This is a genomic window from uncultured Campylobacter sp. (assembly GCF_905372745.1).
Classification (GTDB): domain Bacteria; phylum Campylobacterota; class Campylobacteria; order Campylobacterales; family Campylobacteraceae; genus Campylobacter_A.
The window spans coordinates 1-43,759 of sequence record NZ_CAJPQR010000016.1 but is presented as its reverse complement, the minus strand read 5'-3'; the positions used below and the strand labels follow the sequence as shown (position 1 = coordinate 43,759).

The 43,759-nt window shown below is 44.8% G+C and carries 42 protein-coding genes and 2 pseudogenes; 9 read left to right on the top strand and 35 right to left on the bottom strand.

The annotated features are described in order from the left end of the window. Positions 1–541: 541 nt before the first annotated feature. The 6 genes and pseudogenes from QZ157_RS06190 to nspC all read right to left on the bottom strand — a co-directional run. Positions 542–655 (bottom strand): annotated as a pseudogene (locus QZ157_RS06190) (DUF711 domain-containing protein); the annotation flags it as partial. Between the two features lie 30 nt (positions 656–685). Further along, positions 686–1,315: an NAD(P)H-dependent oxidoreductase gene (locus QZ157_RS06185; RefSeq protein WP_295143185.1), complete on the bottom strand. Its 630-nt coding sequence runs from the start codon at positions 1,313–1,315 to the stop codon at positions 686–688. Positions 1,316–1,770: 455 nt separating this feature from the next. Further along, a complete protein-coding gene (gene selD, locus QZ157_RS06180) occupies positions 1,771–2,790 on the bottom strand; it encodes a selenide, water dikinase SelD (RefSeq protein WP_295143188.1) in 1,020 nt (339 codons plus the stop codon). Further along, positions 2,790–3,389: a sulfurtransferase-like selenium metabolism protein YedF gene (gene yedF, locus QZ157_RS06175; protein WP_295143183.1), complete on the bottom strand. Its 600-nt coding sequence runs from the start codon at positions 3,387–3,389 to the stop codon at positions 2,790–2,792. The genes selD and yedF overlap by 1 nt, the downstream gene beginning before the upstream one ends. 138 nt (positions 3,390–3,527) lie before the next feature. Further along, a complete protein-coding gene (locus QZ157_RS06170) occupies positions 3,528–4,475 on the bottom strand; it encodes a formate dehydrogenase subunit gamma (RefSeq protein WP_295143180.1) in 948 nt (315 codons plus the stop codon). A 446-nt stretch (positions 4,476–4,921) separates the two neighbouring features. Then, positions 4,922–6,061: a carboxynorspermidine decarboxylase gene (gene nspC / locus QZ157_RS06165; RefSeq protein WP_295143177.1), complete on the bottom strand. Its 1,140-nt coding sequence runs from the start codon at positions 6,059–6,061 to the stop codon at positions 4,922–4,924. Positions 6,062–6,152: 91 nt separating this feature from the next. Here nspC and QZ157_RS06160 point away from each other — a divergent pair, with 91 nt between their 5' ends. Together QZ157_RS06160 and QZ157_RS06155 are read left to right on the top strand one after the other, a co-directional pair. Continuing rightward, complete coding sequence (locus QZ157_RS06160; protein WP_295143174.1) at positions 6,153–6,374, top strand: MoaD/ThiS family protein; 222 nt, start codon at positions 6,153–6,155, stop codon at positions 6,372–6,374. A gap of 1 nt (position 6,375) precedes the next feature. Continuing rightward, positions 6,376–6,810, top strand: coding sequence for a molybdenum cofactor biosynthesis protein MoaE (locus QZ157_RS06155; RefSeq protein WP_122870920.1), 435 nt, complete (start codon positions 6,376–6,378; stop codon positions 6,808–6,810). Between the two features lie 459 nt (positions 6,811–7,269). Here the strand turns inward: QZ157_RS06155 and yedE are convergent. From yedE to aroQ, 13 genes and pseudogenes are all read right to left on the bottom strand, one after another. Continuing rightward, a pseudogene (yedE, locus tag QZ157_RS10620) lies at positions 7,270–8,336 on the bottom strand (YedE family putative selenium transporter). 639 nt (positions 8,337–8,975) lie between these two features. Further along, on the bottom strand, positions 8,976–9,992 hold the full coding sequence (gene mnmA / locus QZ157_RS06140) for a tRNA 2-thiouridine(34) synthase MnmA (RefSeq protein ID WP_295143163.1): 1,017 nt from the start codon (positions 9,990–9,992) through the stop codon (positions 8,976–8,978). 559 nt (positions 9,993–10,551) lie between these two features. Then, positions 10,552–10,731 (bottom strand): hypothetical protein, encoded by a 180-nt coding sequence (locus tag QZ157_RS06135; RefSeq protein ID WP_295143161.1) that lies wholly within the window; start codon positions 10,729–10,731, stop codon positions 10,552–10,554. A 40-nt stretch (positions 10,732–10,771) separates the two neighbouring features. Then, the gene (locus QZ157_RS06130) at positions 10,772–11,368 is read right to left on the bottom strand and encodes a TIGR00730 family Rossman fold protein (protein ID WP_295143158.1); all 597 of its coding nucleotides are present in this window, start codon (positions 11,366–11,368) and stop codon (positions 10,772–10,774) included. 391 nt (positions 11,369–11,759) lie between these two features. Continuing rightward, on the bottom strand, positions 11,760–12,599 hold the full coding sequence (fliY, locus tag QZ157_RS06125; RefSeq protein ID WP_295143156.1) for a flagellar motor switch protein FliY: 840 nt from the start codon (positions 12,597–12,599) through the stop codon (positions 11,760–11,762). Continuing rightward, the gene (fliM, locus tag QZ157_RS06120; RefSeq protein WP_295143153.1) at positions 12,592–13,692 is read right to left on the bottom strand and encodes a flagellar motor switch protein FliM; all 1,101 of its coding nucleotides are present in this window, start codon (positions 13,690–13,692) and stop codon (positions 12,592–12,594) included. Before fliM ends, fliY begins: the two co-directional genes overlap by 8 nt. Continuing rightward, entirely contained in the window at positions 13,692–14,387 is a 696-nt protein-coding gene (locus tag QZ157_RS06115; RefSeq protein ID WP_295143149.1) for an RNA polymerase sigma factor FliA, read from the bottom strand. Before QZ157_RS06115 ends, fliM begins: the two co-directional genes overlap by 1 nt. Then, positions 14,371–14,718, bottom strand: coding sequence for a hypothetical protein (locus QZ157_RS06110; RefSeq protein WP_295143146.1), 348 nt, complete (start codon positions 14,716–14,718; stop codon positions 14,371–14,373). The genes QZ157_RS06115 and QZ157_RS06110 overlap by 17 nt, the downstream gene beginning before the upstream one ends. Positions 14,719–14,734: 16 nt before the next feature. After that, positions 14,735–15,601, bottom strand: a complete 867-nt coding sequence (locus QZ157_RS06105; RefSeq protein ID WP_295143143.1) for a MinD/ParA family protein — start codon at positions 15,599–15,601, stop codon at positions 14,735–14,737. Then, entirely contained in the window at positions 15,598–16,980 is a 1,383-nt protein-coding gene (flhF, locus tag QZ157_RS06100; RefSeq protein ID WP_295143140.1) for a flagellar biosynthesis protein FlhF, read from the bottom strand. The genes QZ157_RS06105 and flhF overlap by 4 nt, the downstream gene beginning before the upstream one ends. Before the next feature lie 389 nt (positions 16,981–17,369). Further along, positions 17,370–17,873: a 2-amino-4-hydroxy-6-hydroxymethyldihydropteridine diphosphokinase gene (folK, locus tag QZ157_RS06095; protein ID WP_295143137.1), complete on the bottom strand. Its 504-nt coding sequence runs from the start codon at positions 17,871–17,873 to the stop codon at positions 17,370–17,372. Continuing rightward, positions 17,870–18,895, bottom strand: coding sequence for an aminopeptidase P family protein (locus QZ157_RS06090; protein ID WP_295143134.1), 1,026 nt, complete (start codon positions 18,893–18,895; stop codon positions 17,870–17,872). The genes folK and QZ157_RS06090 overlap by 4 nt, the downstream gene beginning before the upstream one ends. A gap of 13 nt (positions 18,896–18,908) precedes the next feature. Further along, the gene (aroQ, locus tag QZ157_RS06085; RefSeq protein ID WP_295143131.1) at positions 18,909–19,397 is read right to left on the bottom strand and encodes a type II 3-dehydroquinate dehydratase; all 489 of its coding nucleotides are present in this window, start codon (positions 19,395–19,397) and stop codon (positions 18,909–18,911) included. A gap of 91 nt (positions 19,398–19,488) precedes the next feature. Here aroQ and QZ157_RS06080 point away from each other — a divergent pair, with 91 nt between their 5' ends. The 4 genes from QZ157_RS06080 to QZ157_RS06065 all read left to right on the top strand — a co-directional run bounded on the left by QZ157_RS06080 (position 19,489) and on the right by QZ157_RS06065 (position 24,131). Continuing rightward, on the top strand, positions 19,489–20,718 hold the full coding sequence (locus QZ157_RS06080; RefSeq protein ID WP_295143129.1) for a metal-dependent hydrolase: 1,230 nt from the start codon (positions 19,489–19,491) through the stop codon (positions 20,716–20,718). 61 nt (positions 20,719–20,779) lie between these two features. Beyond that, positions 20,780–22,279: a hypothetical protein gene (locus tag QZ157_RS06075; protein ID WP_295143126.1), complete on the top strand. Its 1,500-nt coding sequence runs from the start codon at positions 20,780–20,782 to the stop codon at positions 22,277–22,279. 234 nt (positions 22,280–22,513) lie between these two features. Beyond that, a complete protein-coding gene (gene sppA / locus QZ157_RS06070) occupies positions 22,514–23,383 on the top strand; it encodes a signal peptide peptidase SppA (protein WP_295143124.1) in 870 nt (289 codons plus the stop codon). A 16-nt stretch (positions 23,384–23,399) separates the two neighbouring features. Further along, on the top strand, positions 23,400–24,131 hold the full coding sequence (locus QZ157_RS06065) for a hypothetical protein (protein ID WP_295143122.1): 732 nt from the start codon (positions 23,400–23,402) through the stop codon (positions 24,129–24,131). Between the two features lie 526 nt (positions 24,132–24,657). On the opposite strand, the gene QZ157_RS06060 is transcribed toward QZ157_RS06065, so the two are convergent. The 4 genes from QZ157_RS06060 to QZ157_RS06045 form a co-directional block, all read right to left on the bottom strand. Beyond that, positions 24,658–25,611, bottom strand: coding sequence for a DUF4299 family protein (locus QZ157_RS06060; RefSeq protein WP_295143120.1), 954 nt, complete (start codon positions 25,609–25,611; stop codon positions 24,658–24,660). A gap of 333 nt (positions 25,612–25,944) precedes the next feature. After that, on the bottom strand, positions 25,945–26,475 hold the full coding sequence (locus tag QZ157_RS06055; RefSeq protein ID WP_295143118.1) for a hypothetical protein: 531 nt from the start codon (positions 26,473–26,475) through the stop codon (positions 25,945–25,947). A 498-nt stretch (positions 26,476–26,973) separates the two neighbouring features. Next, on the bottom strand, positions 26,974–27,663 hold the full coding sequence (locus QZ157_RS06050) for a hypothetical protein (protein WP_295143115.1): 690 nt from the start codon (positions 27,661–27,663) through the stop codon (positions 26,974–26,976). Further along, positions 27,660–28,250: a tetratricopeptide repeat protein gene (locus QZ157_RS06045; RefSeq protein ID WP_295143112.1), complete on the bottom strand. Its 591-nt coding sequence runs from the start codon at positions 28,248–28,250 to the stop codon at positions 27,660–27,662. The genes QZ157_RS06050 and QZ157_RS06045 overlap by 4 nt, the downstream gene beginning before the upstream one ends. A gap of 472 nt (positions 28,251–28,722) precedes the next feature. Between QZ157_RS06045 and QZ157_RS06040 the strand changes: the two genes are divergently transcribed. Then, on the top strand, positions 28,723–29,160 hold the full coding sequence (locus QZ157_RS06040) for a DNA starvation/stationary phase protection protein (protein ID WP_002949626.1): 438 nt from the start codon (positions 28,723–28,725) through the stop codon (positions 29,158–29,160). Between the two features lie 216 nt (positions 29,161–29,376). Further along, positions 29,377–29,574, top strand: coding sequence for a hypothetical protein (locus tag QZ157_RS06035; protein WP_295143107.1), 198 nt, complete (start codon positions 29,377–29,379; stop codon positions 29,572–29,574). 1,155 nt (positions 29,575–30,729) lie between these two features. On the opposite strand, the gene QZ157_RS06030 is transcribed toward QZ157_RS06035, so the two are convergent. The 12 genes from QZ157_RS06030 to napA all read right to left on the bottom strand — a co-directional run bounded on the left by QZ157_RS06030 (position 30,730) and on the right by napA (position 42,123). Continuing rightward, positions 30,730–31,920, bottom strand: coding sequence for a major outer membrane protein (locus tag QZ157_RS06030; RefSeq protein WP_295143105.1), 1,191 nt, complete (start codon positions 31,918–31,920; stop codon positions 30,730–30,732). Positions 31,921–32,104: 184 nt separating this feature from the next. After that, positions 32,105–32,665 (bottom strand): cytochrome c, encoded by a 561-nt coding sequence (locus tag QZ157_RS06025; RefSeq protein WP_295143102.1) that lies wholly within the window; start codon positions 32,663–32,665, stop codon positions 32,105–32,107. Positions 32,666–32,748: 83 nt separating this feature from the next. After that, positions 32,749–33,936, bottom strand: a complete 1,188-nt coding sequence (locus tag QZ157_RS06020; protein WP_295143100.1) for a major outer membrane protein — start codon at positions 33,934–33,936, stop codon at positions 32,749–32,751. A 292-nt stretch (positions 33,937–34,228) separates the two neighbouring features. Next, complete coding sequence (locus QZ157_RS06015) at positions 34,229–34,687, bottom strand: hypothetical protein (RefSeq protein ID WP_295143097.1); 459 nt, start codon at positions 34,685–34,687, stop codon at positions 34,229–34,231. Then, positions 34,674–35,309: a hydrogenase-4 component G gene (locus tag QZ157_RS06010; RefSeq protein WP_295143094.1), complete on the bottom strand. Its 636-nt coding sequence runs from the start codon at positions 35,307–35,309 to the stop codon at positions 34,674–34,676. The genes QZ157_RS06015 and QZ157_RS06010 overlap by 14 nt, the downstream gene beginning before the upstream one ends. A gap of 70 nt (positions 35,310–35,379) precedes the next feature. Next, positions 35,380–35,727, bottom strand: coding sequence for a chaperone NapD (locus QZ157_RS06005; protein ID WP_295143091.1), 348 nt, complete (start codon positions 35,725–35,727; stop codon positions 35,380–35,382). Beyond that, positions 35,724–36,695 carry a nitrate reductase gene (locus QZ157_RS06000; RefSeq protein ID WP_295143088.1) on the bottom strand — a complete coding sequence of 324 codons (972 nt, stop codon included), beginning with the start codon at positions 36,693–36,695 and terminating at the stop codon, positions 35,724–35,726. Before QZ157_RS06000 ends, QZ157_RS06005 begins: the two co-directional genes overlap by 4 nt. Beyond that, positions 36,692–37,162 carry a 4Fe-4S ferredoxin gene (locus QZ157_RS05995; protein ID WP_295143086.1) on the bottom strand — a complete coding sequence of 157 codons (471 nt, stop codon included), beginning with the start codon at positions 37,160–37,162 and terminating at the stop codon, positions 36,692–36,694. Before QZ157_RS05995 ends, QZ157_RS06000 begins: the two co-directional genes overlap by 4 nt. Next, positions 37,159–37,779, bottom strand: coding sequence for a nitrate reductase cytochrome c-type subunit (locus tag QZ157_RS05990; RefSeq protein WP_295143084.1), 621 nt, complete (start codon positions 37,777–37,779; stop codon positions 37,159–37,161). The genes QZ157_RS05995 and QZ157_RS05990 overlap by 4 nt, the downstream gene beginning before the upstream one ends. Continuing rightward, positions 37,776–38,573, bottom strand: coding sequence for a quinol dehydrogenase ferredoxin subunit NapH (gene napH / locus QZ157_RS05985; protein WP_295143082.1), 798 nt, complete (start codon positions 38,571–38,573; stop codon positions 37,776–37,778). Before napH ends, QZ157_RS05990 begins: the two co-directional genes overlap by 4 nt. Further along, positions 38,570–39,334, bottom strand: coding sequence for a ferredoxin-type protein NapG (napG, locus tag QZ157_RS05980; protein WP_295143079.1), 765 nt, complete (start codon positions 39,332–39,334; stop codon positions 38,570–38,572). Before napG ends, napH begins: the two co-directional genes overlap by 4 nt. Before the next feature lie 2 nt (positions 39,335–39,336). Further along, positions 39,337–42,123: a nitrate reductase catalytic subunit NapA gene (gene napA, locus QZ157_RS05975; RefSeq protein ID WP_295143076.1), complete on the bottom strand. Its 2,787-nt coding sequence runs from the start codon at positions 42,121–42,123 to the stop codon at positions 39,337–39,339. A gap of 566 nt (positions 42,124–42,689) precedes the next feature. Between napA and QZ157_RS05970 the strand changes: the two genes are divergently transcribed. Then, positions 42,690–43,759 (top strand): TonB-dependent receptor plug domain-containing protein (locus tag QZ157_RS05970; RefSeq protein ID WP_295143073.1); only part of this gene is annotated, 1,070 nt, incomplete at its 3' end.

The following is a 43,759-nucleotide window of genomic DNA, read 5'->3' as shown; positions in this document are numbered from 1 at the left end:
TAAGCCAAGATTAATCCGTTAGGATTGCGTTTGAGATTATAGCGTAATTATTTATAATTTTTAAGTAAGCGGATAAAGGGTCCGCGGAAATAGCCTAAAACAAGGGATAAAACATAGATAAATTTTTATCTAGCCAAAAAATCCTAAGTAAAATTTAAAAGCGAATTTGGAGATAAATTTAGGACCGGCTAAACCGGGATAAATTTAAAAACCGGGCTTAAATTTAACGCTATAGTAAATTTACGACGGTATGCGCAAAAAATGAAAAGGGGTAAATTTAAGCTGTAGGATTAGGCTGCGATAAAAAGCGGAGTTTAGCGGGTAAATTTAGATATAAGGCTGTAAAAATAAAAGGCTAGGCGAAGGATAAATTAACGTAAAAAAGCAAAGATTAAATTTAGGCTCTAAGCGTAAAACAAGAGTAAAGCCCGCCGTTTTTTACGGCCGGCTTTGTAAATTTAGCTTTTAAAGCGTTTCTTAAAGCTTTTCGTGCGGACTTTGTAAATTTAGTTTTTAAAACTTCTCTAGCGGGCTTTTAGATTTAGTTTTTAAAACTATGGATAGGAGCCGGTATCTGGCCGCCGCGGGCGATGAAGTCCGCCGATGAGTTTTTATTTACGCTCATCACGGGCGCGCTACCGAGCAGACCGCCGAACTAAATCGCTAACGGCCAAAAGCCGTAAAATCAGTAAATCCACTTTACGACGTCGTTTATCTCGCGGCGATACTTTTTAGGTTGAGGCTTTAGGCGGTAACCAAACGGCACTACGATGGCTACGCGATGTTTGCTCGTATCAAGACCCAAGATGCCGTTTAGCGCCGCCTCGTCAAAGCCCTCGATCGGGCAGCTATCGATGCCTAGGCTAGCTGCGGCCGTCATCATATTTGCAGCAGCTATGTAGCACTGCTTGCTCGACCAGTGATAGATTAGTTCGTCATCGCCGCCGAAACGTCCGCTTAGGAAATCTCCGTAAAACTTCTTCCTGTCGCCGATTATATCAGGAGCCTTGTCTTCGCGGCGCTCAATCATTTTTTCCACGTATTTACCGACACTTTTAACCTCTGCTACCTTAGCCAGGATAACTACCAAATGCGAGCAAGTCGTAATCTGAGGCTGATCCCACGAGACGGTGCGGATCTTTTGCCTTAGTTGCGGATTTTGCACGACGAGGAAATCCCACTGCTCTAGCCCCGTAGAACTCGGGCTTAGTCTGCCTGCTTCCAAGATAAAATCAAACTCGCCCGCGCTGATTTTTTTATTTTCGTCAAAAATCTTGCACGCGTGGCGAAATTTCATCGCTTCTAAAAAATTCATATTTTCTCCTTTTATTAAAGTCGGGTAATTATACGATTTTAGCCAGAAATTTAACTTAAACGAGAGTTTTTATGCTTTAACTTTAAGCGCTATGTAAATTTGATGCGGCGAGCAAGACCGTCCCGCGCCTAGCCAAAGGGGGCTTGAGCCTATTTAGATGCGGCAACTATTTTGCATTTATTGGGCTATTTGCGCCAAAGATATTTACGATTTTTAAATTAAATTTTAACTGATGCTGAATTTGGACGGCTTTTAGGCCAAATATGCAAAACCGGCATACGCGGCGGCAAATTTTAAGTAAATGATAAAAGTAACGATTGCTCGGTTTGGCGCCGTTTTTGCGATTTACGCGCTAGATAGCCGAGTATATTTGACGATGTTTTAAACATGACTTAAGAAACTAGATTTTTAAACTAAAGGCTTACCGGATAAGCCGACAAAATTTGTCGTAAACGCTAAATCAAATTTATCCCAAACTCCGTCTTTGCCGTAGCTGCACCCACTACGGCGCTGTTTTCGTAACCGGCGTCCTTTAGGCGAGATAGAGCCGAATTTGCCTCGCTTTGCGGTACCGCTAGCAGTAATCCGCCTGAAGTCTGCGCGTCGTAAAGCAAGATATCGGCCTCGACGCTAACGAATTTACTCGCAAATTCGCGGTTTTTATAGCTGCCCTCGGGGATGATGCCCATATCTGCAAACTCGCGCGCGACCGCTATCACGGGTACGTTACCCGCGTAAATTTCAAAGCTGATTTTATCGTTTAGCATTTCGCTTAGATGTCCTAAAAATCCAAATCCCGTAACGTCGGTCGCCGCCGTTACGTTGATACCTTTTAGCGCGTCCACGGCATAAAAATTTAGCTGCCGCATCGTCTCTACCGCCTGCTTTATCTGCACCGAATTTAGTAGATCGGCCTTTATTGCCGTGCTTAAAACGCCAGTTCCTAGCGGCTTTGTGAGTATAAGCACGTCGCCCTCGCGCGCGGAGTTATTAGACCAAAAGGAGTTTGGCGAAACGACGCCCGTGACACTAAGACCGTAATACATCTGCTGCGTCTCTATCGTGTGTCCGCCTACGATCACGCCGCCGCACTCGGCGACCTTATCCCGTCCGCCGCGCAAAATTTCGCCCAAAATTTCGCCGCTTAGGTTGCAACTGTCAAACCCGACGATATTTAGCGCGTTTAGCACCCGTCCGCCCATCGCAAACACGTCGCTTAGGCTGTTTGCGGCCGCGATCTGGCCGAATATAAACGGATCGTCTACCACCGGTGTGATAAAGTCTAGCGTCTGCACGAGCGCGATATCGTTCGTGATCTTAAACACGCTCGCATCCTCGTTCGTGCCGATGTTTGAGAGCAAATTCGGGTGAGCTAAATTTAAATCGCCGATAGTTTTGTGTAGACCCGACGGGTCAAGCTTGGCCGCTCAACCCGCCGCTTTGACGAATTTGGTTAGACGTTTGTCGTTGTAAATCATAGTTTGATTTGCTCGTGAGAAGTTAAAATTTGCATGATTTCATAGGCATTTGATATCTCTCCGACGCTTAAATCGCCGACGAGTTTATACGCCTCCAAGCAGCTGCCGCAGCTTAAAATTTTAACGCCCGCAGCCTCTAAATCCTTAAGCGGTTTAAAGCCCGCATGCGCGCGGTTCGTAGTCATTTTAACGGCGTTATTTACGCAGATTACGTATTCGGGTTTATTTTCTACCTGCAAAAGCGCTCCTAAAAATTTAGCCAGCAAATTAACGCCCACGTCGCCGCTACCGGCGCGCTCTTCATTTAGATAAAGGGCTGTTTTTTTGGCCTTTGGAGTGATCTCGCAGACGAATTCGTCAAAATTTGCTAGCTCAAGCTTTGTTTCGCCCTTAACGGCGGTGATTTTTGTCTCGGCGCCGTTTTGTTCTACGCTAAATTCGACGTTTTGATTTTTTAAAAAACGACTAATGTTTTCTTTTGGAGCGATAGAATTTACTAAAATCTCGAGTCTTTCGCCGACTTTTAGGCTCTCGAGCGTATTTTTTGTCCTGATGACGGGTTCCGGACAAGCCAAATTTCTACAATCGATTTGCATTGATTTTTCCTTAAATTTATTACTCTTCAACCTGAAGTCTAGGGGGAATTTTATCTAAAAGATTTTAAATTTTGTATAAAAAGGCGGATTTCAGCCTAGGCTTTAAAATAAAAAAGGAGAAAAACTTCTCCTTTTTTATTATTTTAATTTCGCGTAAGTTTTTTCGTATTCAGATACGGGTATTTTGTTTTTAGAGATGAGTTCCTGATACCAGTAGTGGTGAAGCACGTAAACTTCTTCCTCTTCTTTATATCCCGTTACCATCGACCAGATAGCGCCGTGTATCGCGATAGCCGCCATATATATGTGTACTAGGAAAAATACGGCGCAAACTATGCCGAGTACATTGTGAATTAGCGCAGAAGCTCTTAAAACTTCGATTTGCGATACGCCTAGCCAAGTAGCGACGTCAGGCGTTTTAAAATCCAAAAAGAACATCGCTGCGCCGGTTAATATCATCACGATACCGCCGGGGATAGCAACCCAGTACCATGCTTTTTGACCGGCGTTAAATTTACCTGCAGGCACCGGTCGCTTAACCTTTGAAAGATACCCGCCTACAATAAGCATCCATCTGATGTCGTAGATCGTCGGTAGCATTCTTTTCGTCCAAGCTATCAGCATCGGCAGTACGGATACCGCAAATATAATAGTAGCTAACCCGTGGATGTTTTTACAAAATCTAACGAAAGCCCCGCCGCCAAGCTCCGCGCCCCACATCATGATGATACCGGTCGGTACCAGCACTATCCACGAGATCGCGGCTAGTCCGTGAGCGACGCGCTCTATTACGCTAAATGCATAGACTTTGTTCCCGTCGTGGCTAAAATGCTTTGGCCCGATAATCAAAAAATGCAAAGCAAATGCCCCAATCACGGCTAAAATCAGTGACAAAACGGCTATAGCGAAGTAGTCGTTACCCTGAATAAACGTAAAAATCGGTCCCAAACCGTCTTCGTAAGGCTTGATGTTTTCGATTCTACCGGCAGCCCAGACATTGCTCTGGTATTGGTTCGTGCTAGGACTCGCCTCGATAGCGAAGACCCAACAGGCGACAACCGAAAGCAAACTCAAAATTCTCGTCATGCTATCTCCCTTGTTTTTGTTTGTCCGCTCAAAGCCGCACGTAATTCGGCATCCAGCCAAAAGCTAAATTTCGCGGATTTTCGTGAAATTATATCAAAAAATAGCGTAATGCAAGCTTAGCGCCGAAACGCCGCTTTTTTAGGCTGTTACGGCGTATTTTTATCAAAATCGGGGGCAAATTTATAATCAGCCATATTAATTCATTTATATAAGCTAGATTTTATTTATCTTAAATTTAACTTCGTTTGGGATTAAATTTGCGACAAATTCGGCGGCTGATAGGCTAAATTTTAAATTTAGCGCTAAAAAGGTGCAGATTTATGAGGCCCGCACGCCAGGAGCAAGTCAAATAAAAGATCTCCGCAAAATTTGATAAATTTACAGCCCAAACGGCGCCGTAAAATATCAAATTTACACCCCAAAGGACGCAGTTCCCGGCATCAAATTTAGTTTCGCCTCTCGTATTCTTCAAAGCCGAATTCCCGCACGGTTACAAGCTCGCCGTTTTCTTTTAAAAGTAGCAAATCAGGCAGCTTTATGCCGTTAAAGGTCGTGTTTTTCACGATCGTGTAGTGGATCTGGTCCTCAAATATCACCTTATCGCTCACGCTTAGCGGCGCGTCGAATTTATACTCCGGCTCGCCCGCGTCAAGCCCCACGATATCGCCTGCTAGACAGGTATTTCCGCCGAAACGGTAGCTAAATTTACCGCCCTTGCTCTCGCCTCGCACCGCCGGTCGGTAGGGCATCAGCACGGTGTCTGGCATATGCGCCTCGGCCGAGACGTCTAGGATCGCTATGGTTTTTTCGTTTTGTACGAAATCAAGCACCGAAGCGGCTAAAAATCCCGTCTGCCAGCCCACCGCTTCACCGGGCTCTATGTAGACCTCGACGCCGTATTTTGCGCGGAAGTTTTTGATCAAATTTATGAGCAGATCCACGTCGTAGCCCTCTTTTGTTACGTGATGTCCGCCGCCGAAATTTACCCACTTCATACGCGGGATAAACTCGCCGAATTTCTCCTCAAACGCCATGAGCACGGTTTCCAGACTCTGCGCGCTCTCCTCGCAAAGCGCGTGAAAATGCAGTCCCGTAATGCCATCAAGCGCGTGAGCATCGAAATTTGCGCGAGTGATGCCTAGACGGCTATACCTGCCGCACGGGTTATAAGCGTCAGTCGGCGCGACGGAGAGCTCCGGATTTACTCGAAGCCCGCAGGTAACGCCCGCGGCTAGGGCTTTTTGCTTAAATTTCGTCCACTGCGCAAAGGAGTTAAAAACCACGTGTTTTGAGAGCGCTAGCACCTCATCTATGTCCTCGTCTTTAAACGCCGGCGAATACGTATGGATCTCGCCTCGAGCGTATTTTGCGGCAAATTTAGCCTCGTGCAGGCCGCTGCATGTCGCGCCGTCTAGATATTCGCCGACAAGCCCCATCACGCCGCTAAATGCAAAACCTTTTAGGGCGACTAGCACCTTCGCGCCGCTTTCATCCTTGACGCGTTTTAAAATTTCTAGATTCCCACGCACCTTGGCCTCTTCGCAGACGTAGGCGGGCGTTTTTATTTTGCTTAATATTTCGTTCATTACGGCTCTTTCGTTTAAAATTTGGCGTAAGTATATCTAAATATTTTTTTAAGTAAAATCAAGAAAAAAATTTAATTTCAAAGGCGAATTTATGGTAGAAATCGAGTTTTTAGGCCCAATAAAGATGCATAATTTAAAGCTAGAAGCGGCAAATTTAAGCGAAGTAAAAGAAAAACTAGGCGAATACGCGCAGCTTAAAGAGTGGCTAAAAATCTGCGCCGTCGCCGTAAACGACGAGATCGCAAGCTCTCTTGACGCGCCGCTAAAAGACGGGGATAAAATTTCCATTTTACCGCCGGTTTGCGGAGGTTAATATGCAGATTTTTGAAGGAAGCCTCGACGCCAAAGCGATCACGAATGCATGGTACGACGAGTTTAAGGACAAAAACTGCGGCGCGCTCATCACGTTTACGGGCATCGTGCGCGAGGAAGGCGGCATAAGCGCGCTTAGCTTTGATATCTACGAGCCGATCCTGCGCAAATGGCTAGCGGGCTGGGAGCAAAAGGCGAAGGATCTGGGCGCATACGTGCTTTTTGCACATTCTCGCGGAGACGTGCCGGTGCACGAGAGCTCCTACGTCGCAGGCGTGGTAAGCCCTCAAAGAAAGGTCGCCTTGCGCCTGATAAACGAGTTTGTAGAGGACTTTAAGGCTAATGCGCCGATCTGGAAATACGACGTCGTGGGAGGCGAGCGCATCTACGCAAAAGAGCGCAGCCAAGCGATCAAAGGCGCCGGACTTTTAGGCTAAATTTACTTGACTCGGCTTTGATATGCGCGCTGAGCAAATTTGACTGCTTTTTAGATAAAAGTTTTATTTCTTGCGGGCTAGACCATGATGTTTAGCCCGCTTTTACTCCCCGATCGCTATCAAATTTTGCAAATTCCAGCTCGCTTTTTATATAAATCAAATTTGAAAATTCGGCATTTCGTTCTTTGCTCGCCCAGACCCGCGCCGCGAAAATGTCAAATTTACAAATTTAGTAAGATGCAGGGCAAATATTCAAGACATAATAGGCGTAGTTTAGCCTTAAAATTTTAACCCGTGAGGGCGCGTATATGAAATACGTAACCGAAACGGGTTTAAAATTTTAAAGCCTCCTCGTAGCGAAGTATCGTAACGAGCGCTTTGCGCAAAGTTAAAAATCCGTTCGTCCGCAGCGAAGCGATTAGCGGTTGCGAGACGAAGTCAAAGCAAAATTATGGGGAATCAAGCAGCTTTTTTGTGAAAAAATCCCACATAAACCGCAAAAACAAACCCCATCGCCACCGCCCACGGAGCCGCAGCCGTTATGGCGCTCGGAGAGCTAGCGAGCAAGAAGTTATGCGCTACGGCCGCGCCCGCCGCCATACCGATGACGAAGATTACCGAGCTTAGATTGCCCGTGCCCATTTGCACGAGATGCTTGCCCGGGCAGCCTTCGCTAAGGCTAAAGCAAAGCCCTGCTAGCGTCATGCTAAGGAAGTTCCAAAGCACGTCGTTGTGCGCGATAGGCTGGCCTTCAAAGCTAAATTTATACTGTCCAAGCGCTAAATTTACGATGCTGGCAAAAACGATGATGCTGATGATCCCCGTAAACATCGAGAAGTCACCTTTAAAAAGCCTGCCAAACGCCCCTACGCTGCAAAATTTGCTTTTGTGCATTAGCGCGCCCAGGGCGACGCTAAAACCAAGCGAGATCAGGATAGGAGCGTGCATGGAGCCCGGACCTTTTGCGGAGCTAAAAAGCGCGCCGTTTTCGCCGAGCTTTAGTCCAAACGCAAGCGCAGCAAGCAGCAAAATACCCATAACCGTCGGCAAAACGCCTATCGCGGCCTGAGTTTTAGTCTCGTGCGTGAGACCGTAGCCGAGCTTTTTGAAAAATACGCCCGCGCACATGCCCGCAAAATACCGACGACTCCAGCAACCGCCGTCATATCGCCGCCGCCAAGACGCAAAAACGCTCTCCACGGGCAGCCTAAAGACACGAGGCAGCCGATCATCGCGAAAAATCCTAGAAAAAAGCGCACGAAAGGCGACGAACCCGTGGTCGCGATAAACTCCTTCGTCCAAAACACGCTGGCTAAAAAGCCGCACAAAATAAGCCAGGTGGTCTCCGGGCGCACGTACTGAAGGGCACCCGCGCGGTGAAAGCCTAGCGCCCCTGCCGTATCGCACAAAAAGCAAGCTGCGCAAATGCTCATGTTGCCGGGGTTGCCGAAATACACAAGTAGCGCGCTTAAAGCGCCGAGCGCCGAGCCTGAAACGATAAACCATTTTGAGTTTGAAAAATTTATGAAGCGTCCTTTGAAAAGGTAAAATCGACCCGATTTCTTAAGTTATATTTTATTTATCTTAAAATAAAGGATTAATCAAAATCGACGAAATTTTTAAAATCCTAGATCATAAGATGCACGCATATAGATTTAAATTTGATAAAAATTGATCAAAAGGCCGCGCCTGTCAAATTTATATCAAAGGAAGCCTTTAACATAATAAACCGCTAAATTTATCGCCGTAAGATTACCTTGATAAATAATTATAACTAAATTTTAAATATCAGATTTAGTAAAGAAATTTAGCGTTAGGATTAAAAACGATTTGCTGACGACGATTTATTTTTCTAGTTTTTTGTAGCAAAATGAGCTTGTTTTAATGTTTGCGTAGCCACGTACCTCTGCTGCCGCGGACATTTACAATTTGACAATCTCGCAAAAGCCGTAAATGGGCAAAGCAAAGACGCCTGTCTTTTTATTTTTACGACTTACGTTACCCAAATTGCGACGACGGTTTTTTAAGGACGCAAAATTTACCCTGACTCGCGGATATTTTATAAGCAAATGGGGTCTGATTAAATTTAGCGGCCAAATTTGCAAAAGCGCGCAAAAACTAAATTTATACCCGCTCTTGCATAATCTAGCCGGTTTACGTATCGTTTATAGGATAAATCCGCTACCTATAACCAACTCGCCTCTATAAAATACCGCGAGCTGACCGCTAGCCACGCCAAACGCGCTCTGTTTTAGCTCGACCTCGGCCGTGCCGCCACCCAGCACTTTTACGTGCGCATTTAGCCCGATGCTGCGGTAGCGAACCTTCACGTCGCAGTCAAACTCGCTCTCGTCTATGAATAAATTTAGGCTATTTACCGCTATCTTACCGCGCTCAAGCTCCTCTTTGCTGCCCACGACGATGCGGTTATTTGCCGCGTCGATAGCGAGCACGAAATGCGGCTCGTGCGCCCCAAATACCTCAAATCCGCGCCTCTTGCCGATCGTGTAGCGCATGTAGCCGTTGTGCCGCCCGATCACTCGCCCAGAGCTATCGACCACGTCGCCGGGTAGATCCGTCTCGTAGTGCTTGTTTAGCACCTCGATATAGGTGTCCTCGACGAAGCAAATCTCGCTGCTCTCGGCCTGCTCGCCGTACTCGCGAAAGCTCGGTAGAGACTTTGCCAGCTCTTTTATATCTTTTTTAAATTTATCCCCGAGCGGGAAAATCATATCGGCGATTATCTCTTTTGGCACCTGCGCTACGAAGTAGCTCTGGTCTTTGCTAGGATCGGCGGCAACTCTGATAAAGCCGTCTTGCACTCGGATATAGTGGCCGGTGGCGAGCTTTTCGCAGCCGATACTTTTAGCGAATTTTAGCAGCTCGCCGAATTTTATAAAGTGGTTGCAAAGCGCGCAGGGATTTGGCGTCTTGCCCTCTTTATAGGAGCTAACAAACGGCGTATAGACGTATCTGTCAAACTGCTCTTGCAAATCAAGCACGTGATAGGGGATGCCCAGATACCCGCACGCGCGGGCGACTTTATCGATATTTTTTTCATGATATCCGGGCTTTTTGTGTAGCTTCATATAGCAGCCCACGACCTCGTGACCCGCTTCTAGCAGCATTTTGGCGCTCATGGTGGAGTCGACGCCGCCGCTCATGGCCATTAAAATTTTCATTTTTCTTTCCTTTGTGGGGCAAGCGCGCCTCGCGAGCGCCTTTAAACGAGCTTGAAATTTTTGATCTGCGGCAGGCTGCATGCCTAGCCTTGACGCAAAAATTTCCGCGCAACGCTTAAATTCATCTCGCGATTCATCGCTTGCGTTTTTTGTAAAAATATTTTCAAATTTACAAATCTCGCCTTAGCCCCACAATAAGACAATTTCATATAAATTTGACGCGATTATATAAAAAATAGCTTAATACGCTATAAATTTGCGAGCCAAGGGTGGCGCGGCATTTAGCTTTCGCGCATTGCCGGCTCTAGATTTTACGCGCCGAAACACGGCAACGCAGGATTTGCAAACGGCGAGATGTAGTCAAATTTACCGAATTTTGCGTAAAAAGCAGACATTGTGGGTGGAGAAAATTTATAAATTTAAACAGTGTGCTTGGAGCGTAAATTTAAAATATTTGCTTACTAAAATGCAGGCGGGCTAAATTTGCAAAAATCAAAATTTAACGCCGTGCGCTAGATAAATGCAACCGGCAAATTTACCGACCGAATTTAACTAACCCTCAAGCCTTGTAGTATTTTAGAGCTTTAAATTTTCGCGTACCGTATGCGCCATCGTAGCGGCAGTTAAAATCAGCAGTGGACGCGAGCAGCGTCAAATTTGAGAGCGACACGGCCGCAAATAGCGATAAAAACGAGGCAAAAAGCGCAATAGCAGCCCCGTCTCGCATCCCGTCAAGCATCGCCAAATCCTTAAAATTAGTAAAATTTTAGCACGCTAATTTAGTTTAATATCCCCAAAATTTCATCCCTTACGGCGTCCAGATCGTCGCTGATCGTATAAAGCGACAAATCCTCCTTGCTGACGGCTTTTTCGCGTATCAGCGTGGTTTTGATAAAATCGTCAAGCTTGCTCCAAAACTCGCTTCCGATGAGGAAAATTTTAGCTTTTTTGGCGCCGATTTGCGCGAGTACTAGGATCTCAAATAGCTCGTCAAGCGTCCCAAAACCGCCCGGAAACACCAAAAATGCGCTTGAACGCTCGATAAGAGCGAATTTACGTGCGGATAGGTTGGAAAAAATAAAGCTCGTCGTGGCGTATTTGTTCGTCACTTGCTCAAACGGAAGCACAATATTTAGCCCGACGGACGGACTTTTGCCGCTCTCGTACGCGCCCTTGTTCACCGCCTCCATCACGCCGGGTCCTCCGCCGCTAATCACGGCAAAGCCGCCGTCGGCAAGCTCTTTTGCGAGGCTAAAAGCCATTTTGCAGTATTTGCTATTTTCGTCAAATCTAGCCGAGCCGAAAAACGTAACGCTCGGGTTTTTGTATGTCATAAAATCCCTAAATTTAGCCAAATCGTTTAAGATTTCATCCATCGTCTCTCTTTTTAGTTTAAATTTACGCGCTAGAGCTGCAAATAGCGGCTAAATTTACCACGCGAATCTAAAAGCAATGATAGCCAAAACGGATTTAAAAATAGATGACGCGCGATTAAATTCAAGATAAATTTAAGTATATTTTAAATTTGTAAAACCGCTAAGACGGTTTAAATTTAGCCGAATTTATCAAAGGTTTTGGTACCAAACGGCGAAAAATCCGCCAAAACCCGCAAAACCGTCGCCTTAGCTTTTAGCGCGTAAATTTATTCTCCGGTTTATAAAAATAGGCTCGCTCGTAAATTTAGCCTACGCCGCGATTTTGCTCTAAATTCGGCCAGACCGCGGCTTGATTTTAAATGCCTTTAGAAAAATTCGCTCAAATTTAGCCCTAACGCAGCTGCTCTAGGCGCTCTTTTTTAGTACCGATTTGAGTGATCTGGATACCGAAGTTGCCGTCTACGATGACCACTTCCCCAAGAGCTATGACTTTGTCGCTGATTAAAATTTCAAGCGGGTCGTTTGCTAGCTGATTTAGCTCGATGACCGAGCCTATATCCATCGTGAGTACGTCTTTTAGCAACATCTTTTTTGAGCCGATACGCACGCGAATAGGCAAACGAACGTCCATAATCAGCCCGATATTTCGCATCTCGTCCGCGCTTAGCTCGCTTTTTGGCGCGTGAGAAGGCGAGGCGGCGGCCGCTTCTTTTTGGTCTTTGCTAAAAAATTTAACGAACGAAAAGTCCGCTATCATCGCGATTTGCTCGTCTAAATCGGCGATTTTAACCGGATAGATGTATACTTTTTCATACGCGCTAAGGTCTAAAATCGCGTTTTCGTCGAGAAAATTTACTTTCGCGATTTCAAAACTGAGCTTTGGCATACCTTTTTGCGCGCCAAGGCTCGTAGAAAACGCGCCCAGGATATTTGAGAACACCTCTTTTGCCGCATCTAGCTCATCTTCGCTTAAATTTTCGTTGCGAGATATCTCCTCCTCGCCAAGCATCCACTCGCTTACCGCGCTTACTAGCACGGGCGTAACCGCTAGCATTATCTTTGCGTTTATGTCGCCGCTTACGCTCACGTTAGCCACGGCTAGAGGAGGTTTGATGCCTTCTTGCCCTGGGGCATCGTATTCGTTTCTCTCGCCCACTCCGGGCGTCTTGCCGGTCAGTCCTTCGATCGTAGCTTTTATCTCGTTTGCGAAAATTTTAAAAAATTCATTCATCTCGTTCGTCCTCGTCTAGTATATTTTCTTCGTTTTCGTCGTCTTGGTCGTAGCTCATGAGCTTAGCCTTACGCTCTTCTTCGTATTTTTCCAAGATATTTTTGATCTCGTCTTTATCGCTTCTGATGAGCTCTTCTATGCGGATAGATTTTCTAAATCTATGCAGCCCGACTTCAGCCAAAAATACCTCTTTTTTATCTATCGTGACGATAGCTTTATCGTTTGCGGAGCGGTCAAGGCGCAATATATCGCCCTCTTTTAAATTTAAAAATTCATTCACGCTCACGATGCTTTCGCCTAGTATCGCCTCGTATAACACTTCTGCGCGTCCGATTAGCGTTTTTAGCTCTTTGTTTCTGCTCTTTTTCGCGCTCGTTTCGCCTAGCATTATATCGCGATTAGCTAGGCGGCTCAAAATCGGCTCTAGATAGATAACCGGATAGCAGATATTTATCATACCGCTTGAGTTACCTACTATGATCTCCATAACGACCATTATCACGATCTCGTTTTGGCTGACGATTTGCACGACGTTTGGACTGCTTTCTTTTGCCTCTACGTTTGGATACATATCAGTCACCGTAGCCCAGCTTTCCTTTAGGCGCTGCATTATCATCCTTAGGATCGCGTCGAGCAAATTTATCTCTATATCGGTTAGCTCTCTGCTAGTCTCAAAGCCCTCGCCGTTGCCGCCTAGCAAGCGATCTATCATAGGAAATGCGATGCTTGGGTTTATTTCTAAAACGCAGTTGCCGTCAAGCGGCTTGATAGAAAAAACGTTAAAGCTAGTGGGACTTGGCAAACTCATCAAAAACTCGCCGTAAGTCATCTGATCGACGCTATGCAGACGAATTTCTACGATGCTACGCATAACGCTTGAGATTTGAGAGGCTAAATTTCGCGCTAGCTTGTCGTGAATGCCCTTTATCGCGCGTAGTTGCTCTTTGCTGACGCGATTTGGGCGCTTGAAATCATAGATTATTACTTGACGTTGTTCTTCTTTGCCGCCTTCGCCTATAGACTCGCTCGCCTCCTCGTCGTCTACGACTTCGAGTAACGCATCGATCTCTTCTTGACTTAAAATATCCGCCATTATTTACCTTCGAGTTTCTTTCTTATTTTTTCCATTAAACGCTTATGTATCTGAGAGATGCGCCCCTCTGATATCTGCAAGATCTCGCCGATCTCTTTTAGACTCAGCTCCTCATAATAATAAAGCTGGACAATGAGCTGGTCACGCTCCTCGAACTCGTTTAAAATTTGAGTTATCTTTTCTATCAGATCTTCTCTCTCAACTCTCTCAAACGTATTTTCCTCGCTCATAAGCTCCATCTGATCGTCGATGCTAAGCACGCCGACGACGGCGCTTACGTTCCTAGCCTCTCTTATCTTTTCCACGCTTTCTTCAAGCATAGCGGCTAGATACTCGTCCTCAGGTTCGCGCTCGAATTTATTAAAGTATTCGTTCACTAATGCATCGATATTTTTAACCAAAGTACGATCTGCGCGACTAACCACGTCAAGTCCGCGTAAAAAATCAAGCATAGCGCCGTAAACTCGTTTTTGTGCATATCCCCAAAACGAGTCGTTTCGCTCTTTGTCGTATTTACGAGACAGCCTAACCATCTCCTCAAGCCCGGCGCCCATTAGATCGCTAACGTCGATATGAGACGGCAGTCGCTCCTTTAATCTAAACGCCATAGCTCTAAGCGCCGGCGTATAAGCTAGCACGATATCGTCTTGTTCTTTTTTTATCGTTTGAGCGTAGGGATTAGGCTGCTTTTGCATTGCTTTCGTCGCCCCTACCCAAGGTCTGCTTTATTAGGACGCGTTCGCTGCCAAGCTGACCCAAAATAGTATCCATGCGCTTTTCTCTAAGTCCAAGCTCTGAGACTAGATAATCGGAACGCTTTTCGTATTCGTCCTTATCAAAAGGCTTTTTAAGCGTGATATCGACATAGTTTATGATAATGATATGGATCAAAAGATGAAAAAAAAGCGTGATAGCGAAAGTATACATAATCATCTCCAAAGGCTCGTTAAGCTTTAGCGCCGAGAAAACCACGCCGGCAAAAAATCCGCAAACCGTAAAAAACGCTATAAAATTTTCAGCTCTCAAAATCAAATCCTAAAATTTAAATTTGTTCCAGCAAACGCCTAGAAAACGCGCTAAAACTGCTTATCGTACCCGTATCAAGCACTTTTTGTTCCAATTTTTTAAGAAGCCTTGATGCTATCTGTTTCATCTGCTCGCTAGCAGGACCCGTCTCGTTATCGTCGGTAAAAAGCGTGCGGTATTTTATACTCCTAGATACGTCCTTATCCTCGCTGATATAGCCTAAAAATTCGAGCCTCGGAGCATCTTTGATATTTGCTTCCGCTACTTTTTTGATATGCTCGAAAATTCTAGCAGCCTCTTTTTCGTTTCTTACCATATTAAAAACCATTAAAAAATCGTCTTTTTGCTTAGCCGTCATTTTAATCACGGCGTAAGCATCGGTTATAGCTGCGGGATCGGGCATCGTAACTACTATTATCTCGTCGGCGGCTTCTAGGAAAAAGTCGTTATTTTTGCCTATACCGGCTCCCGTATCTATGATTACGAAGTCAAGCTCGTCCAGACTGCGCGACTCGTCAAAAAACCGTTCGTATAAAAATTGATTGTTAAATTTAAGTATATCTGCGCCATTTTCGCCAGGAATAAGCGTTAAATTCGGCTTTATCTCGATCAAAATATCTTTTAGGGAACACTCGCCTTTTAATACGTGCAACAAATTTTTTCCTGCGCGCACGTTTAAGATAACGTCAAGATTAGCCAGGCCGATATCTGCGTCAAAAAGCGCGACCTTGTAGCCGCTTTTAGCTAGGACGTTGCCTAAATTTGCGCTTATCGTGCTTTTACCCACCCCGCCCTTTCCGCTCGTTACGGCTATAAATTTAGTATTTTTAGCCCTAGTTCTGGCGCTTACCATATCTTGTAGCTTTTGGGCTTGGTTATTCATTTTTTGTCCTTATTAAAGCCCTGCAATACGCAATCGACCAAAAATTCGCTCCTAGCGGCCATTATATCGTCTGGCACCTCTTGACCTAGGCACAAAAAGCTAACGGGCTTACCAGTTTCGTAAACTAGCGAAAATACGTTACCGAAAATCTTCGTCTCGTCAAATTTGGTAAAAATAAAAGTATCCACGTCAAGGAAGCTAAAGCTATTATAAACCTCTAGCAAATCCTCGACCTTAGATCCGGCCGAAAGCACTAAATTTACGTCTATTTCCGCATCGCTACGCTTTAAAAAAGTCTCTAGCCTAGCCAGCTTTTCCTTATCGTATTGCGAGCTGCCGGTGGTGTCTATCAAGATCACGTCGCAGTGATTTAGTTGCTTTAGCGCATTTTTAAAATCATCGGCCTCTATGACGTCAAGTATCGGTAGCTTCATCATTTTAGCGTATTGAAATAGCTGCTCGACCGCCCCGATACGATACGTATCAAGCGTTATTATGCCGGTTTTTGCCCTCTTGCCCTCGCCGTAGGCAAAACGCGCTGCAAGCTTTGCTAGCGTCGTAGTTTTACCTACTCCGGTCGGTCCTACCAGCATCATTATCTTTTGTTTACCGTCAAATTCGTCGCTCCTACAAGGCAGCATCTTTCGTAGCAGCGAGCTAAAATACCTTTTTACCGCAGTCGGACTGGCCTTCATCTGAGGCGGGACGTTTTCTACGGTTATTTTCATTATCTGCTCTAGATGCTCGTCCTTCATCCCGCTATTTTTAGCTTCTTTATAAATTTCAGCAAACTCGGGCGGTATGGCGATATGGTTTCTAGCCGCGGTCTTCTCCTCCCAAAACATATTTGCGATCAAATTTATCTTTTCGCTTAGCGCGCTTACTTGCTTAGAGACTTCGTCTATTTTTTTGTCGTAGTTTTGCTCCTGGCGCACGGGCGGCGAGTCTAGGTTTGCGATTTGGCTTATTTCTTTGGCCGCTCTTGATATATTTAGTAGTATATCTTCGCCGCTTTGAGGAGCGTCGCTAGGCTCTATCTTGGCGGGCTGGATACTAACCGGTTTAGCCGCAGGCGGAGTTTGCGACAAAAAAAACTCTTCGCCGGAGGCTACTTTTTGCGCTTTTTTGGGCGGTTTTTGCGCATCCAAAAACTCCTCGTAGGCCTTTAAATTTTGTTTTTGAGACTGGCGTTTTTTAGGTTCTGCCGCAGGGTCTTCTTCGACGCTTACTAAAATTTCGTAAAGCGGCTTTTTGTTTATCGTCTTTGGCTGAATTTGCTTTGTGGTTACCAAAATCGCCCTTTCGCCGCACTCGTCTTGCGCCTTTTTGAGAGCCTCCATACTGCTCTCGCCGGTAAACGTGTAAAATTTCGTCGCCAATTTCTCTCCTTCGTCCCAGTTACGTTTTATCGTCCGAGCCGCCTTTTTCGGACTGATTTCATCTTAGCTTTCGCGGTTTTGTTTTACGCTTATTAGCTTTTTTAAATTTATCCGCAAAGCCAAACCTAACTTATAATTCGCTAAACCTCAAAACCCTAAATTTTAACGCCTACGCGCAAGCAGTTTTCGTTCCGAGGTTTCGCCTGTTTTCATGCTTTGCAGCTAAACTTAGTTTAGCTCGTATTTGACGTCGCGGTTATTGTGCCGATAAAAATTTAAACGAAAATTCGCCGATTTATTTTTATCGCTAAAAAGGGCGGCCAAATTTCGCTTAGTTTATAAATTCGCTCAAAACAGGGCCCGCAAACGTAAAGATTAAAATCCCGAATTTAGCAAATTCTAATCCCGCAAGCATAAACGCGCTTCATCGTCCCAAGCGGCAAAATCACGCTAGCCCTGCTTTGCGCGCCCGGATGCGGTAGCGCCAGCCGCGCGTCGTTTCTGTTTCGTCCGCTAAAATACAAAATATCTATATCAAGCGTTCTAGGCGCGTTTTTAAAGCTTCGCACGCGCCCAAAACGCCTCTCTAAATTTGCCGTTATTTTTAAAATTTGCCTCGCGGCAAGGCTCGTTTGTACGAGCGTTACGGCGTTTGTGAAATCAGCCTGCTCCTTAAACCCAAACGCCTCGTTGATGAGGAGGGTTGAGTTTTCGACGACGTGAAACCTGCTGTCTTTGCTTAGCTTAAAATGCAACCGATTAAAACGCTTTTTCACGTCGCCGATATTGCCTCCGAGCCCCAAAATAACGCTATTTTTAAAACCGGGTTTAAAATCAAAAACCTTCGGGAAAAAGAGGCATTTGCTAAAGCGCCTCGCCCCCGCTACTCTCATAAAATTTCAGCCCCGTTTTTGCGCACGACCACGACGTCCTCGATGCGCACGCCAAATTCGCCGGGCAGATAGATCCCAGGCTCCACGCTAAAAACCATCCCCTCTTTTAGCACGGTCTCTCCGCGCTTTGAGATGAACGGAAGCTCGTGGATATCGACTCCCACGCCGTGTCCGGTGCTGTGAAAAAACGCTTCGCCGTAGCCCTGAGCAGCGATAAAATCCCTAGCCGCCGCGTCGATCTCGCTCGCCTTTTTGCCTGGCATAACCGCCGCGATAGCAAGAGCTTGCGCCTCTTTTACGATTTCGTAAATTTCTTGGCGTTTGGCGTTTTTAAAATTTTGCTCTTTGCCGAAGTTAAAATTTTCGTCAAAGCACGCCGTGCGCGTCCTATCCGAGCAGTAGCGATTAAATTTAACCCCCGCGTCAAGCAGGAGCAAGTCGCCCTGCCGCAAACTCTTTTTACCGGGCAATGCGTGCGCCTTTGCGGCGTTTTCGTTGATCGCGACGATAGGCGAAAAGCCAAGCGCGAGCTCGCCCTTTTTCTTAAAGATGAGCTCGGCGTTAAAAAATAGCTCCTCTTCGCTCATGCCTTCGCCGTTTTCGCGCACGAACGTGGCAAATTCGTCAAACCTCTGGGCGCCTAGCTGCGCTGCTTGCTTTAAAATTTTTATCTCGTCTTCGGTTTTTACTATGCGCGAAATTTGCGAAAAATTCGCCCGCGCCTTAAATCTTATCCCAAGCCCCTTACTTAGCGCTTCCCACTCGCCCGCGCTAAAATCGTACGGGTTATACGCAAGCTCCTTTACACCCATTTTTCGCAAAAACAGCCGCGCGTCTTTTATCAAATTTCGCTCAACCTCGATCACTTCGGTATCTTGGCAAAGCTCGCGCGCCTCGATGCTATAACGCGCATCGGTGAGGAAAAATTTGCGTCCGCCGAGGCTTAAAAATATCGCGTTGTCGCAGCTGTATCCGCACTCGTAAAATACGGCGTTTTCGTCCTTTAGGATAAAATTTTTCAAATTTTGCCTCGTTTTACTCCGCTTTTTCGCCCGCTCTCGCGGCTTTCATGGCTTTTATCTGCTCGAAAATTTGCAGCATCGCAATCATGGCCAGGTGGTAGCCCACAGGCCCAAAGCCCACGATCTGTCCCGCGGTTACCGGCGCTATGAGGCTTTTTTGGCGGAATTCTTCGCGGCGGTGGATGTTGCTGATATGCACCTCGATGACAGGAAGTCCGACGGCTGCGATAGCGTCGCGGATCGCGATAGATGTGTGCGTGTAGGCGGCTGGGTTTATGATGATGCCGTCAAATTCGCCGAAGCACTCTTGGATCTTATCCACCAGCTCGCCCTCGAAATTGCTCTGAAAAAACTCGATCTCTATATCGTTTTGCTCGGCAAAAAGCTTCATCTGCCCGTGAATATCCTCCATCTTCATCGAGCCGTAGACATCGGTCTCGCGCGTGCCTAGCATGTTGATATTCGGGCCTTGGATGACCATTAGTTTAGATTTTGTTTCCATTTTTAGCCTTTTAAAAGATTTAAATTTAGCCTTGATTATACATTTTTTAAGCTAAATTTTCGCTACAATCACGAAAAATAGGAGCTTAAAAATGATCATCGTTAAACCGAAATTTATAATGCCGTGCGACAAAAATTTTACCGTTTTAGAGGACGCGGCGGTCGCCTTTGATGAGCGTATCAAGGCCGTTGGCGAGGCCGAGGAACTGCGAAAAAAATACCCTAACGCGCAGTTTTTCGAGTATCCTGACGCCGTTTTGGCACCTGCTTTCATCAACCCGCACGTGCATCTGGAGTTTAGCGCGAACAAAACCAGCCTTGTTTACGGCGACTTTTTAGAGTGGCTAAGCTCCGTTATCGCCTCTCGCGGCGCGCTCTCGCAGGCGGCAAACGATAACCTCATCGCCTCTGCGATAAAAACCATGCAGCGTAGCGGCGTGGCGAGCTTCGGAGCGGTTTCTAGCTTTGGCGGGGATTTAGACGCCTGCGCGAACTGTGGCGGCAGGGTCGTGTTTTTTAACGAAATTTTAGGTACGAATGAAGCTGCGTTAGAGCAAAATTTGGCAAATTTCACCGCCCGATTTGAAGCGTCGCTAGAGCGCAAAAGTCCGCTTTTTACGCCTGCGGTTTCGGTGCATTCGCCCTACTCTACGCACCCTGATTTAGCCGCTGCGGCGCTAAATTTAGCCCGCGAGCGAGAGCTAGTCGTCTCGACTCATTTTATGGAGAGCGAGCATGAAAAAAGCTGGCTAGAAGGCGGCTCGGGCGGCTTTAAAGAGTGGCTGGGTAAATTTAACCCCGCCGCGCGTCCGCTTTATACGCCAAGCTCGTTTGTAGCGATGTTTGCAGGCGTTCGCACGCTCTTTACGCACTGCGTTTGGTCGGATGATTTTTCGGGCTTTGACCGCGAGCTTCACAGCCTCACGCACTGTGCGGTTTCAAACAGGCTGCTTAGCAAACGCACGCTAAATTTGCGCGCCGCTCTGGACGTGGGAGCAAACATAAACATCGGCACGGACGGGCTTAGCTCAAATATCAGCCTAAATTTTCTTGACGAGCTACGGGCGAATTTACTCATTCACGCCGATTTTGATCCGCTAGATCTTGCTAAAATTTTACTTCTAGCATCGACAAAAAACGCGGCAAAGGCGCTAAATTTAGACGCAGGCGAGATAAAAGAGGGCAAGCTGGCCGACCTCGCGCTCTACGACGGTTTTGCAGACGCCGACGCGACGCAGCTACCGCTCATGCTCATTTTGCACGCGGGGGGCTGCGAGCGGCTATTCGTCGGCGGCGCGGAAGTAGATTTAAAGCAAATTTAGCGGCGATTTAAACTAGCCGCCGCGCTAAAGGCACGCCGCAAGGCAAATTTAAAGGAGAAAAATGGAAACTAAAATCGGCGACATCTTTGCCGTAAGATTAAAAAGAAAGGGCGTTTATTTCGTCGCGCAAATCCTTAGCGACGGCGATGAGACGGGGCGTTTCGCGGTCGTTTTAGACCTATTTACGAAGGAGCCGCCCAGCCTAAAAGAAGCGGCAAAGCTAAAGCCGTTTTACTTTGGTCATCACTTTTGGGAGCGCGAGGAATTTTATCTAAGCGCGGATGAAATTTTAGACGCCGAGCCCGTTTTTATCGGCAATGCCGCGCCCATTTGCAAGTCGCCCAGACAAGCAAGCCTGCAAAATACGGAGCAAATTTGCATGCAGCTTGCGTGGAACGAGCTGCCAAAGGATATCAGGGATAAATTTAAGTCCGCGAGCAAGCAAAAACTTGAAATAAGGCAACTGCAAGACCGCAAATTTTACGCCGAGTTTGCACGGCAAAATCCGTTTTGCTACGAGATAAAAAGCGAAATTTGGGATGAAAATTTAAAAGATTTTTTAGAATCAACGCCGATGATAACCAATATAGAGCTAAGCTGCGCCGCAAAAAGCCTAGATATCTCGCGCACGTACGTACAAGAACTAACCCTAGATACTAGCGGCATACAGGATGTTTTGCTAAACGACTCGCTGTATAGGCTCACGCTAAAGGGCGACGCCTCGCGGCTAAAAAGCGTGCGCTGCCCCTTTGACGGCGAGCTTTTAGGCATCCAGCTAGAGCTAAAGGGCGGCGGATTTTGCGTTAGCGGGCTTGAAGAGTTGCGCGAACTACGGATATTTTCGCAGCGCGGCGAGTGCGTCGATCTAGCGGATGTTGCGGCGAGTTTTCCGAATTTACGCGAAATTTTCATAAATGCGCAGGGCGGTACGCTAAAAAATATCGACGCGCTTGCTAATCTCAAACGACTCCAAGCTATGCGGCTTAGAGAAGTTTACGGATTTGAGAGTTTTCCGGCGAGGGAACGGCTGCCGCATTTAAGGCGTCTTTGGCTACGGTCGGTTCCAAAAACGGTCTGCGAGGCGGCAAAAAGGGAGTTTAAAGACATAGAGGACATTGAAATCAAACAGCCTCGAAGCGATCAGTGGCTGGAGGCGAATTTAAACAATCCGTTACGCGGCTGGGACGGCAGAGAGGGCGTAAGCGCGGCGGCGTCCAAAAAGGCGATGAAAGCCTACGCAGACGCGCACAAAACGCTAAGCGCGATTAAAGCAGAGCCTGTTAGCAAAGAGCTGGAGACGGCGAGCAAAAACGCAAAAGCACAAACTAGCAAAAAGGCGGCGAGGGCGGGTAAATTTGATACAGCTAGCGCAGGTAGCGCGGCGGCGCGGGATAAAGTTTTAAAAGATTTTATCTCCGTTTTTAATGCAGTAGGCGCGGGGCGGGGCATCGACACCATGGAGCGCGAGGAGATATGGGAGGCGTTTTGCAAGCTTTGCGAACTAGCCGCGGTAAGCGAAAAAGACCGAGAAAAAATCTGGGAAACAAACGCAGAGTTTTGATCTTCGCTTGCTTTGAAAACTAAGTCCGCAAAAACCAAAGCGCCGAATTTAACCGCCTTTTTCAAATTCGGCACGAAAATTCCTTGCTTTTAATCTGCAAATTCGCGCCCCTAAATCACCGCCCAAATGCCAATCTAAAACCGACAAAAAATTTACCGTAAAACGCGCGCTAGCTAAATTTATAAATTTAAATGGTAAAATGCGCCCCGATTTTAAATGAATTAAAGGAAAAAAATGGGATTTTTAAGGTTTATTTTCACGCCGATCGCGGCGATTTTTAGGTTTATAAACACCTATTTTAAGGCGATGCTCTTTTTACTCATCGTCTTTTTGATATTTTTTAGCGGCAAGGGCGAAAACGTAAATCCGCCCAACCTAACCCAGATAAATCTATCGGGCGCGATAATGGACGCAGGCGAAGCGCTAGAAAAGATCGAGGCCGCGCGCAAGGACGGCGACATCAAGGGTGTGCTGCTTTATATCGACAGCCCGGGCGGCGCGCTGGCGCCTAGCGTCGAGCTGCACACGGCGATCAAAAATCTACGCGCCGCAAAGCCAGTGGTTGCGTATGCGGGCGGGTCGATGACTAGCGGTAGCTACTACGCGGGTGCGGGCGCAAACAAAATTTTGGCAAATCCTGGCGCGTTTATCGGATCGATCGGCGTGATAATGCAAGGCGCGGATGCTAGCGAGCTAGCGGCTAAAATCGGCGTCTCGCAGCAAATCGTAAAAGCGGGCGAGTATAAAGAGGCGGGGACGTTTCTGCGCCCGTGGAGCAAGATCGAGCGCGAGCAACTGCAAGAGCTCGTAAACGCCAGCTACGAGATGTTCGTAAGCGACGTGGCGGCGGATAGAAATCTAGACGCGAACAAAAGCAAAGAGTGGGCGAACGCGCGGGTATTTCTCGCTAGAGACGCCGCAAAGCTCGGACTCATCGACGAGGTGAGCGATTATTATTCAGCGCGCGCCGAGCTAGAAAAGCTAAGCGGTGTGGCCGAGCCCGTCTGGGCAAAGCCGTCCGTCTACGAAAAAGCGATGCAAAAATTTATAAATCAAGGCACAAACTCGCTAATCTCGGCGTTTTTTGAGGCTAAGGCAAGGTAAAATTTAAAGGCGTGCCGTGAAAATAATCTCGAAATTTAAAGACAACTACGACTTTATGGTATCAAAATACGGCCTTGACGAGACGCTAGTCTATGACCGTAGAAACTCGACTCCAGTCGGCGCAGATGAGCTATGGAGCCTTAGCCGGGCCGATAAGCCGTTTTTAGAAAACGCCGGTTTGCGCTACAAAGTACGCGGAGGCAAGGACGGCAAGCTTGTTACTGATTTTTATGCGTGCAAGGATATGCCGCGCCTGCTTCACTCCGTGATTTTTATCGGCAAAAACTTGGTTCATATTTTCGCCGCCGAGGGCAAAATTTACACCGATTTCGACCTTGCAGAAAACGAGCGAGAGGAGATGTATTTTAACGGCGATATTTTGACGTTTAAAGACGGATTTTGCGCTTATATCGCCTCGCGGTTTGAGAGCGATATTTTGCGCTTCGCCGCGCTTAGGGCAAACGACCCGGCGGCTATTAGCAGCGCCGATAGGGCTAGCGAGAAGGAAAATTTAAGCGCACCCACAGTGTTTTTTAAAAGGACGCAAACTACCGACTTCGTAGCGATAAATCCGCAGCTTAGCGCGATGGGGCTTTATCTGGACGCCGATTTCGTCTGGCAGAGTTTAGTTGAGTTTTTATCCGCGAAAAAAGACGCTGAGGCTCCCGTAGGCATGGTGCCAAACGAGATAAAAATCGCTAGCAAAGGCTTTGACGCAAAGCGTTCGTTTCGTCCGAAGATGAAATAACGCAGGCACCCTAGCCTAAATCGCTTTTTTATCTTTTCCTCCCGCGCGCCGTTTAAAAGATAAGCTTGGCGCAAAATACGACTCGTTTTTGGGTTAAGGCGTCAATAAATTTAAGCGACTACGCCGCGCCTTTTAAACGCCGATAAATTTAACCGCGCCCTTTGCGCCGATAAAACCGCAAATTTAAAATGTCGATTTTAAACGCAAAAGCCGCGAAACGATAAAATTTGCCGTAAATTTAAAACATAAAATCGCGCTGTCGCTGGTTTTGAAGTGTAAATTTAAAGGCGTCCATTTTAACGCGACATAATTTTATCGACGCTTTAAGGCGATGAAAATTCATCGTTTCTAAGGCGCAAAGCGGTAATCAAAATAAACGCGGCGCAGCCTAATGGCAAAGTCGCGCGACTAGTAAATTTAGCTAACGGCTCGGTCTTATTTGCGAGGTAAATTACGGCAAATAAAGCATAAATCAATGACTAAATTTGCGGCGCCAGCCCCCAGTTCGCAAGCCGAGTTTTAAAATTTACTTCGCCAGCGCCCTTAACCGCTCGTAACCCAGCCCCTCTACCAAAATATAGCTAGCATCGATAAAGCGGTAGCTCTCGCGCGGCAGACGCGAGATAAACTCTGCGTAGTCTAGCTCGGCTAGCACGCGGTAGCGGGAGGCCTCGCCGTCATCATCGCTTTCGTTGCCGCCGTCGCATCCTTCGCCGCCTACTAGCGTAATTTCCCAGTGCGCGACGTCTTTTGGCTTAACAAAGTCCAAATTTTGCCACTCCACAAAAGGCTCGTAAGGCAAAATAGTCGGCACACCCTGCGTAAGCGCGTACGAGCCGACGATCTCGCCTTCGCCATTTGCGCGGTAAAAGCGCTGGTTTGCGCCGTAAGCGTCAAGGTATTGTACCGCGGTTAGGCACTGGCTAAACTCCTTTGCGGGGCTTTGCGCGGCTAAAATTTCATCTATGATCGCGCGATTTAGGGCAAAAGGCCTAACGACGCCGTAGCAGTGATTTACGGTCGCGCCGTCCTCCAAATGTCCTTTTATCGCCCGCAAACCCGAGTTTATATCGCGCTCGTAGTCAATTTTTTCTATCGTTTCTCGCGTATAGATTTTTCCGTCCTCGCCCCTGATGTCGCTTCCTAGCCTTTGTGATAAAATTTGTAGATACGAGATAGCTAAAACCCAGTCAAATACCATCGCGGGCGTATTTACGCGTACTTTGTAGCTTTCCTCCTCAGTGTCGTAGCTAAGCTCAAATCCCCGCCCGCTCTTGCCCCAAATGCCTAAAACTATGCCCTCGCATTCGTCTAAAAGCGAGCTTAAAAACACCTCTTTATCAAAATTTTTGGCATTCTCGTCTATGCCAAACACCGCCAAATCAGGTATCAGCTCCGTAGCCTTGCCTACGCTCATTACGCTAAAATATCCCAAAAATAGCGGCCGCTTTTTATTTTTGACGCTAAATTCTACGCTCATCATTTCTCCTTTTAAACCGCTATTATAGCAGACGCTGGACAAAAAAGCCGGCGCGAAATTTGCGGATAAATTCGGCGCTATTTAGGGTTAAATTTAAGAGCAAGGCGCGGGTTTTGATTTGATAAATTTAAACGGGTAAAAAGCGGAGCCAAATCAGGCGGCAAATTTGTAAAAACGGCGGGAATTTAGGCGCGTAGAGTTTGCGACGCGGGTAAATTTAGCGCCCGTTTAGACGCGATGGAAATTTGACGTGAAAATTTAAGCAAACGACCAAATTTAAGCAAGGCTGCGGCGTGCGTTTTGCGGCGTTTGCTTGCGTTAAAACGCCTAAATTTACTTAAATCTAGTGACCCAGCTTCCCAGATTCGTATCGACTTTGACCTCGATTATCTTGCCGCATCCCTCATCTAGCATAAATTTGATCTCTTCGCTAAAATTTAGCTCAAAACCCTTACCCAGCCGTGCTCGCACATCTTTTAGAGGTATTTTTTGAACCGACTTCCAATCAAAATCCTCGGGATCGTCTTTGTTTGGCGTCTTCTGCTCTATATCCACGAAATTTTCGTCTCTTTTACCCACGCGGATCGTCGCTTTCGCATCGTATCCCAAGCCTATAAAATCGTTCCACCGCGCAGAGCATCTGCCCCTGTTTATCTCCATGCCCCAAAGCTCCACGCCGTCTTCTAGCGCCCTAAATATCAAAAATCTCGTATCGTGCGAGCCTATACGGCGGTCCCAGTAGTCTCCGTAGACCGTCGATGTGGTGGTGGTCGTTAAATCTAGCTCGTATGGTGCGGTGTCTTGCGCCGAGGCTACCGCGCCTGCTATCATCGAGGCTGCAAATGCGGAACATAATTTTTTCATTTTTCTCCTTTAAATTTATTCGTTACTTTTGCGCTAAATTCGGATAAATTTTAGTACAAAATTTGCGGCAAGAGACTGCCGCCTAGCATAATTTATCAAACGCCGCAACGCAAGTTTGCCAGCCGGGCTTCGGCCGCCTCTCATCAAAAGCTGCAATGCGCGATGCAAGCAACGTAAATTTGGCGCAAGTACGGCCTTTGCTTGCGGAGTTAAAATTTGCGCTTTTTCAAATACGCCCTCCGCACAAGCCACCGTATAAAACCGCTTTTACTCCGCCGCGCGCGCTTGCCGTACCGCGCTTAGGGTAGCAAAGCCGTATTTTTTGCAAGAACTAGGAAAATTACCTTGCGGTCGCAGGCTAGTTCTATTGCCGCGGCGAAATAAAACCAAAGGCGACGCGAAATCTAAATCGCTTCGCTAAATTTTGCAAGATGAGGCAAATTTTACGTCGCAGGCTCGTAGGCGCAAGCGAAAATCTAAGCAAGGGCAAGACGCCGCCTAACAGCTTTGCTTATCGCCTAGCTCGCACGCTTTTTTTCGCATTTGCTTTGCTCTTTTAGCGTCTTTTTTTACCTGCTCGTATCTATTTTCGTTGAAATTTCCCTCATACAGCCACGCCGCCCTCTCGCAGCCGCCTGCGTAGCCTAGCTTACACGAGCGCTCGTAATACTCCATCATCTCGCCTATATCGCCTCCCGTTCGCTCTATCATCCAGCCCACGTTGTAGCATCCGGGAGCGTATTTTTTGTTGCATAGAGTATTGTTTATCGCAAACGACTGCACCTCGTCGCCCAGCTCTTCTTGCATAAAATTTGCCAGCGCCAAGCAACCGTGCAAATACTCGTAAAGGACGCAGCTAGCCTTGTAATACGCGCTAACCTTGGTCTCGCGCTCGCTCTTATCCGCGGCTTTTACTAGGTTGTTTTTATAAAGTTCGCCCAGATAAAAGCAGCCCTCGCCGTCTCCTTTGGCGCAGGCTAGGCTAAATAGCCACTCCGCCGCGCCGTAGTCTTGCTTTAAGTTTGCCGCTACCATGCCCGCTTGCACGCACTCTTTGGTAGCGTTTAGGTCGGGATTTTTGCATTTTTTGAGCTTTTCTAGCGTATCTGCGGCCAGCAATGGCGAAAGGCCCGGCTCGCTAGCGAATAAATTTATCGCCGCAAGTAGCGCAAATAATAAGATTTTCATTTACCGCCTTTTATCAGTTTTACCGCATCGCAACCGTCTTTACCGCCTAGGGCGCATGATTTTTCGTAGTATTTTAGAGCCTGATTTTCATCCGCTTTTACGTCCGCTTCGCCTACGTTGTAGATGCCGCCTAGCTCTTCGCAACCGGCCGCGTAGCCAAGGTCGCAAGCCTTTTCGTAGTATTTTATCGCTCCCTTTACGTCTTGTTTAAAGCCCCCGTGTCCGTCGATTTTAAAAAAGCCGAGATTGTAGCACGCGGTAGCGGTTTTTAGCTCATCGCAGGTTTTTTCGAGTAGCTTTTCGCTCGCGGCCGCGTCGCCCTCGTCGATATAAGAAAGCCCTAGTCCCGCGCAGCCTTCGCCGTCTCCTTTACCGCACGCCTCTTTAAAAGCTGCGGCCGATAGCTTGCGCGCCTCTTCGTCGCCCGAAGCGATGTATTCTTCATAATACGCGTCGCCCAAAACCGCGCATTTTGCCGCATCGCCGCTTTGGCACTGGGCTTTTAGGCTAGCTAAATTTTCGCTTTGCAAATCAGTCGCAAACGCCGCGCTAAAAAGCATAACGGCGGCAAATAAAAACTTTTTCATTCGTATCCTTATTTAAAATTTAACGCGTGATTATAGCGAAAAGCGTTAGAAATTTAAGGCGTAGCATTTTAGGCGCTACGGATAAATTTGCGGCGGATGAAAATGCTATTAAGCATAAATTTCCCGCTAAAAATGCCTTTAGCTAAAAGCAAATCCTAAAAGCAAATTTCAGCCGTAGTTTAAATTTGATTTTTAGTTCCAGCTTGCGGCCTTTAGGGTGTTTTAGGCAAGAGGCTACGCAAATCGTATCACGTTGCAGGCTTTTGTGTCTAATGTTGCCCAAATTGCACAAATCAAATTTTATATTACGAGAGATCGTTCGCTGCGCTAAGACTTGGGCCTTGAAATCAGCTCTTTAAAAATATAGTTATAATCTTAAAAATATTAGATGATAATTTTTATTAGCTAATATATTTTTCTTTAAGATTTTTGTGCTATAATTTCACTCATAAATCACATCAAAGGAGACGAAATGTCAAAAGTTGTTACTCAATTAAATCAGATTCAGGCCGACGCTCATGCGTTATTCGTTAAATTTCACGACTATCACTGGTATGTAAAAGGCATTCAGTTCTTTAGCGTTCACGAATACACCGAAAAAGCTTATGAAGATATGGCGGAGATATTCGACGACGTCGCTGAGCGCGCTATACAGCTAGGCGGTAGAGCTATCACCAAAATAGAAGAGCTAAACAAGCTAGCTCATCCAAAAACAGATAACAAAGATAGCTACACCCCAACCGAGGTTTTAAAAGGCGTTTTGGCTGAGTACGAGCACTTGCTGGGCGAATTTAAAAAGCTAGAAGAAGTCGCTGAGGAAGCAAAAGACAGCACGACCGTAACTATGGCGCAAGATCAAATCGCCAAATACGAAAAAGCTATCTGGATGCTAAAAGCTACTTTGGCATAATTTGCGGGGCGAAAGCCCCCCCACTCTACTTGCAGTTTTACCCCCTCTTTACGCCTTTTTATCTCATAAATGTATTCGCGCCTTGATTTAGTTTAAATTTGGCAAACCGTATCTTTTTAGAAGGTTGAATTTAGGCCTGGAGCGAGGCGCTAAATTTGCTCATAGAAAACGCGTCGTTATCGCATTAAGAAATATGGAGTTTGCTAGAGTAGTTTATTGAGCGGCAGTAAAGCAGGGTGTGCATGGCTCAAATTTTATTTGCGTAACAGCTCTTGTGCCGTCGATACCTTTTACTACCGCCATAAAGATAAAGAAGCTAAATTTGGACATTTTACCGCCGCGATAGTAAATTTAGCTAAGGTTTTTATGATTTGCGCCGATAGCTTACTTTTCGTAACTTTAAAAAACGAGTAAATTTAGGCAAATGATTTAAGTCCAAATTGCAAAATCAAATTTAACGAAATTTTGCCGCGTAGGTATGCTATTAAGCATTAAACGTAAAAAACTATATACAAAGTAGTTTTTTGCAAGACAACCCAAGCTAAGATTAGCCTGAATCAAAAATAACCGTAGTGCGATAAATTTAAACGCTCGCGTTTCTAGCGGATTTATGTAAGCGAAAAATAAGCATATAAACCAGGCCTTATGTTAATAATTTTACTAGGCTTTAATGCGTCATCCATTAGTGATACCGCTACCGTTTTTTTAGTTAGCAACAAGGATCTTTCAGATGTAACGGCTTGTAGAATAAAATTTCCGCAAAATAGATAGGACATAATACGAACTATCACAAAATAACACAGATCGTTACATCAATAGACAAATAAGCCGGCTTTGATTTAGTTTGTATAATGCCTTATTGCATGATTGGTGACATTTTCTTTAAAAATAACTGCTGCTTATAGCCTTGCCAATAAATACGCATATTTGATTCGCCATGCCAGCTATGTTGCAAAATGTATGTTCAGACATCCTTTACGTAAAAATTTTACATGTAGCTGATTTTAAATTTAGCCAAATAAGACATTTTAGAAATTTTATTTTTTATAAAGGCGCTTTAAATTTTGTCTTTCAGGTTTTTGGGGTGTAACTACGAATATTTAATAAAATTTAGTCACATCTATCATAATTAGCCAAAATTTGGAACAAAATACTTTTATGAAAAAATAATAGAAGGCTTCACAACTTATTCTAAACCTACTTCTTTAAATTTACTTCCTCTTCTTACAAGAGTAAAGGCCCTTTATTTACATAACGATATATTTTAAAGTCCAGATGTTGCTTTACCAACATCAAAATAAATTCACAGCACTAGCCGTCAATATACACTTTAAAAAGGTTGATTTGGACTATCTTAAGCCCTTTAATCCAATCGGTAGTTTGATCTGACGCACTTGTCTTTAAGTTAGCAATGATTTTGTCGACTTTATATAACTATAAATACAGATAAGATAGAGTAAAAACTGGCGATACTGAAGATAAATAGAAAAATTAAGTAATTTATATAACCATCGGTAAGAAAATTAAAATAGTAAAAATAAACCTCGGGACTAAGCCCGAGGTCTTAAATTAGAATGAGTATTTAGCTTGGAATCTTAAGAATTTAGTCTTATCTTTCGAGCTATCTTGGTGTTTATTGATTTCATAAGCGTAGAAGCTTGAGAACTGAAGTTTAGCGCTGTAATCATAAGATAGTCTAGCTACATACTCTTGATACTTCTCTTTTACGTTTGCAGCATCTCTAACTTTACCATTAGAGTATTCACCGCCTAGTCTAAATTTATCAGCAAAAGTATATCCGCCTTTTAAGAACCAGAAGTTACCTCTACCTTGAAGAGCAGTATAATCAAGAGCTGATTTTATCTCGCCAACCTCTATAAATGAACCTTGATCCTCTAGACTTACAAAACCGTTAGCTTTATCATGAACTTTATATCCGATATAACCGGCAGATACATCAGCACCAAATAGTTTAGTACCAAGCTCAGTAGCATAAAAATCAGTATCTTTAAAATTTGCGCCTACATCATTGTCTATATCCGCGTGAGCATATTGAGCTCTTGCTCCGACATTAACGCTATCGGTAATATCAAGGCTAAAGTTTACGTCACCTATGATAAGATTAACCGAATCAACTAAAGATGCATACCATAGTTGAAAACTTACTGGATCATAAGAACCGATAGCAGCTACTGCATATAGGTTATTATTGAAAATACCAGGAGCATTAGTGTAAATAGCACCGTCACTCTCATTGTTGTTCTCTAGAGCATCAAATGCAAATGCGGTTAGAGTCAAGCCGGTAATATCTTGATTTTCTACTCTTACGCCGGTACCTACTGCATCATCGGTAAAGAATGAACCTATAGTTTGTTTACCTGCAGTTATAGTAGTAGCGCCTACTTTATATCCTAAGTAAAATTCTTTAACATTAAATGGGCTTGAAGTATCAGTGTTGTCAGTTCTGTTGTCAGCACCAAAAGCAGAACTATCAGATGAATTGTATCTAAGCGTTAAAACACCAAAGAAATTATCATCAAGCGCAGCTTTAAAAGAAAATTCTGATTTAAACTGATGATGTGCAGTCGTATTATTTTTTACGCCGTTAGCGTTTTTGACTGCTACATTGTTATATCTATATCTAGCATATCCTGAAAGGTCTACGTTTTTAATAGCTTCCTCAAGAGGCGTAGCACTCGCTACGGTTGAAAAAGCACCTAGTGCAACCAAGGCTGCCAATGAAATTTTAGCAATCTTCATTTATATTCTCCTCAAATAAAATTAAATATTTTGGAATATTAGCATAAAATAACCTTTAGTAAGCTTAAAAATCTAAAGATTCTCGTTAAAAATTACCGAACATTTACCGAAATATAATATAGAAACTGACATAAATTAAGAAAAGTCTGGAGATAGCCGAGTTTATAAGACTCGGCAAAATTAATTATTTTAGGTAGCTTCCCTGGGTTGGAGTAGTTGAAACATCAGAATTTTCAGTAGATGAGTCACTAGTTAGCAGCGCATCCTTACCCTTTAAAAAAGCTATTATAGCACCTAAATCATTATAGGTCGTTTTTGCTGCTACGGTTTTCATTAAATTTCTCATATTTCCGCCGTATTCAGAGTCGTTTAGATAGCCTGAAAAAGCAGCTTCGATAGCCTCAGCGCTTATATTAGTTAGCTTTTCTGATGAGCCGTAAGCTCTTTTGCTGCCGTCTTCACCATGGCAAGAGGCACAGTTTTTAGCGTATAGTTCTCGACCTTTTTCTACACTATATCTTCTTTTACTATCTACTCCGATATTTAAAAATTTGCCTCCGCTATCCGTTTCAGGAGCTTTTTCATAAACGTTTATACTTATGTTTTCGTCTTTAGAATATTTTTCTACCAAACTTTTTAACTCTTTTGCAAATTCGCCCTTTGCCTCAAATATATAACTAGGCTCGTCGGCTGCAAAAGAAAAAATGCAAAGACATGCCAAAAGCGAAAATTTAGTAAATTTCATAAAAAACCTTTGTGGATAAATTTAAAAATCCCAAGCAAATGGAATTTTGCTTGGGATTATAGCATAAAAGAGATCGGTTTTTATTAGAAGCTATATTTTGCTTCAAATCTTATACGATCTTGTTTGTGTCTAAAGTCTCCGTTTTTCTCTTTAGCTGCTGCATAGAATGTAGAGAAGTTAAGTTTTTTGCTGTAAGCGTAGTTACCGCCGATGTTCCACTCATCTCTATCAACTCTTTTTGCGTATTGCCAGCTATATCCTTTACCGTCTATATAGTTAGCAAAAACGCCGAATTTGTCAAATTTATACGAAGCTCCGATAAACCAATAATCATTCTTGTCTTTGATATTGTTGTAGTACTGAGCGCTACTTGTCATCACAGAGTTAATAATCTTAGCAGGGTTGATTAGCTTACCGTTATCTTCGATAGTTACAAACGATTTTTTATTATCGTCGGCTTTAAAGTAGATATAACCTGCATTTAAACCGACTCCAAAAAATCCTACGTCGCCCTTAGTAGCAAAGAAATTTGCATCACCGAAGTCGTTATCGTCAGATTCATTGTGAACGTATTGACCTTGAACACCTACTTTTACGGCATCAAAATCTAATTTCAAGGCAGCATCAGCCGCAAAAAGATTTGCAGTATCTTCAAGATATGCCCACCAAGCTTTGAAATTTACGATATCATAACTTCCCATAGCTCCTAAGCCATAAAGGTTAAGGCTATTAGTTTTACCGCCCGCGTTCAGGCTTGGCAACAACTTACCGTCGTAATCGCGTATACCGCTGGTCTCAAGCGCGTCAAATGCAATGCCTACTAGAGTAAGGCCCGATATATCCGTATTAACTACTCTTAAGCCCGTACCAACTAAGTCACCGTCAAAATATGTTCCAACAAACTGTTTACCGGCCGTAATGGTAGTGTTGCCTACAGTATAGCCAAGGTAAAATTCTCTAACTGCTAGAGCGCTTTGAGTATCAGTGGTGTCGGTGTTAAATCCGGAACCATCCTTTGAATCGTATCTTAGGCCGAGTACGCCGAAGAAATTATCGTCAAGAGCAGCTTTAAAAGTACCTACAAATCTAAATCTATGATTAGCGTTAGTTGTTTTAGCATCGTTAAGCTTTACCTTATCGCTAGTGTATCTATATCTTGCAAATCCTGAAAAATCTACGTTTTTAATAGCTTCCTCAAGCGGAGTAGCATTTAAAGTAGAAAAAGCGCCTAGCGCAACCAAAGCAGCTAAAGAAATTTTAGCGAGTTTCATAAGATCTCCTTCATAAAAGTTGATTAGCGTAATTTTAGCACAAAACCTAGCATTACAAGCTTAATAATAAAATTTCATATACCTAGAGCAAATTTAGGCAAAAATAGGGCATTTAGTACGATATTATTGATACTAGATATTATCAACGTATATAAATTAAGGATAAAACTTAAAAATGATAAATGAAAAAAGGATTTTTAAAAATAAAAAAGGGGATACACATCCCCTTTCTAAAAGGAGTTCTAACTTTGATTGCTTGTTGGAATTATAAAATATTTCGGTAAATCAACGGCTAATCAAAGCTGATACTTTCGCTTTTAGGCACGTCGATTACGATTTTTTTCGTAGGTTCTTGCTGTTGCGTATTTTTTGTGGCTACTTTTTGCTTAGTTTTACGTATCGCGGTTTTGCGACTATCGCCGCTTTTTATAAGTATCATATCGGCGATATAGTTATTTGATACTCTGACGTAAACCGTATCGCCGGCTGAGAAATACAACCTGCCACCGCAATATTTACCGCTTGGCAGTTTACCGTTTGAGGCGTCGATAGAGCTGATATCGTAGCAATATTTACCGTCTTGATAGGCTACGTCTAGTATTACGCCGCGCAAAGAACCGTTTAGAGCCGGCTTTTGAACGGGCGGTTTTTGATTTATTTTTTTTGGAGCGGGCGCATTACCGGACGACCACGAACAGCCGCTTATCGCGAGCGAAATTGCCGCTAGGGTTATAAATTTAAGCTTGAACACTAAGGACGTTCCCGCCGAGTTCGGCTATTCTTTTATCTATACTTTGCGTGGCCTTTTCTATAGTTTTTTGCGAAATTTCAGGTAGCTCGCCGCCCCAAATTTTCTCAGCCTCTTTAAAGCCCCTTAGCATGCCTTCTTTTCCGGCTTCGAGCTTTTGCAGGTCGTCTCCTGCGGCGCTAATGATAAAATTTGAAATCCTATCCGCAGTATTTGTTATACCGAAAAATCCATTTTCACTCACTAGATCGCTGGCTTCGCTTTGGCTTAGTTGAGTTATAGGCTTGCCTTCATAGCCGATAGATTTAAAATCGACGCCGGACAAGATGTCGTTTAGAGAATTTATGCTTTTGTTTTGAGCGCCGAAAATGTCGCTAAATTTTGCAGAACCGTTAAAGGCCGAAACTTGAGATAAGAAATTTGAGCTCGCATTTGAGTCTGCTCTAGCCTGAAAATGCGATAAATAGCTATTTGTTAGCTGTTTTACGTCGATATTTGCATAGGCTTCTTGCATTCTTTTGATATTTTCGTTTTGATCTACGCTTGCCGAGTTTTGGACGTTCTGCACATCATAGCGAGGTTGCGGGATGTATAGATTTTGGGGTAAGCCGTTCATACTTTGCATTTTTTATCCTTTAGATTTTATTCTGTATTATATATCGTCAAATTTAGGATAAAGTTAACGGGTAAAAAAATTATTTTACCCTATCGCCGACGTGGCCGTTATATACGATATCCTTAGCGTCGATATTTTCGTCAAGTAAAATCTCGCTTATCTTGCCGCTTTTTTTGATGCTTTCGATATCTTTTTCCAAGTCCTCTTGATAGCTATATATCATCGCGACCCCAGCTACGCCCTCTACGCCCTCTAGCGCCTTAAAGAGCTCTATCTCGCCGTCTAAATTTTCCGCACTCATTACGACTACGATTTTGCCCTCTTGCGCAGCAATAACCTCGCAGCCTTTTACTTGCTCGATTCTTTTAGCTACCTCGGCAGCTTCGTTTCCGTCTTTGGTATATACTATCGCACTTGATATGTTCATTTTACGCTCCAAAATTTAACCTCTTTTTCGTATGCAACGCTGATTAACCTGCCGCTATCGGAGAGGTAAATTTCATTTAAAATTTGCTGGCCGGTTTTTACGGTCGCGAGTTTTGTTTTGCTTGCGATATCGTAGACCAGGATATCGCTCTCTTCGCCGTTCATATACGCTAGCGTTTTGGCGTCGTCGCTAAGCCCCGTCGCATAAACGATAAAATCGGACTTAAAATAGCTCATAGCGCCGTTAAAAACGCCTGCTTGTTTGTCGATGCAGCCTACGGCTACGACGTCATTTTTGTAGTCGATGTCGTACATGTTGTCTTTAAAGAAATTTAGCGTTTGCTCGGTTTGGCGAGTTTTTAGATTATAGATATAAATCACGCCGCTTTCGGCTCCGATAGCGATTTTGTCGCGGGTTTTGTTGATTTCAAAATCCACGTAAAGCGCGATAGAAAATTTATGTTTAAAGACCGCTTTTTTGCTCTCTAGGTCGATATAGTAAATTTCATTGCCGAAATCCGATACTACCGCCGTTTTTTCATCTATGAAAAAGGCCTTTTTAGCGGATTTATTAGCTAGGTGCATATTGCCAACCTCGCTCCAGTTATCATTTTCTTTTTTAAAAACGTACAAATATCGCTCGTTGTAATCCATCTCGGTTAAAACCAAAAGCATGTCGCCCAGCCGGTCGATGCTAAAAATTTTTGCTGGCTCTTTGTCGCTAAAGTGCGTTTTGACCGTGCGAAATTTGATCGGTTCTAAAAATTTATCCGCCTTTATGTCGTAGATATCAAGCTCGCTGCCGTCCGTGCCCAGATATAAAATTTCATCTATCAAATTTGAGCTTATCACGTTTGCGCCCGCTTTTATGACCTTGTCCGGTTGCGAGATCTCAAGCGGTACCGCCGCTAAATTTGCGGTCAAATTTAAGCAAAAAATCGCCGTAAAAAATAAAATAAATTTTCTCATAACGCCTCCATTTTGATACTATTCGCGAAGCAAACTTCCATACATTGCGCGCAGCCCGTGCATTTTTGATTTATGCTCGGGCGAAAAACGCCTAAAAAATCGATCGCTCTAAATTTGCAAACATCCTGGCAACTACAGCAAATCGTGCCGTTCCACGCAAGACAACTATGTACGTCGATAAAAATTTTAGCTTCGATTTTAGCTGCAAATTTTAAATTTAAAACCTCTCGTCCCGCCTCTTCGCAAGCGAGCGCGCACTCTTTACAAAAGTTGCAACCCAAGGACTTAAATTTAAAATTTACTCTCTCGTTTTCAAAACTCAAAAGCTCTCTGTCGCAAGCGCTAACGCAAGGCGCTTCGCAATCCACACAATTAAATTCGCCGCAAAAATAAGGCGGAGCGATAAATTTTTGAGCGGTTTTGCCGCCCAAAAATTTAGTAAATAGTTCGCGTCTGGATACGCTCACCTAACGCCTTCGTTTAGTACGTCTAATAGATTGGAATGCTGAGATGAGTTGGCATCGCGGTACTCAGGCTTGAAGTTATTTTTAAATTTAGCTTCTACGTTGGCCTGCGGTACGTGGCACGTAGTGCAGTTAAAGCGGTCGTCGCTAAGCTTGCCCTCAAGGTCTTTTTTGTTCCTTATGCTATAAAGGTGCGATTTAGGGATCGGAGTCGCGCCGACGTCTTTTGCGACTTCGGGCATGTGGCAGCTAACGCACATATTATTATCTGCCGTAATAGGGATGAGTCCTTCTAAATCATGGGGGATTAGCGGCGGAGCGTTTTCAAAAGAGCGGTCGTATCTTTTTGATTCGCCCGCGGCCGGTTTGGTCCAGTTGATATCGGCTAGCTTTATATCGTCTTCGTCGATGACATCGTTAGCGGCGCGCAAAATATTTAGGTCTTTGGCGTCTTTACCGTCTTTTAGCTTTACTTTTTCTTTTTTATCGGAGTTAGTTTTTATCTGCTCCGTTTTTTGAGTTTGCGCGGAGCTAGATGATTTTTGCTCTTCTTTAGCTTCGGCACAGCCCGAAAATATGAGGATGGCGCATACCAATCCCGCCAAAATTCTCGCCTTCATTGATTTTTCTCCTTTAAATTTCTAATGTTAAATTTTAAAGCATCGTCGCCGCAAACGTCGATACAGCGTCCGCAGCTAATGCACTCGCTAGATTTTATAAATCCGCTTTGCTTGCCGATAATGCCCAGCACTTGATTTTCGGGGCAAATAAGCTTACATTTCATGCAGTTGGTGCAATTACCTGCATTATGTTCTATGCGTAAAAGCGAAAATTTGCCGACGACCGCGTAAAAAGCGCCCAGAGGGCAGAGCTTTGAACAAACGAGTCTATCGCCCAAAAATGCGTCTATCGCAAATAACCCAAACGCAACGAATAGCCAAAGCACACCGCCGTAGATAATGCCGCGCTGCACGATACCTATGTAACTAACGCCCTCAAATGCCGGCGCGCCCGTAACTAACGATAAAAAAAGCGTAAACGCAAGGATATAATATCTCGCGTCTCTCGTAAAATTTACGAATTTTTTATCTTTGTCGTAGCCTAGCTTTACCCTAAGCCAGCGAGCCGTTTCGGTGATGATATTTACGGGGCAAATCCAGCTACAAAAGGCTCTAGGAGCGATAAAAGCATAAAAAGCTAGTATTATCCCCGCTCCTAAAACGGCGGTAGAGCCGATAGAAAAACCCGCTAAAAACAGCTGCAAAACCGCAAACGGATCGCTAAGCGGAACGACCCCAAATAGCAAAGACGAGCTAAGATTGCCTTGTAAAATTTTAACTCCGTAATAGTTACTCGCAAAAAATAGAGCCAAAATCAAAATTTGACTTATTCTTCTTAAAATCAAATATTTCATAGCAAATCTCCGCCGTTTAGATAGTCGTTTAGCTTTTTATCATCGCCTTTAAAATCTTTCGGCGTTACGTCTTTTAGCTTTTTGTCTTGCCCTTCGATCCAGCCTTCGACGTATTGCTCATTGCTAGATCCCAGCCCTATTTCGCGCGGAAGTACGAAAATAGAAGCCTTAGGCGTCACGCAAACTTGCTCGCACATGCCGCAGCCCGTGCAGTAATCGGCATCTACGACCGGTTTAAAAAACGCATGCTTTTGCGTTCGTTCGTTGCGAACGTATTCAAGCTTTAACGCCTTGTCTATCAAAGGGCAAGCGCGGTAGCAAGCGTCGCAGCGAAGTCCTTTGTAAGCGATGCAAAAATTAGGATCTAGCACCGCTATACCCATTTTAGACTTATTTATATTTAGCTTGCCGTTATCTTCGCTTACCAGCTTCACGTCTAACGCACCCGTCGGACAGGCGACCGTGCACGGGATATCCGGGCACATATAGCACGGAATTTTACGCGGCGTAAAAAACGGAGTGCCGTAAGGCAATCCGTCGTCTAAATCCGCAAGCTTAAGCGTATCCCAAGGACAGGCTTCTACGCACAGCCCGCAACGTATGCACTCGCTAAGAAAATTTTTCTCTTTTAGCGCGCCGGGCGGTCTGATGAGTAGAGTTTGGGCTTTAGCCGTCGTTTGCGTACTCCAGATGAAACCGCCCGCGAGAACCAAACTAATCGCTTTTAACCCGAATTTTAAAGCCTCTCTTCTATTTTGCATTATTAAGCCTTGTAAATTTTAACCGCGCATTTTTTATAGTCGGTCTCTTTTGAGATCGGGCAAGTCGCATCTAAGCAGACTTTGTTGATATATACGTTTTCATCGAAAAACGGCACGTACACTAGGCCCGAAGGGGTTTTGTTTCGTCCGCGAAGATCAATTCTTGCTTTTACCTTGCCGCGGCGAGACTCAACCCAAACTACGTCGTTATGTTGTAAATTTAGCTTTTGCGCATCGCCCTCGTGCATATAGCAAAGCGCCTCTGGAACAGCACGGTAAAGCTCAGGAACGCGCATAGTCATAGTGCCTGTGTGCCAGTGCTCCAAGACGCGGCCCGTACATAGCCAGAAAGGATACGTAGTATCAGGCATCTCGCACGGATCCATATAAGGGCGGAAGAAAATTTTAGCCCTATTAGCGATAGAAAATTTCTCGTCTCCGCTAGTTACTTTGGTTAAATCGCCTTTTTGCAACTTGGCTTTTTTATTTCCGTAGAATGCAAACTGCTTGCCGTCTTCGGCATATTTTTTGGCATACGGATCGTATTTGGCGTTAAATCTCCACTGAGTTTCTTTACCGTCTACGACGGGCCACCTTAGTCCGCGCACTTTGTGATAAGTATCAAAGTCGGCTAGATCGTGTCCGTGACCGGAGCCAAATTTGCGGTAGTCTTCCCAAAGGTATTTTTGGATGAAAAATCCGTATCCCTCAAATACCTTTCCGTCTGAGCCGACGATTTTTCTGCTATCGCCGAAAACTTCGGAGTTATCGAAATCTTCCATTATAGCGTCTTTTGCAGGATAGCTCTTAGCCTCTTCGTTTGCGAAAAGCACGTCAAATAGCGTATCTTCTTCGCTATAACCCATGGCTTTTGCCTCGTCTAGCACGCTTGGAAGCGTTAGCTTATCGTCCACTTTTTGTTCGCCCCAAACCTCTTTTAGCTTAAAGCGCTTAGCAAATTCCAGCATTTGCCACGTGTCGCTCATCGCTTCGCCTACCGGAAGGACTTGTTGTCTCCAGTGCTGCGTTCGGCGCTCGGCATTACCGTACGCGCCCCATTTTTCGTAAATCATCGCAGTAGGTAGGATCAGGTCGGCAACCTTAGCCGAGATGCCAGGATACGGATCTGAAACGATGATAAAGTTATCCATCTCGCGAGCGGCTTTTATCCAGTGGTTTGCGTTTGCGGTATTTTGCCACGGGTTATTTACCTGCACCCACGCCCATTTCATCTTTCCGTCTTCCATATCGCGCATCATTTTTACGTAGTGGGAGGCGACTTTCGGATTTAGCGTGTTTTTAGGAAGTTTCCAAATTTTCTCGCTTATTTCGCGGTGTTCGGCGTTATCTACGACCATATCCGCAGGCAAGCGATGAACGAAAGTACCGACCTCGCGTGCCGTTCCGCATGCGCTTGGTTGTCCAGTTAGCGAGAAAGCGCCCTCGCCCGGTTTTGCTTGTTTGCCAAGTAGCATATGCACCATATAGGCTTGCTCGTTTACCCAAGTGCCGCGTTGGTGCTGGTTAAAGCCCATTGTCCAAAAGCTAACTACTTTTCTGCCTTTTTCAATGTACCAGTCGGCTAGTTGCTTTAGTTTTTTCTTAAATTCTTCCAAATCCTCGTTTGGATCACCTTTTATTAGCGGAGCTGAGAAGTCAAGCGTATAAGGTTTAAGAGCTTCTTTAAATTCCTCAAACGTGATTTGCCAGTGTTTGCCCGCGGTAGCCGTATTTTTATTTTCCATCACGTCACCCTCTTTATAGCCTAGATAGCCCAGAGTCACGCCCTCGTTTTTGCTTAGTTTCTTATGAAGCTCCGTCTCCACGACGTCTTTTTCGTTTGAGTAGTTAGGATGATTTGGATTATTTCTAAGCCCATAGCCGATATCGGCAGGCCCCGTCGCAAATACGCAGTGGCTATTTACGTAGTCCCAATCGATGGCTTCAGGATGATTATAAACGATCTCGTGAGCGATATAGTTCCAGATAGCTACGTCGCTTGAAGGAGCGAAAATAATCTCGGAATCGGCAATATTTGACGTTCTAGTCGAATACGTGCTCAAATTTATAACCTTCACGCGCTCAGGGTCGCTTAGCTTTTTATCGCTGACGCGCGCCCAAAGTATCGGGTGCATCTCGGCCATATTAGCGCCCCAAGCCACGATAGTATCAGTTAGCTCGATGTCATCATAGCAGCCTGCTGGCTCGTCTATACCAAATGTCTGCATAAAGCCAGTGACCGCGCTTGCCATACAGTGGCGAGCATTCGGGTCAATAGAGTTGCTTCTAATACCCGCTTTCCATAGTTTGACGGCTGCATAACCCTCTAAAATAGTGTATTGACCCGAGCCAAAAACGCAGGCTGAATGCACGCCGTTTTTCTTCATGGTCTCTTTATATTTTTCCGCCATGATATCAAAGGCTTTTTCCCAGCTAATCGGTTTAAATTTGCCCTTTTTGTCAAATTCGCCCTTTTCGTTTACGCGAAGAAGAGGCTGAGTGATGCGGTCTGAGCCGTACATGATTTTAGCGTTAAAATAGCCCTTGATGCAGTTTAAACCGCGGTTTACGGGCGCTTCCGGGTCGCCTTTGACGGCTACGATTTTGCCCTCTTTGGTTGCGATCATTACGCCGCAGCCCGTTCCGCAAAACCTACATGCAGCCTTATCCCAGCGCCAGCCCTTTTCAGCTGTGTTTTGCGCAGCTGCCATAGAGCTAGGTAGCGCTATACCGGCGCTCGCGCACGCAGCGGTTGCGGCGGCGCTTTTTATAAAATCTCGTCGATCCATTTTCTCTCCTCGTTTATTTTTTAAGATAGTTCTTAAAAATCACAGCGATATTAGCTGTTAAAAGCTGAATTTGGGTTGATGAAAATTAATTAACTTTTTTGCAATATTTGTTATTTAAATTGAGACAAAAAATATCTTTATTATCCTTATTTTAGGGCTAGGAACTGATTCAAACGCGAAAATATATTTTTCTATACGACTAAATTTAAAGATACGTTTTGATAACCGAACGCATAAATTTTTAGGTCGTGTCGACAAATATATAAAAAAAATGAGTAAAATAGTAACATAGTATCATAAAAAATTTTGATTTTTGAAAAAATTTATGACACGGAACGATGTTTTATAAATTTGCAAATAATTAAACGCCCTACTTGAGCTAAATTTAGGTTAGAAACGAAAATCATAAATTTTCAAGACGAAGTCACACGAAAATCTCATAAATTTAGCGCCACTTCGTATTTAATGATCATTAAGCACGACCGATATATCAAATCTATCTTTAACGATTTTTAAAGTAAATACGATATATAATCTCATTTTTATTTTAAAATCAAGGGAGAATAATGAGACTTAGTATTTTTGCTTCAGTCGCCATTTTAGCTACTTTTGCTGCCGCAGATGCAAAGACCGAGGGCTACTCAGTGATGCTTCCAAGCGTAGAAGTCGAAGGCATTTCCGAGCAAGATAACCTAAAGGGCTACGTCGCCTACGATAGCGCGGAAGTAAACAGAAACGGACTTAGCAACAAGCAAACGCCTCAAACTATCGAAACTATCGATATCCAAAAAAATCGCAACTACGGCACGAACGATCTTTCTAGCATCCTCGAAGGAAACGCGGGCATAGACGCGGGCTACGATATGCGCGGCGAGAGTATAAAAATAAGAGGCTTTAGCGTAGACGGTGGAGACATATATAGAGACGGCGTGAGAGACTCGGGTCAAATCAGGCGCAGTACCGCAAACGTCGAGCGCGTCGAGATTTTAAAAGGACCAGCTTCTATCCTATACGGCAGGAGCGACGGCGGTGCAGTCGTAAATTTAGTAAGCAAAAAGGCAAATTTTACCCCTGTTTATAAGGTCTCGGGTAGATACGGCAGCTGGAGTAGATGGGGGCTTGGCGCAGACGTAAACCACGCGGTAAATAATCAACTAGCCGTACGCCTAACTACCGACGGCGAGCGTGGTAAATCGTGGCGCGAAGGCATAAAATATAAAAATTTTATGATAAGCCCTAGCGTCATCGTAACCAACCAAGGCGGCGACGTAAGCTTTGAGGCGCAGTATACGTACGACAACGCCTGGCGAGTACCCGATAGAACTCCGACCAAAGCCGTCTACGATAAGCTAGGTATCGACTACAAAAAGGGCTTTTCTCACGAGGGCGACTTCGTGGAGGATAGACTGCATTTTTTGCGAACGGAGTTAAATGCCGAGCTAGCAAAAGAGTTAAACTTAAAATGGGTTTTCGGATACAGAAAGGCTAGCCAAAATTTCGATCACTTTTTTGCGGGCAGTATCGTTAGCGGCAACAGACTAAGGCAAAACTACGCAAAGCAAGAGACGGATAACGAAACTATCTCAAACGCCTTTACGCTCACCAAGGAGCTAAATTTCGAGAGATTTAAGCACAA

Bases quoted from the DNA above. Each gene is read 5' to 3' on its own strand.
- QZ157_RS05990 (WP_295143084.1), bottom strand. From the start codon at position 37,779: ATGAAGGCGAGAATTTTGGCGGGATTGGTATGCGCCATCCTCATATTT.
- QZ157_RS06045 (WP_295143112.1), bottom strand. From the start codon at position 28,250: ATGAAAAAGTTTTTATTTGCCGCCGTTATGCTTTTTAGCGCGGCGTTT.
- QZ157_RS06185 (WP_295143185.1), bottom strand. From the start codon at position 1,315: ATGAATTTTTTAGAAGCGATGAAATTTCGCCACGCGTGCAAGATTTTT.
- QZ157_RS06030 (WP_295143105.1), bottom strand. From the start codon at position 31,920: ATGAAGATTGCTAAAATTTCATTGGCAGCCTTGGTTGCACTAGGTGCT.
- QZ157_RS06105 (WP_295143143.1), bottom strand. From the start codon at position 15,601: ATGAATAACCAAGCCCAAAAGCTACAAGATATGGTAAGCGCCAGAACT.
- fliY (WP_295143156.1), bottom strand. From the start codon at position 12,599: ATGAATGAATTTTTTAAAATTTTCGCAAACGAGATAAAAGCTACGATC.
- QZ157_RS06080 (WP_295143129.1), top strand. From the start codon at position 19,489: ATGATCATCGTTAAACCGAAATTTATAATGCCGTGCGACAAAAATTTT.
- QZ157_RS06155 (WP_122870920.1), top strand. From the start codon at position 6,376: ATGCAGATTTTTGAAGGAAGCCTCGACGCCAAAGCGATCACGAATGCA.
- aroQ (WP_295143131.1), bottom strand. From the start codon at position 19,397: ATGGAAACAAAATCTAAACTAATGGTCATCCAAGGCCCGAATATCAAC.
- QZ157_RS06055 (WP_295143118.1), bottom strand. From the start codon at position 26,475: ATGAAAAAATTATGTTCCGCATTTGCAGCCTCGATGATAGCAGGCGCG.
- QZ157_RS06010 (WP_295143094.1), bottom strand. From the start codon at position 35,309: ATGCAAAGTATGAACGGCTTACCCCAAAATCTATACATCCCGCAACCT.
- sppA (WP_295143124.1), top strand. From the start codon at position 22,514: ATGGGATTTTTAAGGTTTATTTTCACGCCGATCGCGGCGATTTTTAGG.
- QZ157_RS06115 (WP_295143149.1), bottom strand. From the start codon at position 14,387: ATGCAAAAGCAGCCTAATCCCTACGCTCAAACGATAAAAAAAGAACAA.
- mnmA (WP_295143163.1), bottom strand. From the start codon at position 9,992: ATGAAAATTTTAATGGCCATGAGCGGCGGCGTCGACTCCACCATGAGC.
- QZ157_RS06075 (WP_295143126.1), top strand. From the start codon at position 20,780: ATGGAAACTAAAATCGGCGACATCTTTGCCGTAAGATTAAAAAGAAAG.
- napA (WP_295143076.1), bottom strand. From the start codon at position 42,123: ATGGATCGACGAGATTTTATAAAAAGCGCCGCCGCAACCGCTGCGTGC.
- QZ157_RS06025 (WP_295143102.1), bottom strand. From the start codon at position 32,665: ATGAAATTTACTAAATTTTCGCTTTTGGCATGTCTTTGCATTTTTTCT.
- fliM (WP_295143153.1), bottom strand. From the start codon at position 13,692: ATGGCGGATATTTTAAGTCAAGAAGAGATCGATGCGTTACTCGAAGTC.
- QZ157_RS06000 (WP_295143088.1), bottom strand. From the start codon at position 36,695: ATGAGAAAATTTATTTTATTTTTTACGGCGATTTTTTGCTTAAATTTG.
- QZ157_RS06040 (WP_002949626.1), top strand. From the start codon at position 28,723: ATGTCAAAAGTTGTTACTCAATTAAATCAGATTCAGGCCGACGCTCAT.
- QZ157_RS06170 (WP_295143180.1), bottom strand. From the start codon at position 4,475: ATGACGAGAATTTTGAGTTTGCTTTCGGTTGTCGCCTGTTGGGTCTTC.
- nspC (WP_295143177.1), bottom strand. From the start codon at position 6,061: ATGAACGAAATATTAAGCAAAATAAAAACGCCCGCCTACGTCTGCGAA.
- QZ157_RS06060 (WP_295143120.1), bottom strand. From the start codon at position 25,611: ATGAGCGTAGAATTTAGCGTCAAAAATAAAAAGCGGCCGCTATTTTTG.
- napG (WP_295143079.1), bottom strand. From the start codon at position 39,334: ATGCAAAATAGAAGAGAGGCTTTAAAATTCGGGTTAAAAGCGATTAGT.
- QZ157_RS06050 (WP_295143115.1), bottom strand. From the start codon at position 27,663: ATGAAAATCTTATTATTTGCGCTACTTGCGGCGATAAATTTATTCGCT.
- QZ157_RS06130 (WP_295143158.1), bottom strand. From the start codon at position 11,368: ATGGATGAAATCTTAAACGATTTGGCTAAATTTAGGGATTTTATGACA.
- QZ157_RS06005 (WP_295143091.1), bottom strand. From the start codon at position 35,727: ATGAACATATCAAGTGCGATAGTATATACCAAAGACGGAAACGAAGCT.
- QZ157_RS06135 (WP_295143161.1), bottom strand. From the start codon at position 10,731: ATGCTTGACGGGATGCGAGACGGGGCTGCTATTGCGCTTTTTGCCTCG.
- yedF (WP_295143183.1), bottom strand. From the start codon at position 3,389: ATGCAAATCGATTGTAGAAATTTGGCTTGTCCGGAACCCGTCATCAGG.
- napH (WP_295143082.1), bottom strand. From the start codon at position 38,573: ATGAAATATTTGATTTTAAGAAGAATAAGTCAAATTTTGATTTTGGCT.
- QZ157_RS06160 (WP_295143174.1), top strand. From the start codon at position 6,153: ATGGTAGAAATCGAGTTTTTAGGCCCAATAAAGATGCATAATTTAAAG.
- QZ157_RS06020 (WP_295143100.1), bottom strand. From the start codon at position 33,936: ATGAAACTCGCTAAAATTTCTTTAGCTGCTTTGGTTGCGCTAGGCGCT.
- folK (WP_295143137.1), bottom strand. From the start codon at position 17,873: ATGAGAGTAGCGGGGGCGAGGCGCTTTAGCAAATGCCTCTTTTTCCCG.